Annotated in this window: 38 protein-coding genes; 24 read left to right on the top strand and 14 right to left on the bottom strand. The window is 72.8% G+C overall.

Translation table 11 applies throughout. The features are described from left to right. The 5 genes from ABTZ99_RS34585 to ABTZ99_RS34565 all read right to left on the bottom strand — a co-directional run. Positions 1–1,229, bottom strand: a 1,229-nt coding sequence (locus tag ABTZ99_RS34585) for a glycosyltransferase family 39 protein (protein WP_499617415.1), incomplete at its 3' end; no start/stop codon positions are given. A gap of 29 nt (positions 1,230–1,258) precedes the next feature. Further along, complete coding sequence (locus ABTZ99_RS34580) at positions 1,259–2,467, bottom strand: bifunctional glycosyltransferase family 2/GtrA family protein (protein ID WP_498772484.1); 1,209 nt, start codon at positions 2,465–2,467, stop codon at positions 1,259–1,261. A 38-nt stretch (positions 2,468–2,505) separates the two neighbouring features. Beyond that, positions 2,506–4,299, bottom strand: a complete 1,794-nt coding sequence (locus tag ABTZ99_RS34575) for an ArnT family glycosyltransferase (RefSeq protein WP_499617412.1) — start codon at positions 4,297–4,299, stop codon at positions 2,506–2,508. Between the two features lie 83 nt (positions 4,300–4,382). After that, the gene (locus ABTZ99_RS34570; protein WP_498772488.1) at positions 4,383–5,843 is read right to left on the bottom strand and encodes a sensor histidine kinase; all 1,461 of its coding nucleotides are present in this window, start codon (positions 5,841–5,843) and stop codon (positions 4,383–4,385) included. Then, entirely contained in the window at positions 5,821–6,561 is a 741-nt protein-coding gene (locus ABTZ99_RS34565; protein ID WP_498772490.1) for a response regulator transcription factor, read from the bottom strand. Before ABTZ99_RS34565 ends, ABTZ99_RS34570 begins: the two co-directional genes overlap by 23 nt. A 148-nt stretch (positions 6,562–6,709) precedes the next feature. Here ABTZ99_RS34565 and ABTZ99_RS34560 point away from each other — a divergent pair, with 148 nt between their 5' ends. From ABTZ99_RS34560 to mug, 4 genes are read left to right on the top strand one after another with little or no spacing between them, the layout of a single operon-like run. Next, a complete protein-coding gene (locus ABTZ99_RS34560; protein WP_499617408.1) occupies positions 6,710–7,294 on the top strand; it encodes a hypothetical protein in 585 nt (194 codons plus the stop codon). A gap of 9 nt (positions 7,295–7,303) precedes the next feature. Continuing rightward, complete coding sequence (locus ABTZ99_RS34555) at positions 7,304–7,963, top strand: copper resistance CopC family protein (protein WP_499617406.1); 660 nt, start codon at positions 7,304–7,306, stop codon at positions 7,961–7,963. A 27-nt stretch (positions 7,964–7,990) separates the two neighbouring features. After that, on the top strand, positions 7,991–9,790 hold the full coding sequence (locus ABTZ99_RS34550; protein ID WP_498772496.1) for a bifunctional metallophosphatase/5'-nucleotidase: 1,800 nt from the start codon (positions 7,991–7,993) through the stop codon (positions 9,788–9,790). After that, complete coding sequence (mug, locus tag ABTZ99_RS34545; RefSeq protein ID WP_498772498.1) at positions 9,787–10,296, top strand: G/U mismatch-specific DNA glycosylase; 510 nt, start codon at positions 9,787–9,789, stop codon at positions 10,294–10,296. The genes ABTZ99_RS34550 and mug overlap by 4 nt, the downstream gene beginning before the upstream one ends. On the opposite strand, the gene ABTZ99_RS34540 is transcribed toward mug, so the two are convergent. Further along, positions 10,273–10,818 (bottom strand): DUF742 domain-containing protein, encoded by a 546-nt coding sequence (locus ABTZ99_RS34540; protein WP_499617402.1) that lies wholly within the window; start codon positions 10,816–10,818, stop codon positions 10,273–10,275. The two genes, mug and ABTZ99_RS34540, sit on opposite strands and share 24 nt — an antisense overlap. 302 nt (positions 10,819–11,120) lie before the next feature. Here ABTZ99_RS34540 and ABTZ99_RS34535 point away from each other — a divergent pair, with 302 nt between their 5' ends. Next, positions 11,121–11,342: an RNA-binding S4 domain-containing protein gene (locus ABTZ99_RS34535; RefSeq protein WP_498772502.1), complete on the top strand. Its 222-nt coding sequence runs from the start codon at positions 11,121–11,123 to the stop codon at positions 11,340–11,342. Between the two features lie 82 nt (positions 11,343–11,424). Here ABTZ99_RS34535 and ABTZ99_RS34530 read toward each other — a convergent pair whose 3' ends face one another. Next, positions 11,425–11,952 (bottom strand): hypothetical protein, encoded by a 528-nt coding sequence (locus ABTZ99_RS34530; protein ID WP_498772504.1) that lies wholly within the window; start codon positions 11,950–11,952, stop codon positions 11,425–11,427. A 571-nt stretch (positions 11,953–12,523) separates the two neighbouring features. On the opposite strand from ABTZ99_RS34530, the gene ABTZ99_RS34525 reads away from it, so the two are divergent. The 8 genes from ABTZ99_RS34525 (at position 12,524) to ABTZ99_RS34490 (ending at position 24,625) form a co-directional block, all read left to right on the top strand. After that, the gene (locus ABTZ99_RS34525) at positions 12,524–14,053 is read left to right on the top strand and encodes a sugar transferase (RefSeq protein ID WP_499617398.1); all 1,530 of its coding nucleotides are present in this window, start codon (positions 12,524–12,526) and stop codon (positions 14,051–14,053) included. Between the two features lie 13 nt (positions 14,054–14,066). After that, on the top strand, positions 14,067–15,131 hold the full coding sequence (locus tag ABTZ99_RS34520; RefSeq protein ID WP_498772508.1) for a Gfo/Idh/MocA family protein: 1,065 nt from the start codon (positions 14,067–14,069) through the stop codon (positions 15,129–15,131). Positions 15,132–15,157: 26 nt separating this feature from the next. After that, on the top strand, positions 15,158–16,165 hold the full coding sequence (locus ABTZ99_RS34515) for an NAD-dependent epimerase/dehydratase family protein (protein WP_498772510.1): 1,008 nt from the start codon (positions 15,158–15,160) through the stop codon (positions 16,163–16,165). Continuing rightward, positions 16,162–17,304 carry a DegT/DnrJ/EryC1/StrS family aminotransferase gene (locus tag ABTZ99_RS34510; protein ID WP_498772512.1) on the top strand — a complete coding sequence of 381 codons (1,143 nt, stop codon included), beginning with the start codon at positions 16,162–16,164 and terminating at the stop codon, positions 17,302–17,304. Before ABTZ99_RS34515 ends, ABTZ99_RS34510 begins: the two co-directional genes overlap by 4 nt. Positions 17,305–17,470: 166 nt before the next feature. Further along, complete coding sequence (locus ABTZ99_RS34505) at positions 17,471–22,312, top strand: DUF4082 domain-containing protein (protein WP_499617394.1); 4,842 nt, start codon at positions 17,471–17,473, stop codon at positions 22,310–22,312. Between the two features lie 11 nt (positions 22,313–22,323). Next, on the top strand, positions 22,324–22,974 hold the full coding sequence (locus ABTZ99_RS34500; protein ID WP_498772516.1) for a NeuD/PglB/VioB family sugar acetyltransferase: 651 nt from the start codon (positions 22,324–22,326) through the stop codon (positions 22,972–22,974). Next, positions 22,971–24,065, top strand: coding sequence for a DegT/DnrJ/EryC1/StrS family aminotransferase (locus tag ABTZ99_RS34495; RefSeq protein WP_498772517.1), 1,095 nt, complete (start codon positions 22,971–22,973; stop codon positions 24,063–24,065). Before ABTZ99_RS34500 ends, ABTZ99_RS34495 begins: the two co-directional genes overlap by 4 nt. Then, on the top strand, positions 24,062–24,625 hold the full coding sequence (locus tag ABTZ99_RS34490) for an acyltransferase (protein ID WP_499617390.1): 564 nt from the start codon (positions 24,062–24,064) through the stop codon (positions 24,623–24,625). The genes ABTZ99_RS34495 and ABTZ99_RS34490 overlap by 4 nt, the downstream gene beginning before the upstream one ends. A 9-nt stretch (positions 24,626–24,634) precedes the next feature. Here the strand turns inward: ABTZ99_RS34490 and ABTZ99_RS34485 are convergent, their stop codons facing one another. Together ABTZ99_RS34485 and ABTZ99_RS34480 are read right to left on the bottom strand one after the other, a co-directional pair. Continuing rightward, complete coding sequence (locus ABTZ99_RS34485; RefSeq protein WP_498772521.1) at positions 24,635–26,002, bottom strand: O-antigen ligase family protein; 1,368 nt, start codon at positions 26,000–26,002, stop codon at positions 24,635–24,637. Beyond that, on the bottom strand, positions 25,975–26,865 hold the full coding sequence (locus tag ABTZ99_RS34480) for a hypothetical protein (protein ID WP_499617386.1): 891 nt from the start codon (positions 26,863–26,865) through the stop codon (positions 25,975–25,977). The genes ABTZ99_RS34485 and ABTZ99_RS34480 overlap by 28 nt, the downstream gene beginning before the upstream one ends. A 93-nt stretch (positions 26,866–26,958) precedes the next feature. Between ABTZ99_RS34480 and ABTZ99_RS34475 the strand changes: the two genes are divergently transcribed. Together ABTZ99_RS34475 and ABTZ99_RS34470 are read left to right on the top strand one after the other, a co-directional pair. Next, positions 26,959–27,918, top strand: coding sequence for a TolB family protein (locus ABTZ99_RS34475; protein WP_499617383.1), 960 nt, complete (start codon positions 26,959–26,961; stop codon positions 27,916–27,918). 170 nt (positions 27,919–28,088) lie between these two features. After that, the gene (locus tag ABTZ99_RS34470) at positions 28,089–29,186 is read left to right on the top strand and encodes an acyltransferase family protein (RefSeq protein WP_499617381.1); all 1,098 of its coding nucleotides are present in this window, start codon (positions 28,089–28,091) and stop codon (positions 29,184–29,186) included. Here the strand turns inward: ABTZ99_RS34470 and ABTZ99_RS34465 are convergent. From ABTZ99_RS34465 to ABTZ99_RS34455, 3 genes are read right to left on the bottom strand one after another with little or no spacing between them, the layout of a single operon-like run. Continuing rightward, positions 29,164–30,381 (bottom strand): rhamnosyltransferase WsaF family glycosyltransferase, encoded by a 1,218-nt coding sequence (locus ABTZ99_RS34465; protein WP_499617378.1) that lies wholly within the window; start codon positions 30,379–30,381, stop codon positions 29,164–29,166. The two genes, ABTZ99_RS34470 and ABTZ99_RS34465, sit on opposite strands and share 23 nt — an antisense overlap. Further along, the gene (locus ABTZ99_RS34460) at positions 30,378–31,850 is read right to left on the bottom strand and encodes a lipopolysaccharide biosynthesis protein (protein WP_498772531.1); all 1,473 of its coding nucleotides are present in this window, start codon (positions 31,848–31,850) and stop codon (positions 30,378–30,380) included. Before ABTZ99_RS34460 ends, ABTZ99_RS34465 begins: the two co-directional genes overlap by 4 nt. Then, positions 31,835–32,884, bottom strand: coding sequence for a glycosyltransferase (locus ABTZ99_RS34455; RefSeq protein WP_498772533.1), 1,050 nt, complete (start codon positions 32,882–32,884; stop codon positions 31,835–31,837). Before ABTZ99_RS34455 ends, ABTZ99_RS34460 begins: the two co-directional genes overlap by 16 nt. 81 nt (positions 32,885–32,965) lie before the next feature. Between ABTZ99_RS34455 and ABTZ99_RS34450 the strand changes: the two genes are divergently transcribed. The 3 genes from ABTZ99_RS34450 to ABTZ99_RS34440 all read left to right on the top strand — a co-directional run bounded on the left by ABTZ99_RS34450 (position 32,966) and on the right by ABTZ99_RS34440 (position 36,462). Beyond that, positions 32,966–33,814, top strand: coding sequence for a glycosyltransferase (locus tag ABTZ99_RS34450; protein ID WP_499617374.1), 849 nt, complete (start codon positions 32,966–32,968; stop codon positions 33,812–33,814). After that, the gene (locus ABTZ99_RS34445) at positions 33,811–35,079 is read left to right on the top strand and encodes a hypothetical protein (RefSeq protein WP_499617371.1); all 1,269 of its coding nucleotides are present in this window, start codon (positions 33,811–33,813) and stop codon (positions 35,077–35,079) included. Before ABTZ99_RS34450 ends, ABTZ99_RS34445 begins: the two co-directional genes overlap by 4 nt. A gap of 63 nt (positions 35,080–35,142) precedes the next feature. Next, positions 35,143–36,462 carry a cytochrome D1 domain-containing protein gene (locus ABTZ99_RS34440; protein ID WP_499617368.1) on the top strand — a complete coding sequence of 440 codons (1,320 nt, stop codon included), beginning with the start codon at positions 35,143–35,145 and terminating at the stop codon, positions 36,460–36,462. On the opposite strand, the gene ABTZ99_RS34435 is transcribed toward ABTZ99_RS34440, so the two are convergent. After that, complete coding sequence (locus ABTZ99_RS34435; RefSeq protein ID WP_498772817.1) at positions 36,449–37,663, bottom strand: MFS transporter; 1,215 nt, start codon at positions 37,661–37,663, stop codon at positions 36,449–36,451. The genes ABTZ99_RS34440 and ABTZ99_RS34435 overlap by 14 nt on opposite strands. 86 nt (positions 37,664–37,749) lie before the next feature. Here ABTZ99_RS34435 and ABTZ99_RS34430 point away from each other — a divergent pair, with 86 nt between their 5' ends. The 4 genes from ABTZ99_RS34430 to ABTZ99_RS34415 all read left to right on the top strand — a co-directional run bounded on the left by ABTZ99_RS34430 (position 37,750) and on the right by ABTZ99_RS34415 (position 42,718). Beyond that, complete coding sequence (locus ABTZ99_RS34430) at positions 37,750–38,571, top strand: WecB/TagA/CpsF family glycosyltransferase (protein ID WP_498772541.1); 822 nt, start codon at positions 37,750–37,752, stop codon at positions 38,569–38,571. After that, positions 38,562–40,631: a glycosyltransferase gene (locus tag ABTZ99_RS34425; protein ID WP_499617366.1), complete on the top strand. Its 2,070-nt coding sequence runs from the start codon at positions 38,562–38,564 to the stop codon at positions 40,629–40,631. The genes ABTZ99_RS34430 and ABTZ99_RS34425 overlap by 10 nt, the downstream gene beginning before the upstream one ends. A gap of 79 nt (positions 40,632–40,710) precedes the next feature. Then, positions 40,711–42,231, top strand: a complete 1,521-nt coding sequence (locus tag ABTZ99_RS34420) for a serine/threonine-protein kinase (protein WP_499617363.1) — start codon at positions 40,711–40,713, stop codon at positions 42,229–42,231. Between the two features lie 10 nt (positions 42,232–42,241). Beyond that, the gene (locus ABTZ99_RS34415; protein ID WP_499617360.1) at positions 42,242–42,718 is read left to right on the top strand and encodes an SLATT domain-containing protein; all 477 of its coding nucleotides are present in this window, start codon (positions 42,242–42,244) and stop codon (positions 42,716–42,718) included. Here the strand turns inward: ABTZ99_RS34415 and ABTZ99_RS34410 are convergent. Beyond that, positions 42,705–43,490 carry an enoyl-CoA hydratase/isomerase family protein gene (locus tag ABTZ99_RS34410; RefSeq protein WP_499617357.1) on the bottom strand — a complete coding sequence of 262 codons (786 nt, stop codon included), beginning with the start codon at positions 43,488–43,490 and terminating at the stop codon, positions 42,705–42,707. The genes ABTZ99_RS34415 and ABTZ99_RS34410 overlap by 14 nt on opposite strands. Positions 43,491–43,566: 76 nt before the next feature. On the opposite strand from ABTZ99_RS34410, the gene ABTZ99_RS34405 reads away from it, so the two are divergent. Both ABTZ99_RS34405 and ABTZ99_RS34400 read left to right on the top strand, forming a co-directional pair. Beyond that, entirely contained in the window at positions 43,567–44,034 is a 468-nt protein-coding gene (locus tag ABTZ99_RS34405) for a GNAT family N-acetyltransferase (RefSeq protein WP_498772551.1), read from the top strand. A gap of 113 nt (positions 44,035–44,147) precedes the next feature. Beyond that, a complete protein-coding gene (locus ABTZ99_RS34400; RefSeq protein ID WP_236594835.1) occupies positions 44,148–44,681 on the top strand; it encodes a LuxR C-terminal-related transcriptional regulator in 534 nt (177 codons plus the stop codon). The last annotated feature ends 50 nt before the right edge of the window (positions 44,682–44,731 follow it).

The raw sequence follows: 44,731 nt of genomic DNA, 5'->3' as shown, positions 1-44,731 counted from the left end.
CCCCAGACGGGGGCGGGGGCCCCGACGGCCGCCAGCGCGCGGGGCAGGGGGTGCTGCGCCCGGCCGCGCCACAGCTCCCGGCCGGCGATGGCGACGAGCGCGGCGACGCCCGGCGCGACGGCGACGGTGTAGTAGGGGTGCGAGATGCCGCTCATGAAGCTGAACACGATCCCGTTGCCCACCACCCACAGGCCCCACATGACCAGGGCCGCGCGGGTGCGGTCGGTGCGCGGCAGCCGGCGGGTGAACCACAGCCCCGCGACCACCCCGACGAGCGCGGCCGGGAGCAGCCACGAGATCTCGGCGCCCATGCTCGCCCCGAACAGCCGGCCGATGCCGGTCTCGCCGCCGAAGCCCAGGTTGGCGTTGCCGCCGCCCGCGATGACGCCACCGCCACCGCGACCGCCGAAGATCCGGCCCAGGCCGTTGTAGCCCATGGCCAGCTCCCACAGCGAGTCGTCGTCGGACCCGCCGATGTAGGGGCGCGACTCGCGCGGCCACAGCTCGACCAGCGCGATGAACCACCCGGCGGACACGACCACGGCGAGGCCCGCGCCGAGCAGGTGCAGCAACCGCTTGGGCAGCGTGGTCGGCGCGGCGAGCAGGTAGGCGGCGGTGAACGCGGGCAGCACCAGCAGCGCCTGCCCCATCTTGGCCAGGAACGCGAACCCGACCGCGACGCCCGCCAGCGCGAGCCACCGGCCGGAACCCTTCTCCAGCGCGCGCACGGTGCAGTACGCGGCGGCCACCATCAGCAGCACCAGCAGCGCGTCGGGCAGGTTGAACCGGAACATCAGCACGGCCACCGGCGTCACCGCGAGCGCCGCGCCCGCGATCAGCCCGGCCACCGCGCCGGACGTGCGCTTCACCGTGGCGTACAACAACCACACGGCCAGCACGCCCTCGATCGCCTGCGGCGCCAGCACGGTCCAGCTGGAGAACCCGAAGACGCGGGCGAACAACCCGCTCACCCACAGCGCGGCGGGCGGTTTGTCGACGGTGATCACGCCACCGGCGTCCAGGCCGCCGAACAGCCACGCCGTCCAGCTCTGCGCGCCCGCCTGGGTCGCGGCGGCGTAGTAGCCGTTGCCCCAACCGGACGCGGTGATGTTCCACAGGTACAGCACCGCCGTGCCGGTCAGCAGCACGACCAGCGCGGGCGTGGTCCGGTTGCGGCCCGGCGGCGCCTTGGCGGTGGGTGCGGGCGCCGTCAGGGTTGCGGTGGTCATGGAAGGGTTCCCTAGGGTCGACGGTGTGGTCATGGAGTGGTCTCCGCGGCGCGGCGCGGCCGGAAGACCCAGTTGCGCAGCAACAGGAAGCGCAGCACGGTGGCGAGGAGGTTGGCGCCGACGACCGCGACCAGCTCGGCCGGGCCGCCGGGCGCGGCGAACAGGTGCAGCAGGGCCAGCGAGCCGCTGGTCAGGGCGAGGCCGAGGCCGAACACGAGCAGCCCTTCGAACTGGTGGCGGCCCGCGCCGCGCCGGCCGCGCACGCCGAAGGTGAACCGGCGGTTGGCCGCGGTGTTGGCGATGGCGGTGACCAGCAGCGCCACCAGGTTCGCGCCCTGCGCGCCGAGCCCGCCGCGCAGCGACACGAACAGCAGCAGGTAGGCCAACGTGCTGATCACGCCGACCGCGGCGAACCGGACCAGCTGCCGGAACAACCCGGCGGGCACGCCCGGCGTCCGCGGTTCCAACGGCTGCCTCCCCAGCTGTGCCCGGAGCTCGCCGATCGGGATCCGCCCGCTCACCAGGCCGCGGGCCACCCGGACGACGCCTTTCAGGTCGGCCACGGCGGTCGACACGAGGTCCACCCGGCTGTCCGGGTCGTCCACCCAGTCCACCGGCACCTCGTGGATGCGCGCGCCGGCCCGTTCGGCGAGCACCAGCAGCTCGGTGTCGAAGAACCACCCGGTGTCCTCGACGTGCGGCAGCAGCCGCCGGGCGACGTCGGCCCGGATCGCCTTGAACCCGCACTGCGCGTCGGTGAACCGGGTGGCGAGCGCGCCGCGGAGGATCAGGTTGTAGCAGCGGGAGATGAACTCGCGCTTCGGCCCGCGCACCACCCGCGCGCCGCGGGCCAGCCGGCTGCCGATCGCCAGGTCCGAGTGCCCGGAGGTCAACGACGCCACCAGCGGCGCGAGAGCGGCCAGGTCGGTGGACAGGTCCACGTCCATGTACGCCAGCACGGCGGCGTCCGACGCGGTCCAGACCGCTTTCAGCGCCCGGCCGCGCCCCTTCTCCGCCAGGTGGACCGCGGTCACGCCGGGCAGCTCGCGGGCCAGCTCGTCGGCGACGGCGCGCGTGCCGTCCGTGCTCGCGTTGTTCGCGATGGTGATCCGGAACGTGTGGGGGAAGGTCTCGGTGAGGTCGGCGTGCAGCTTGCGCACGCACGGTGCGAGGTCGCGTTCTTCGTTGTACACGGGCACCACCACGTCGAGCACGGTGGTCGTCGTGAGCGTGGTCATGAGCTCACCCTCGGACGCTTGGCTGGGCGGCTCGTGTGTCATCGCTGTGCGCCGGCTGTGAGGTCGTAGACGTCGACGCCGTCGACGGTCGTCGCGGTGAACGCCTCCGCCACCCACTCGGCGATCCGCTGGGACGCGTCGCTGCCCGTCTCGGCCGGCATCAGGGCCCCGCCGAGGAAGTAGTGGATCCGTCCACTTCGGACCAGCTCCTGGAACTCCGCCAGGGTCGGCGCGGGATCGGTGCCGTTGAACCCGCCGACGGCCATCACCGGCGCACCGCTGTCGAGCTGGTAGCCGGCCGCGTTGTTGGAGCCGACGGCCGCCGCCGCCCAGGTGAAGCCCTCGCTGCCGCGCAGCAGCGCCACCAGCTCGTCGCCCGGCGTCGGCGCGTTGAGCAGCCCGCCCATCCCGCCACCGCCGGCGCGGACGTTGTTCGTCGCCCCGCCGGGGCCCATGATGACGAGCCCGCCGGGTCGGTTCGTCAGCGCCGGACCGGCGCTGGGGATCGCGCCGGAGTGCGGTGTCGCGGCCGTCGCCATCGAGTAGGCCCCCGGCCCGAGCAGCGCGGCGACGACGGCGACCGGCACGACCACGGCGGCGGGCGCGGAGGCGGCGAGGAACAGGCCCACCGCCCCGACCAGGCCGAGGACCAGCACGACCGCGGCCAGCGGGGCGGACCAGTCCAGCAGCAGCAGGTAGCACTGCAGCGCGGTCACGGCCAGCGCGCCGGACAACGCCGCCGCCGCCACGGGATCCTGCCGCCTGCGCCACAACGCGACCGCGCCGATCCCGGTCAACGCGCCGACCGCGGGCGCCAGCGCGACCGTGTAGTAGGCGTGGATGATGCCGTTCATGAAGCTGAACACCACGGCGGTGACCACCAGCCAGCCGCCCCACAGCGCGAGCCCGACCCGCTCGGTCGCGCGTCCGGCCCACCACCCGGCGACCAGGAGCACCAGCGCGGTCGGCAGCAGCCAGGCGATCTGACCGCCCATCTCGTCGCCGAGCAGCCTGGCCCACCCGCCCGAGCCCCGACCGCCGCCGCCGACGCTGCCGATCTCCTCACCGGTCAACCGGCCGAGACCGTTGTAGCCCAACGCCAGCTCCAGCACGCTGTCCGCCTGCGAGCCGCCGATGTAGGGCCGTGACCCGGCGGGTGTCAGCTCCACCGCCAACACCCACCAGCCACCGGCGACGACCACCGCGCCCAACGCCGCGCCCAGGTGCCAGACCTTGCGCAGCAGCGGGGCCGGCGCGAACGCCAGGTACACCAACCCGAACGCGGGCAGCACCAGGAACGCCTGGAGCATCTTCGCCAGGAACGCGAACCCCACCGCCACGCCCGCCAAGACCAGCCAGCGCACCGAGGCCTTCTCGGTGGCGCGGACCGTGGCGTACGCGCCCGCCACGAGCAGCAGCAGCATCAACGCGTCGGGGTTGTTGAACCGGAACATCAGCACCGCCACCGGCGTCAGCGCCAGCACCGCGCCCGCGATCAGCCCGGCCGCCTCACCGGCCGCGCGGCGCACGGCGGCGTGCAGGAGCCACACGCTCGCCACGCCCATCAACGCCTGCGGCACCAGGATGCTCCAGGCGTTGACGCCGAACAGCCGGGCCGACAGACCCATGACCCAGGTCGCCGCGGGTGTCTTGTCGACGGTGATCGCGCCGGCCGGGTCGGTCGCGCCGAAGAACCACGCGTGCCAGCTCTCGGCGCCGGCCTGCGCGGCGGCGGAGTAGTAGGCGTTGGCCCAACCGGAGTCGCCCAACCGCCACAGGTACAGCACCGCCGTCCCGGCCAGCAGCAGCAACAGGGGGAGTCTCGCTCGCATGGGGTCGAGCCTGTCGGCGAACCCTGGGCGGTCCTTGTGCCCCGGCTGTGAGCGGGCTGTGCGCGATCACGCCCCCGGGCGGGTCACCGCGGCAGGTGCACGGTGAACGTGGTCCGGCCGGGCCTGCTCGCCAGCCGCACGGTCCCGTCGTGCGAGGCCACCACGGCGGCCACGATCGACAGGCCGAGCCCGGTGCTGCCGGCCGCGCGGGACCGCGACGTGTCGCCCCGGCTGAACCGCTCGAACACCTCGCCCTGCCGGTCGGGCGGGATGCCGGGGCCGTCGTCGCTCACCGACACCCGCACCCCACCCTCCACAGTGGACAACGTCGTGATGACCGTGGTGCCCGGCGGCGTGTGCGTGCGCGCGTTGGACAGCAGGTTCGCCAGCACCTGGTGCAGCTTGTGCGCGTCACCGGTCACCTCGACGGCGTCGGGCGGCAGCTCCAGCCGCCACTCGTGCTCGGGACCGGCGATGCGGGCGTCGCTGACCGTGTCGACCACCAGCCGCGACAGCTCCACCGGGTCGCGGGCCAGCGGACGTCCCGCGTCCAGCCGGGCCAGCAGCAGCAGGTCCTCCACCAGCGACGTCATCCGCACCGCCTCGGACTCCACCCGCCGCATGGCGTGCCCGATCCGCGGCGGCACCTCGTCGGACGTGCGGCGGGTCAGCTCGGCGTACCCGCGGATCGCGGCCAGCGGGGTGCGCAGCTCGTGGCTCGCGTCCGCGACGAACTGCCGGACCCTGGTCTCGCTGGCGTGCCGGGCCTCCAGCGCGCTGCCCACGTGCCCGAGCATCCGGTTCAGCGCCAGGCCGACCTGGCCGACCTCGGTGCCCGGGTCGGCGTACTCGTCGGGCACCCGCTCGGCCAGCGCCACCTCGCCCTCGTGCAGCGGCAGCTCGGCCACCCGGCTCGCGGTCGCGGCGACCCGTTCCAGCGGGCGCAGCGTGCGGCGCACGATCAGCGCGCCCGCCAGGCTCACCGCGACCAGCCCGGCCAGCGCCACGCCGCCGAGGATCCAGCCCATCCGCCGCACCGTGGCGTCGACGTCGGCCATCGGCAGCCCGGTGATCACCTTCGTGCCGGTCGGGGTGGTGGTGGCGATCATCCGGTGGTCGCCCAGCTCCTCGCCCAGCCACACCGTGCGCGGCCGGCCGTCCGCGGGCACCTCCTCGGCCAGCGCGGTGACGTCGGTCGACAGCCTGGTCCGGTCGCCGCTGCCCCGGGCCAGCCGCTCGGCGTTGGTGCCGCCGTCGGGGTGCTTGATCAGCACCAGCGTGCCCGGACCGAACCCGGGCTGGTCCAGCGGGTCGGCCAGGCCCGGGAACGGCGGCGGCGGCACGTCCCGCCGCACCCTGGTCGTGGTGTCGACCAACTGGTCGTCCAACCGGGCGATCAGGGTGTCCCGCAGCGCGAACCCGGTCGCCACGCCGATGATCGCGCACACGACCGCCAGCAGCACCACCTGGGCCGCCACCAGCTTGGTCCGCAGCGGCCAGCCCGCCGTCCGCGACGGGCGCTCAGGCGGAGGGCTTGAGGACATAGCCCGCGCCCCGCATCGTGTGGATCATGGGCGTTCTGCCCGCGTCGATCTTCTTGCGCAGGTAGGAGATGTACAGCTCGACGATGTTGGCCTGCCCCCCGAAGTCGTAGCTCCACACCCGGTCCAGGATCTGCGCCTTCGACAGCACCCGCTTGGGGTTGCGCATCAGGAACCGCAGCAGCTCGAACTCGGTCGCGGTGAGGTCGATCGCGACGCCGCCGCGGCGCACCTCGCGCGTCTCCTCGTCCAGCACGAGGTCGCCGACCACCAGCTCGGTGCCCGCGCCCGCCTCGGTGACGCCGGTGCGGCGCAGCAGGCCGCGCAGCCGCAGCACGACCTCCTCCAGGCTGAACGGCTTGGTCACGTAGTCGTCGCCGCCCGCGGTGAGCCCGGCGATCCGGTCCTCGACCGCGTCCTTGGCGGTGAGGAACAGCACCGGCAGGCCGGGCAGGTCCGCGCGCAGCCTGCGCAGCACCTCCAGCCCGTCGAAGTCGGGCAGCATCACGTCCAGCACCACCACGTCGGGCCGGAACTCGCGCGCGACCCGGACGGCGGACGTGCCGTCGAGCGCGGTGCGGACCTCCCAGCGCTCCATCCGCAACGCCATGGACATCAGCTCGGCCAACGTGGACTCGTCGTCCACCACGAGGACCCGCACCGGACTTCCGTCCGGGCGGCGGAGTTCAGGGGACGTCCCCGAAGCGGACACTGGGCGCATGCTCCGATCCTGGACCCGGCGGTTGAGCCGGACCTGTGCCGCTCCTGTGTACCACCTGTGAACCCGCCCGACCGGCCGCGGCGCACGCACAGGCAGCGCCCAACGGCCGCACAGCCGGCTCACAGGCTCGCCCGAGACGGTGGTCGCCATGACTACCGAAACCGAGCAGCACCCGACCTGGGGTGAAGAGCCGCCGCCGCAGGCCGCCGCTGCGGGAACCGGCTGGAACGGCCGCAAGAGCCTCGCCGCGGTCGCGATCGCCCTCGGCATCGCCGCCGTCGGCGGTGGTGTCATCTACGCCGCGAGCAACTCCGACGCGGCCCGGGGCATGGGCGGGCCCGGCGGGTACGGGCGGGCCAACGGCGGCCTGGTGATCATGGGCGGCCCGTTCGGCGACACCCAGCACGGCGAGTTCCAGAACGGCGAGGTCACCGAGGTCGGCGACTCCTCCATCACGGTGAAGAGCGCCGACGGGTTCAGCGAGACCTACCTGGTCGACGACGACACGCAGGTCAACGGCGGCCAGGGCGACCTCGACGACATCGCCGCGGGCGACGTCGTGACGGTGATCGCCGGTGAGCCCACCGGGTCCGCCGACGGCAAGGCCACCGCGGACAGCATCATGGAGGGCAACATGATGCGCGGCGGGCCGCAGCAGAAGCAGGGCAACGGCCAGCCGCCCGCCAAGCAGGGCGGCCCGACCGACCAGCAGGGGACCCCGCCGACCCGGTAGAACTACGGCATGACCCGACTGGCGCTCTCGGCACTGCTGGCAACCCTGGTCCTGTTCGGGGCGTCGCCCCACGCGCACGCGCACACCGAGCTGGTCTCGAGCGACCCGGCGAGCGGCGCGTCGCTGGCGCAGCGGCCCACGCTGCTCACGCTGACGTTCACCGAGCCGGTGCCCGCCGAGAGCGCCGAGGTCACCGTCATGGCCGTCGACGGCAGCGCCTGGCCGACGGGCGAGGTCACCGCCGACGGCGCGAAGCTGACCGTGCCCCTGCTGGAGTCCTCGTCGCCCGCCGGGCAGCACACGGTGACGTGGCGGGTCGAGTCGCTGGACGGCGACTTCGTCGACGGCACGTTCGCCTTCACGGTGACCGCGCCGCCGGCGCAGCAGCCGCCGGCCGCCACGACGCCCGCCGCGCCGCCCGCCGTGACGTCGGCGGGCGACGCCCCGACCACCTCGTCGACCACCGCCGCCACCGGCTCGGTGGCCACGCTCACCCAGTCGACCACCCGCGCGCCAGACCCGGCCGCCACCCCCGGCGCCGACGACGGCGGCGTGCCGCTGTGGGTGTGGATCCTGATCGTGGCGGTGCTGTCGGTGATCGGCATCGCCGTCGGCGTCGGCCTGAACCGGCGGGCGAAGGGCGAGGACGCGGAGAAGCCGGCCGAGTAGTCAACGGTCAATGGCTACGGTCGCCCCATGACCGGATCCCCTCTGCACCGCCGCGCCCTGCTCACGGGCGGCGCCGCGGCCGTGCTCGCCGCGGCCGGGTTCCGCACGGCGGCACACGCCGCGCCGGACGACCGGGCCGGCGGGCGGCGGTTCACCCTCACCGTCCTCGGCACCACGGACCTGCACGGCAACGTCTTCAACTGGGACTACTTCGCCGACCGCGAGTTCGACGACAGCGGGCACAACGACGTGGGCCTGGCGAAGCTGTCCACGCTGGTCAAGGCGGTCCGCGAGGAACGCGGCGCGCACCGCACCCTGCTCGTCGACGCGGGCGACACCATCCAGGGCACGCCGCTGGCCTACTACTACGCCAAGGTCGAGCCCATCGGCCGCCGCCGCGTGCACCCGATGGCCGCCGCGATGAACGAGCTCGGCTACGACGCCGCCGCGCTCGGCAACCACGAGTTCAACTACGGCATCCCCCTGCTGCGGGCGTTCGAGAAGCAGCTGGACTTCCCGCTGCTGGCCGCCAACGCGATCGACTCGGCCACCGGCGAGCCCGCGTTCCGCCCGTACGTGATCAAGACCGTGTGGCGGACCGGCGCGGCGCCGCTGCGGGTCGGCATCCTCGGCCTGACCAACCCCGGCATCGCGATCTGGGACAAGGCGCACGTCGACGGGAAGATGACCTTCCCGGGCGTGCTGGAGCAGGCCCGCGAGTGGGTGCCGAAGGTGCGCGCGGCGGGCGCGGACCTCGTGGTGGTCGCCGCGCACTCCGGTGCGGACCTGTCGTCGTCGCTCGGCGACCTGCTGCCCTTCCCGGAGAACTGCTCCGCCCTGGTCGCCGAGGAGGTGCCGGGCATCGACGCGATCCTGGTCGGCCACGCGCACACCGAGATCGCGCAGCGGTTCGTCACCAACAAGGCCACCGGCAGGCAGGTGCTGCTGACCGAGCCGCTGTTCTGGGGCAAGCGGCTGAGCCTGATGGAGTTCGACCTGGCGTGGACGCCGGGGCGGGGCTGGCGCGCCGAGGCGTCCCGCTCGCAGGTGCTCAACACCAACACCGTCCCCGAGGACCCGGCCGTCGTGCGGCGGCTGCGCGCCGACCACGACAAGGTGGTCGCCTACGTCAACTCCAAGATCGGCACGTCGAGGTCGGCGATGTCCGCCGCGACCGCGCGGTACGAGGACACCGCCGCGCTCGACTTCGTCAACCTCGTGCAGGGCACGGCGTTGAAGGCGTCGCTGACCGAGGCGTTGCCGGTGCTGTCGCTGGCCTCGCCGTTCAACAAGGCGGCGGCGATCCCGGCGGGCGACGTGTCGGTGCGCGACGTGGCCGGGCTCTACGTCTTCGACAACACGCTGTTCGGCGTGCGGCTCACCGGCGCGCAGCTCAAGGACTACCTGGAGCGGTCGGCGGCCTACTTCAAGGCGGTCGGCACGCCCGGGCCGCACCAGCCGGACGCGCTGACCAACGCGAACGGCACGCCGGACTACCTCTACGACGTGGCGGCCGGCCTCGACGCGCCGCTGACCTACGACATCGACCTGGCGCGGCCGGTCGGGCAGCGGATCACCGGGCTGGCCTACGACGGCGTCGCGGTCACGGCCGAGCAGGCGTTCGCGGTGGCGGTGAACAACTACCGGCAGTCCGGCGGCGGCAACTTCCCGCACATCGCGACCGCTCCGGTGCTGCACAACCAGCAGCTGGAGATCCGGCAGCTGATCATCGACTGGGTGCGCGAGCGCGGCGAGATCGACCCGGCCGCGTTCCACCGGGTCGACTGGCGGCTGGTCGTCGACGGCACGCCGGTGGTGGTCGGGTGACGTTGCCGGACATCGTCGGGCCGGGGTTGGACGTGCTGTTCTGCGGCATCAACCCCGGCCTGCTGTCGGCGGCCAAGGGGCAGCACTTCGCCCGGCCGGGCAACCGGTTCTGGCCGGCGCTGCACCTGTCCGGGTTCACGCCGCGCCTGCTGACCCCCGCCGAGCAGGACGAGCTGCCGCGGTACGGGCTGGGCATCACGAACCTGGTCGCCCGGCCGACGGCGCGGGCCGACGAGCTGACCGCCGAGGAGCTGCGGGCGGGCGGTGCGCGGCTGACGTCGTTGGCGCGGCGGCACCGGCCGAAGGTGGTGGCGGTCGTCGGCGTGACGGCGTACCGGGCCGCGTTCGGGCGCAAGGCGGCGGCGATCGGCCCGCAGGAGGAGACGATCGCGTCGTCGCGGCTGTGGGTGCTGCCGAACCCCAGCGGGCTCAACGCGCACTACCAGCTGCCCGCGCTGGCCGAGGTCTTCGGCCGGTTGCGGCTAGAGGTTGCGCAGGCCGACTAGCACCCGTTCGAGCAGCGTGAAGTCCGCGCCGGTGGCCGCGGCGGCGTTGTCGTGCATGGCGACCACGCCCATCGAGATGAGGTCGCCCAGCAGCACCCGCGCCACCCCGAGCGGCACGGCCAGCAGCGCGGAGACCTCGGCGACCGACCGGGGGTAGTTGGCGCACAGCTCCACGATCGACCGCTGCTCCGCGGTGCTCTCCCGCATGGCGATCGCGATGCCGTCCCGCTCCAGCGAGACCAGGGTCTCCAGCCTCAGGTCGTAGTCGGACGCCGTGCGGCCGCCCGTCCACGCGTAGGGGCGGACCAGGGGACCGGAGAACTCCTCGGCGGCGGGTTCCGGCTCGCGCTCCGGCCAAAGTTCGCGGTCGGGCCTGGGTTCGCGGTCGGGCCGGGGTTCCGGCGGCTCCACGTAGTCGTAGGGTGCGTCGAACGGCGCGGTCTCCTCGAGGGGGTCGTCCGGCTGCTCGTCCAGGCTGCGCCGGAGCGCGGCCGAGCCGAACCGGGCGCCCGTGGCGCCCACCTCGCCCCGTAACGACCTCCGCCGCCGGGGCGGCTCGGGCTGTTCCGTAGGCTCTTGCTCGAGACTGCGCCGCAACGCGGGCGAGCCGAACCTGGCGCCGGTCGTGCCGACGTTCCCGCGCAGGGACCGGCGGCGTCTGCGCTCGCCGCCGGTCGGCTCCGGGTCAGAGCTGCCTGTGCTCACATTCCGGGAACCGTAGACCGAACCACGTTCGGTTGATGTCGGGCGTGTTTCGACTCCGTGCAATCCTCGTTAACCGCGGCACGTGCGGACGCACGTGCACGCTGGAGGATGATGGGACGATGCGCATCCGCGAGGTCGAGATCTCCGACGACATGATCAGGTTGGGCCAGTTCCTCAAGCTGGCCGGCTTGGCGGACAACGGCGCGCACGCCCGTGACCTGGTCGAATCCGAGGAGGTCACGGTGAACGGCCGCCTGGAGACCCGCCGCGGCGCCCAGCTGCGCCACGGCGACGTGATCGCCGTGGGCCCGGAGAAGGCCCGCCTGGTTACCGGTCGCTAGCACCGGGGCCTTGCGGAGCCCCGCAACCGGCTCCGCGCCCCCGGTCGGGCCGGCGGCGCGGCGATGGCCGTGGTCCGGGTGCTCAGCGCGGCGGGGTGCCCTGGCGGCGGTAGGCCCACTCCTCGTGCCAGCAGTGCGGGTAGACGCCTCGCTGGAAGTAGGCCGCCACGCCGTCGATCGGGGCGGTCGCGCGGTCGTGGTAGAGCAGCCAGTAGGGCAGCACGGTGGCGACGACCCAGTTCACCACGACCAGCGGCAGGTAGAAGGGGCCGAACAGGCGCGCCTGGAACACGTGCACGGCCTCGTGCTCGTCCACGCCCATCGCGATGCCGGCCTGGACCGGGCCGACCGTGGTGGCGAAGCCCTCGATCACCCCGTCGCGCAGGCCCAGCGTGCCCCGGTGCCTGCTGAACGCCGCGTCCACCCGGTTGCCGCGCGCCAGCGCGTAGGCCAGGAACGCCGCGCCCGCCACCGTGTTCGGCAGGCTCCACGTGGCGTCCAGCACGGCGAGCCCGACCCCGCGGGAGCCGCGCGGGTACAGCCGGGTCCGCCACGCCCACGCGCCGTGGAACGCGGCCAGCAGTCCGGCGATCACCGACACGACGACCACGGGGACCATTGTGGCCCGAAAAGTGGCCGTGGTCACTCTCCACCGACCCGCTTCGGTAAATGTCGAACAGTTCCTCACCCGAAGTGCCCGATCCGTTGCGCCGAATAGCTGCTGCCGCACTGTGAATGGGTGATCGCAGTCCGCTGCGGTGCGGTCTCGGCGCAGGGCCTTAAGTCCTTATTCGGACGCATTCCGGCCCGGTTCGGACCCCGCCCGGAAACTCGCTGTAACGGAACCCGTCCCAGATCCGATTGACGTGTCCCGCGTGCGCACGGGCGATCACCGGCCACTGTGGACCGAGGCGTCCCGGTGTTCGGGCAAGCCTTTCCGCAGCGCGGACCGGTGACCCGAAGTCACTCGACGACCCGTCTCGGTGTGCGGCGACCATCGTGCCGGGGAATGGCCGTCCGGCGGACGTGCACCGTGTGTAACGCGCGCCGCCGGTGCGACGAATGACGGTTTGGCGAGGCGAGAAATCGCCGGCCGCACATTTGCCGTACACCACGCGGGTCCGTCGGGGATGCCCTGCGAACGTGCAACGCCGAACCGGCCCAACCCGGGGAGTACCACGATGAGCGAGCAGGTCCAGCCGACGCGACGCAGACCGGTCGCAGGGCTCGGCGCCGCCCAGGACACCGACCAGGGCGCTACCCGGCGCACCGCCGAGCACGCCACCCAGCGCACCACCAGCCCCACGGTGGGCAGTTGGGAACCCGCCTACCGCTACGGCGTCATCGCCGCCGACATCGTGTGCACCGTCCTGGTCGTCGTGCTCGCGGGCTTCGTCCTGTCCGCCCGCCACGCCTCGGTCGGCCCGCTGTCCTTGTTAGGGCTGCAAGCGGTCACGGTCGCGGTGATCGTGGGATCGCTGTTCCTCGGCCGCGTCTGGAACCCGATGGTGCTCGGCCAGGGCGCGGAGGAGTTCCGCCGCCTCGGCCGCGGCCTGTTCGGGTCCGTCGTCGCGCTGGGCCTCGGCGCGCTCGCGGCCGGGCTGCCGGGCGCCCGCCTGTGGGTGTTCGTGGTCGGACCGGCGGTCGCGCTGGTCGCCTTCCCGGTCCGCTACCTGCTGCGCCGCCCGCTGCACCGCGCCCGGGGCGAGGGCCGCTGCCTGCTGCCGGTGCTCGCCGCGGGCAACCTCGACACCGTCACCGACCTGATCGGCCGCACCCGCCGCGCGCCCCACCTCGGCTGGCGCGTGGACGCCGTGTGCACGGTCGACGGCCGCGCCGAGATCGGCCTGGAGTTGGACGGCGTGCCGGTCGTCGGCCGGTTCGGCGACCTCGGCGAGCAGGTCCGCCGCGGCGGCTACCGGATCGTCGCGGTCACCGCCGACGCCTACTGGACGCCGCGCCGGCTCCAGCGGCTCGCCTGGGACCTGGAGGGCACCGGCACCGAGATGGTCGTCGCGCCCGCCCTGATGGACTTCGCCGGACCCCGGCTGCACGTCACCGGCGTGCTCGGGATGCCGCTGCTGCGCGTGAGCGAGCCGTCGTTCACCGGCTTCCGCCGCGTGGTCAAGACGGCTGTGGACAAGGTCGGCTCGGCCCTGCTCGTCGCGCTGCTCACCCCGGTGCTGCTGGCCGTCGCCGTGGCGATCATGGTCGACACCCGCGGGCCGGTGCTCTACCGGCAGCGCCGCGTCGGCAAGGACGGCGTGCCGTTCACCATCCTCAAGTTCCGCACCATGGTCACCGGCGCCGACGCGCTGCGCGCCCAGCTGCAAGCGGTGAACGAGGGCGCGGGCGTGCTGTTCAAGATGCGCCGCGACCCCCGCGTCACCGCCGTCGGCCGGTTCCTGCGGCGCTACTCGCTCGACGAGCTGCCGCAGCTGTTCAACGTCCTCACCGGCGCCATGTCGCTGGTCGGCCCGCGGCCGCCGCTGCCCGAGGAGAGCGCGAAGTACGGCCCCGACATGCGCCGCAGGCTGTTGGTCAAGCCGGGCCTGACCGGGCTGTGGCAGGTCTCCGGGCGCAGCGACCTGTCGTGGGAGGAGTCCGTGCGGCTCGACCTCCGGTACGTGGAGGAGTGGTCGCTCGCACTGGACGCGTTGATCTTGTGGAAGACCTTCCGGGCCGTGTTCGGCGGCCAGGGGGCCTACTGAGATGAGGGACGAGATGGACCAGCCGATCGGCATCGCCGTGATCGGCGCCGGCTACTGGGGGCCGAACCTGGTGCGCAACGCACAGGCCACCCCCGGCCTGAAGCTGCGCTACCTGTGCGACCTGGACGTGGAACGGGCCCGGCGCGTGCTGGGCGAGTACTCCACCGTCCGGGTGGCCGGCTCGCTGGACGACGTGCTCGCCGACCCGGCGGTCGACGCGGTCGCCATCGCCACCCCGGCCGCCACGCACCTGCCGGTCGCGCTGGCCGCGTTGCGCGCGGGCAAGCACGTGCTGGTGGAGAAGCCGCTGGCGGCGAACTACGCCGACGGCCTCGAACTCGTCCGCGAGGCCGAGGACCGGGGCCTCACGCTGATGCTCGACCACACCTTCGTCTACACGCCGACCGTGCAGCACCTGCGGCACCTGGTGCGCAGCGGCGAGATCGGCACCGTGCAGTACCTCGACTCGGTGCGGGTCAACCTCGGCCTGGTGCAGCCGGACGTGGACGTGTTCTGGGACCTCGCGCCGCACGACCTGTCGATCTTCGACGCGATCCTGCCCGACGGCGTGCGCGTGACGCGGGTCGCCGCGCACGGCTCGGACCCCATCGGCGCGGGCCGGGCGTGCGTCGGCCACCTCACGCTCGAGCTGTCCGACGGCGTGATGGCGCACGTGCACGTGAACTGGCTGTCCCCGAGCAAGATCCGCACCATGATCGTCGGCGGCTCCCGCCGCACGGTCGTGTGGGACGACGTGAACGCCGTGCAGCGCCTGTCGGTGCACGACCGGGGCGCCGACCGGATCGAGGACGACGAGGACCGCCGCCAGGCGATCATCTCCTACCGGCGCGGCGACACCGTGGCGCCCGCCCTGCCGGAGAAGGAAGCGCTGCGCGGGATGATGGCGGAGTTCGCCGCCTCCATCACCGAGAAGCGCGCGCCGCTCACCGACGGCTGGTCCGGCCTGCGCGTGCTGGCCACCCTCGAAGCCGCCTCCGCGAGCCTCGCCGCGGGCGGCGAGTTCGTCACCGTCGCCCGACTCGACCACCCGGCCGAGCTCCAGCTCGCCACCGCGTGACCCAGCAGATGGAAGGAACAAGCACCATGTCGGACGCGGCTCAGCCGATCACCGGCCAGCGGGCCCTCGTCACCGGAGGGGCGGGCACCATCGGCTCCGCGGTGGTGGACCGGTTGCTCGCCGCCGGCGCCGCCGAGGTGGTCGTGCTGGACAACTTCGTCCGCGGCCGCCGGGAGAACCTCGCCGACGCCGCCGCGCTCGCGGGCGGGCGGCTCACCGTGGTCGAGGGCGACATCAACGACCGGACCCTGCTGGCCGAGCTGAGCACGGGGACCGACCTGGTGTTCCACCTCGCCGCCATCCGGATCACCCAGTGCGCCGAGGAACCGCGGCTCGCGCTGGAGTGCCTGGTCGACGGCACGTTCACGGTGATCGAGGCCGCCGCCGCGGCGGGCGTGAAGAAGGTGATCGCCTCGTCGTCGGCGTCGGTCTACGGGCTGGCGGAGGAGTTCCCGACCACCGAGCGGCACCACCCGTACAACAACGACACGTTCTACGGCGCGGCCAAGGCGTTCAACGAGGGCATGCTGCGCAGCTTCCACGCCATGCACGGGCTGGACTACGTGGCGCTGCGCTACTTCAACGTCTACGGGCCGCGGATGGACGCGCACGGCAAGTACACCGAGGTGCTGATCCGCTGGATGGAGCGCATCGCCGACGGCAAGCCGCCGCTGATCTTCGGCGACGGCGCGCAGACCATGGACTTCGTGCACGTGCACGACATCGCCCGCGCGAACGTCCTGGCCGCGATGGCCCCGGTGACCGACGAGGTCTACAACATCGCCAGCGCCCGGGAGACCAGCCTCAAGGAGCTGGCCCACGCCCTGCTCGTCGCGATGGACTCCGACCTGCCGCTGGAGCACGGCCCGGAGCGCGCGGTCAACGGCGTCACGCGCCGCCTCGCCGACATCTCCGCCGCCGCCCGCGACCTGGGCTGGAAGCCCGACATCGAGCTGGTGGACGGCCTGCGCGGGCTGGTGTCGTGGTGGCGGTCGGCGATGGTGGGCGCTCCCGGGGCCGAGGTGTCCCCGTGATCCCGGTGATGAAGCCGTGGCTGGGCGCGGAGGAGGCCGAGGCCGCGTCCGCCGCCGTGCTGTCCGGCTGGGTCGCGCAGGGCCCGAAGGTCGCCGCGTTCGAGGACGCCTTCGCCCGCCGCGTCGCCGCCCTGCACGCCGTCGCCGTGTCGTCGTGCACGACCGCGTTGCACCTCTCGCTGCACCTGCTCGACGTGCGGGCGGGTGACGAGGTCGTGGTGCCGTCGCTGTCGTTCATCGCCACCGCCAACGCGGTCCGCTACTGCGGCGCCACGCCGGTGTTCGCCGACGTGGAGCCGGGGACCGGCAACCTGTCCGCGGCCACGGTGGAGGCGGTGCTCACCGAGCGCACGCGCGCGGTGATCCTGGTGCACCAGGCGGGCGTGCCCGCGGACGTGGACGCGATCCGCGCGCTGTGCGGGCCGCGCGGCGTCACGGTGGTGGAGGACGCCGCCTGCGCCGCCGGGTCGACCTACCGGGGCGTGCCGGTCGGCGCGGACGCCGAGATCGCGGCGTGGTCGTTCCACCCGCGCAAGCTGATCACCACCGGCGAGGGCGGGATGCTCACCACGAACCGCCCGGAGTGGGCGGCCCGGGCCAAGCGCTTGCGCGAGCACGGCATGAGCGTGAGCGCCGCCGAGCGGCACAGCGGTGGTGGCGCGGTCGTGGAGAGCTACCTGGAGACCGCGTTCAACTACCGGATGACCGACATCCAGGCCGCCGTCGGCCTGGTGCAGCTGTCCAAACTGGACGCGATCGTGCGCCGCCGGCGCGAGCTGGCGGCCCGCTACCACGAGCTGCTCGCCGACGTGCCGGGGCTGCGCGCGGTGCGCGACCCGGAGCACGGCACGACGAACTACCAGTCGTTCTGGGTGATGCTCCCCGACGACCTCGCGGTGTCGCGCAACGACGTCCTGGCGCGCCTGGCCGAACGGGGTGTGTCCGCGCGGCGGGGGATCATGGCCGCGCACCTGGAGCCGGCGTACGCGGGTCACCCGCACGTCGAGCTGCCGGTGACGGAGGCGTTCACCACGAGGTCGCTGATCCTCCCGCTCTACCACGACCTCACGGCCGAGCAGCAGGACACCGTGGTGGAGGAGCTCGGCGCGGCGCTGCGGCTGCCGCTCCCGTCGCACTAGGGAGCACGCCCGACACGACCTGCGTTCGGCGGTGCGGATCCCCTCCGTTGTGGTGTAACGCGAAGCCGGCTCCCAGCGACGATCGGAGCAACGAGGCTCCGCTGGTCGACGCAGTGCGCACGCGATCACCACCCGTCACGACAGCTTGTGTTCGAAAGGTGCAACCATGACCGCCGACCGGAAGCGGGCCAGACCCGTTCTCGCGGTGACCCTGCTGCGCGTGGCGGTGGTGGCCGCCCTCGTGGCGTCCACCATCGCGGTCGTCGGTCTGCTGCGCGCCCCCGAGGCCACCGCCGCGCCGTGCGACGTGCCCGTGGTCAACAAGGTGGCGTGCGAGAACACCAAGCCCGGCACGCCGGACTGGCAGGTGTCCTACCGGGACGACGCCATCCTCGGCTACACCACCGACATCAGCGCCACCCCCGGCGGCCGGGTCGACTTCAAGATGCTCACCAGCGCGTCGTCCTACTACGTCGACATCTACCGGCTCGGCTACTACGGCGGCGTCGGCGCCCGGTTCCAGGAGCGGATCACCCGCAACACCGCGCAGAACCAGCCGCCGTGCCTGCGCGGCGAGGACGGCAGCGCGTTGATCGACTGCGGCAACTGGGCCGTGTCGCTGAGCTGGAACGTGCCGACCACCGCGGTCTCCGGCCTGTACTACGCGCGCACGCACCGCAACGACAACGGCGCGGAGAACGAGATCGTGTTCGTCGTCCGCGACGACACCAGCACCTCGAAGATCCTGTTCCAGACCTCCGACTCGACCTGGGTGGCCTACAACCGCTACGGCGGCAACAGCCTGTACTTCGGCGACGGCCCCGGCCAGGGCGGGCAGGCGTACAAGGTCAGCTACAACCGCCCGTACACCGGCGGCGACGGCGACGACAACTTCATCTTCAACGCCGAGTACCCGATGCTGCGCTTCCTGGAGGCCAACGGGTACGACGTCAGCTACACCACCGACGCCGACTCCGCCCGGCGCGGCCACCTGATCCGCAACCACCAGGTGTTCATGGCCGTCGGCCACGACGAGTACTGGTCCGAGGAGCAGCGCGCCAACGTGGAGGCCGCCCGCGACGCGGGCGTGCACCTGGCGTTCCTCACCGGCAACGAGATCTTCTGGAAGCACCGGTGGGAGAAGAGCATCGACTCCTCGAAGACCGACTGGCGCACCGTCGCCTGCTACAAGGAGACCAAGGGCACCCAGAACGACAACCTGAGCGACTGGACCGGCACCTGGCGCGACCCGCGCTACCCCGACCAGGACGGCGGGAAGCCGGAGAACGCCCTGCTCGGCAACATCTTCACGGTCAACGGCCGCCGGGAGGACTCGCTCCAGGTGCCGGCCGCGCACGGGAAGATGCGGCTGTGGCGGCACACGTCGTTGCAGAGCCTGGCCGCCGGCAGCACGTACACCTTCCAGCCCGGCACGCTCGGCTACGAGTGGAACTCGGTGGAGGACAACGGCTTCCAGCCGCCCGGCGTGGCGCAGCTGTCCCGCACCACCGTGACCATGCCCGACGGCCCGTACGTGCTGCAGAACCACGGCGACCTCTACACACCGGACACCAAGACCCACGCCATCACCTACTACAAGCACCCGAGCGGGTCGCTGGTGTTCGGCGCGGGCACGGTCCAGTGGGCGTGGGGCGTGGACGACGAGCACGCGTTCCTCACCAACACGCCGACCTCCGACGTGCGGATGAAGCAGGCCACGGTCAACTTCCTGGCCGACATGGGCGTGCAGGCGAGCACGTTGCAGGCCGGGCTGGTGCAGGCGACCAAGAGCACCGACACCCAGGCCCCGGCGGTGGCGTTCACGACCGTGCCGCCGATCTCGACCGTGGGCGCGGCGTACACGTTCTCCGGCACGGTGGCCGACGTGGGCGGTCAGGTCGGCGGCGTCGAGGTGTCCACCGACGGCGGCGACCGCTGGCACCCGGCCGCGTGGCAGGCCGGTCAGACGACGTGGAGCTACACCTACACGCCGAGCAAGTCCGGGCCCGCGAGCCTGCGCGTGCGCGCGGTGGACGACTCGGCGAACCTGTCCACCCCCGTGGTGTCCACGCCCGGCGTGAACCCGCGCACCTGCCCGTGCGGCCTGTGGACCAACGCCGACGCGCCCGACGTGCCCGACAGCGGTGACGCCTCGCCGCTGGAGCTCGGCGTGAAGTGGCGGGCGAACAGCGACGGCTACGTGCGCGGCGTGCGGTTCTACAAGGGGCCGGGCAACACCGGCACGCACACCGGCACGTTGTGGGACAAGAACGGCGCCCCGCTGGCCACCGGCACGTTCACCAACGAGTCCGCGAACGGCTGGCAGACGCTGACGTTCGCCCAACCCGTGGCCGTCACCGGCGGCGTCACGTACGTCGTGTCGTACTTCGCGCCCAACGGCCACTACTCGTACGACCTGGAGTACTTCTTCCAGCAGCCCCGCTACCTCGAACCGCTCACCGGCCCGAAGAACGGCGAGGACGGCCCGAACGGCCTGTTCCGGTTCGGCGGCCCCGGCTTCCCGACCCAGTCCCACTGGGGCAGCAACTACTGGGTGGACGTGGTGTGGGCGCCGGACCCCGGACCCGACCAGCGCGCGCCGCTGCGGGTGTCCACCACGCCGGTCGACGGCGAGGGCACGGTCGCGCTCACCCCGGTGATCTCCGCGACCTACGACGAGGCGATCGCGCCCGGTTCCGCCCAGTTCACCGTGACCGGGCCCAACGGCGCGGTGTCGGGCTCGACGGCGCTGTCCGGCGAGAACAAGACCGTCACGTTCACGCCGAGCCAGGCGCTGACCCCGAACACCGGCTACACCGTGGCGCTGCGCGTGTCGGACGCGGCGGGCAACCAGACGCCGCAGTCGACGTGGTCGTTCACCACCGGCGCGACCAGGCCCTCGACGTGCCCGTGCACGATCTGGGACGACTTCGCCCGGCCCGCCGTGTACGCGGCCGACGACGCCACGCCGATCGAGGTCGGCACCAAGGTCCGCTTCAACGGCAAGGGCGAGGTGCTGGGCGTCCGGTTCTTCAAGGGCACCGGCAACACCGGCACGCACACCGGCTCGCTGTGGTCGTCCACCGGCCTGCTCCTGGCCACCGGCACGTTCACCAACGAGACCGCGAGCGGTTGGCAGAAGCTGACGTTCGCCTCACCGGTGGTCGTGCAGGCGAACACCACCTACATCGTGTCGTACCACGCGCCGAACGGGCGCTACTCGGTCACCCCCGGCGACTTCGCGGGCAAGGGCGCGAGCTACGCGGGCCTGCGGGCGCTCGCCGACGGCGTCGACGGGTCCAACGGCGTCTACCGCTACGGCAGCGGCGGCTTCGCGCCGACCTCGACCTACAACGCGACGAACTACTGGGTCGACGTCGTCTACCGCAACGGCCTCAACGGCGACACCACCCCGCCGACCCTCACCGACCGCACGCCGGCCCCGGGCGCGACGGACGTGGTCGCCGGCAGCCCGGTGACGGTGACGTTCAGCGAGCCCGTCGACCCGGCCAGCGCCCAGATCTGGCTGACCGACCGGCGCGGCGCGCAGCTGACCGGCTCGGTGTCGCTGTCCGGCGACCAGCGGACCGTCACGTGGACGCCGTCGGGCAAGCTCATGCCGTTCACCCGCTACACCGCGAGCGCGCTGATCGCCGACGTCAACGGCAACCCGATGCCCGACCCGGTGACGTGGTCGTTCACCACCACCATGGTGGTGATCTGCCCGTGCACGCTGTTCAGCTCGGCGACCGTGCCGACGGTCACCTCGGCCGACGACGGCGGCGCCTACGAGCTGGGCGTCCGGTTCACCCCGACCGCGGGCGGCCGGATCACCGGCGTGAAGTTCTACAAGGGCGCGGGCAACACCGGCACGCACACCGGCACGCTGTGGTCGCCGAGCGGTCAGCAGCTGGCGACGGGCACGTTCACCGGGGAGACCGCGTCCGGCTGGCAGACGTTGACCTTCGCCGCGCCGGTGTTCGTGTCCGCGGGCCAGACCTACACCGCCTCGTACACCACGACCACCGGCCACTACGCCGTCGACGCCGGGTACTTCGACGGCTACTCGGTGGCCAGCGGGCCGTTGAGCGCGCCGTCGGGCCTGGACGGCGGCAACGGCGTCTACCGCGCGGGCGCGGGCCACCCGACGAACTCCTACGCGGGCGGCAACTACTGGGTCGACGTCGTCTTCCTGCCCAACGAGGACAACACCCCGCCGGTCGTCAACGGGCGCACGCCGCTCGACGGCGCGGGCGAGGTGGCCCGCACGTCGCCGCTGACCGCGTCGTTCGACGAGCCGGTGGACCTGAGCACGGCCCAGTTCGCGCTCGCCGACTCCGGTGGCGCGAAGATCGCGGGCACGCTGTCGCTGTCGGCCAACCAGCAGCAGGTGACCTGGACGCCGGCCGCGCCGCTGGGCGGCGGCATGACCTACACCGCGAGCCTGCGCGTCGCCGACGTCTACGGCAACCTGATGACCTCGCCCACGACCTGGTCGTTCACCACGACCACGGACGGGGACTGCCCGTGCTCGCTGTTCAGCGCGGCGACCGCGCCGACGGTCACCTCGGCCGACGACACCGGCTCCTACGAGCTGGGCGTCCGGTTCGTGCCGTCGGTGAGCGGGTCGGTGACCGGCGTGAAGTTCTACAAGGGCGCGGGCAACACCGGCACGCACACCGGCACGCTGTGGGACGCGGCGGGCACTCCGCTGGCCACCGGCACGTTCGCGAACGAGACGGCCACCGGCTGGCAGACGCTCACGTTCTCCTCGCCGGTGACCGTGATCGCCGGGACCACCTACGTGGCGTCCTACACCGCGCCGAACGGCCGGTACTCCGTGGACACCGGGTACTTCATGGGCAACGCGGTGACCAGCCCGCCGCTGAGCGCGCCGGCCACGGCCGAGGGCGCCCGCAACGGCGTCTACCGGGCCGGCCCCGGGTTCCCGGAGTCGTCGTACGCGGGCAGCAACTACTGGGTCGACGTCGTGTTCACCACCGGATGAGCGCCGCCCGGATGAGTGCACCCCGACCGCTGCTGCTGGTGGGCGGTGGCGGACTGGCCCGCGAAGTCCTCGCGGCCGTCCGCCTCCTGCCGGCGTGGCGACCCGTGGGCGCGCTGGACGACGACCCGGCGCGGCACGGCGCGGACCTCGACGGCCTGCCCGTCCTCGGCGGCACGGACCTCGTGCACTCGACGGACGCGGCGGTGCTGGTGTGCGTGGCAAACGCGCACCGGCCGCGCGGCAGGCTCGACCTCGTCGCCCGGCTCGGCCTGCCGGAGGACCGGTGGGCGACCGTGGTCCACCCGGCGGCCTCGGTGGCCGTCGGCGCGGAGGTGGGGCCGGGCACGGTCCTGCTGGCCGGTGCGGTGGTGACGGCGCCGTTGCGCTTGGGGGCGCACGTCGTGGCCATGCCGCACGTGCTGGTCACGCACGACGACGAGGTGGGCGACGGCGTCACGTTCGCCGGCCGCGCGTCGCTGGGCGGGTCGGTGCGGGTGGGGGAGGGCGCGTACCTCGGGCAGGGCAGTGCGGTCCGCGAGGGCGTGTCGATCGGCGCGGGGGCGGTGGTGGGCATGGGTTCGGTGGTGCTCGCCGACGTGCCCGCGGGTGAGGTCTGGGCGGGCAACCCCGCCCGGCGACTGCGAGAGGGGAACGGTTCGTGATCGACATCCCGCTGGTCGACCTGCGCGCGCAGCACGAGCAGGTGGCCGACGAGGTAGCCGACGGCTGGGCGGACGTGCTCAAGCACACCTCCTTCGTCGGTGGCCGCCAGGTCGCCGAGTTCGAGGCGGAGTTCGCCGCGTACCAGGAGGTGCCGCACTGCGTCGGCGTCGGCAACGGCACCGACGCCATCGAGCTGGCGTTGCGCGCCTTGGACATCGGGCCGGGCGACGAGTGCGTGCTGCCCGCCAACACGTTCATCGCGACCGCGGGCGCGGTGGCGCGGACGGGGGCCACGCCGGTGCTCGTCGACTGCGTGGCCGACACCGGCCTGATCGACGTCTCGCAGGTCGCGGAGGCCGTGACGCCGCGCACCAAGGCGTTGCTGCCGGTGCACCTGTACGGGCAGGCCGCGCCGGTGGAGGAGCTGCGGTCGTTCGGCGTGCCGATCGTGGAGGACGCGGCGCAGGCGCAGGGCGCGCGGCGGCACGGCGTGCCGGTCGGCGGGCTCGGCGACCTCGCGGCGACCAGCTTCTACCCCGGCAAGAACCTCGGCGCGTACGGCGACGGCGGTGCGGTGCTGACCACGTCGGCCGAGCTGGCCTCGGCGGTGCGGCTGCTGCGCGAGCACGGGTCGCCGCGCAAGTACGAGCACTCGGTGGTCGGGTTCAACAGCCGGTTGGACACGCTGCAGGCCGTGGTGCTGTCGGCGAAGCTGCGGCGGCTGGAGGGGTGGAACGAGCTGCGCCGTGCGGCGGCCGACCGCTACTCGTCGCTGCTGGCCGACGTGCCGGGCGTGACGCTGCCGGTGGTGCTGGAGGGCAACCTGCCGGTGTGGCACCTGTACGTGGTGCGGGTGGCGTCCCGGGACCGGGTGCTGGCGTCGTTGCACGAGGCCGGGATCGGCGCGGGCATCCACTACCCGACGCCGGTGCACCTGACGGGGGCCTACGTGCACCTGGGCCACGCGCCGGGTGACTTCCCGGTCAGCGAGGCGGTGGCGGGGGAGATCGTGTCGCTGCCGCTGTTCCCGGAGATCACCGTGGCGCAGCAGGAGCGCGTGGTGGCGGCTCTGCGGGAGGCCGTGCGATGAGCGACGTCTTCGTGCACCCGAACGGCCTGTGCGAGAGCTCCGACGTCGGCGACGGCACGCGCGTGTGGGCGTTCGCGCACGTGCTGCCGGGCGCGCGGGTCGGCCGGGACTGCAACATCTGCGACGGCGCGTTCGTGGAGGGTCGCGCGGTGCTCGGCGACCGGGTGACGGTGAAGAACGGCACCCTCGTGTACGACGGCGTGGTGTGCGAGGACGAGGTGTTCCTCGGCCCGAACGTGCTGTTCACCAACGACCTCCGGCCGCGTGCGGCGATCAGGCGCACCGGCGACGCCCTGCTGTCCACAGTGGTCCGCCGGGGCGCGACCCTGGGCGCGGGCACCGTGGTCGTCTGCGGGGTGGAGATCGGCGAGCACGCCTTCGCCGCCGCCGGGTCGGTGATCACGAAGGACGTCCCGGCCCACGCGTTCGTCGCGGGCAACCCGGCCACCCACAAGGGCTGGGTGTGCGCGTGCGGCCAACGCCTGGACCCGACCCTCACCTGCCCCGACTGCCACATCACCCACACCGCCACCGCCACCGGCCTGACCCCGACCGCCTGACCTGCGCCTTCACGCCTCCGTGGTGGCCGGTTCCGCCGCGGCGCGCCGCCGCTGCTCCCTGGCCACCCGCAGCAACGCCCCCGTCGCGCCGATCATGGTGAACACCAGCCCGGTCGCCACGCCGAAGCCGAGCAGGTCGAACGTCACCGACGCGATCCCACCCGACACCACGGCCGCCACCAGCGCGCTCGCCAGGCTCCGCAGCTGCTCGTCCTCACTGATCATCCGCACCCGGATCGCCGCGAACGCCGCCGCCAGGAACATCCCGACCAGCGCGAACAGCCCCAGGTAGCCGTTCTCGATCAACGTCAGCAGGAACTGGTTGTCCAGGATCGTGTACTTCGTCGGCAGGTACGTGCCGAACCCGCGCCCCAGCAACGGGTTCAGGTCGATCTGCTCCCACGCCGCCTCGTAGTCCGCCGTGCGCGCTTTCACGCTCGGGTCGTCCTCGATGTTGGAGAACATCCCGCGCAACGTCCCGAACAGCCCCGGCACCACCAGCGTCGCACCGAGGAACGCCCCACCGCCCACCACCGCCGTGGCGACCTTGCGCGGCCTCGGCAACGTGATGATCATGATCACCGCCCCGACCGCCATGCACAGCAGCGCCGTCCGCGACAACGACAGCAACGCGCCCAGCCCCACCAGCCCCAGGCACACGAACCAGCGCACGTGCGGCGTGCCGTCGTCCCGGGCCTTGAACACGTAGTGCACGCCCAGCGGCACGGCCATCGCGCACACCAGGCCGAACTCGATCGGGTGGTTCGTGGTGCCGGTCGGCCGGCGGAAGATCGACCGCGCCTCCATCGCCGAGTACCCGTTGTCCTGCACGCGCAGCCCCGGCAGCGACACGTACGAGGCCAGGTCCACCCCGAGCCCGAACTGCACCAGCCCGACGAACGCGATCACCGCCGCACAGCCCAGCAGCAGCTTGAGCACCCGGTCCAGCCGCTCCTTCGTGCGCACGGCGTCGCACACGAACACCGCGACCGCGATCATCGACGTGATCCGGATGATGCTGCTGTCGGCCACGGTCAGCTCGTCGGTCGGCAGCCAGCGCCGGGTCGCCACGCCGTAGGTCGCCAGGTGCGACGCCAGGTACAGCGCCACGGCCGTGCGCACGACGTTGCGCCCCTTGCCCATGCCGACGTCGTCGACCATCTGCCCGGACACCCACAGCACGCCCAGCAGCAACGCGACCACCAGCGCGGGCGGCAGGGTCATGGGCACGAACGACAGCACCAGCCGGGCCGGGATGATCAGCAGCGCCAGCAGGAACGCGCTCATCAACGTGGCGCCGTCCGCCCGCCGCCGCACGGGCCGCTCCGGCGGGAACCGCTCGGCCACGGTCAGGGTTTGTCGTCGTTGGTCGGCCACGCCGGGGCACCCGGGTTGCCGAGGTTGCGCGGACCCGGCGCGGCGATCTTCACCGTCTGCTCGCTGGCCGTCGGCTGCGGTCGGCGGACCGGTGGGCCGGGCGGACGGCGCGGCACGCCGTTGGGCGCGGGCGGGGGAGAAGCGGGAGCGGCAGCCGGCGGGGTGGCGGTGGCCGGAGGAGGCGTCACGGCGTCGTCCGCGGCGTCGCCCTCACGCGCCTCACGACGTCGCCGCAGGTGGTTCAGCACGCTGTCGCCGCCGAACGTGGCCGCCGTCGTCAACAGCATCAGCAGCACGAACGCCGCGCCCGCGTACCGGACCTTGCCGCCGATCTGCGCCTCGGCCTCGGTCGGGTTCACGATCACCTGCGAGGTGATGAACGTCGACGCCGGCGCCTTCAGCGCGGTCTGCTGCTCGTCCAGCTCCTTGGCCGCGAACTCCATCACCGTGGTGACCAGCCGCTCGGCCGCCTCCGGGGTGCCGCCGTCCGCGGTCACGAACAGGAACGGGCCGCCCATGCCGCCACCGGCCGCGGTGAAGTTCTCCGTCGAGTCCTTGTCGAGGCCGAGCGACTCCTTGCGGGTCTTCGGGTCGGCCAGGATCTGCGAGATGATCTGCGCGGTGGTCGTCAGGCTGCCGTCGAACGACAGCAGCGGGTTGACCCGCACCGCGTCCTCGGGCGAGATGTTCTCCGAGAACGAGCCGCCGGCCGACGGCGAGGTGAACACCATGACCCCGGTGGACTGGTAGCGGGTCGGGATGGACAGGAACACGCCGGCGGCCACGGCGACAGCCGTGATCGCCGCCGGCAGGGCGATGTACCACCGCCTGCGCAGCGTTCGCACGGCGCCCCAGAAGTCCATCCGCTCCCCGATCCACGTCTACCCCGCGGGCGTGCGCGCGGGGTGTTGTTACTCTGAAATCGGCCGACTCGCGCCCAGTCGTTACAGGTGGTGATGGACTTGACCCACCGGCGCGTGGTGTTCGCCGTCGTGGCCATCGTACTGGTCGTCGGCGCCTCGGTGGCGTACGTGACGTCGGTCGCGCGCGACACCCCGCCCGTGCCGGTGGCCGCGGTCGACGGCGACCTGATGTTCGTGGCGCTGACGGACGGGCGCGGCCGGGTCGAGCAGGCGCGCCTCGCCGATCCCGCCGCCCGCAGCGCGACCGCGATGACGTGCCAACGGGTGTACCGGGCCGCCGGCACCACGGTGTGCCTGAAGCTGGCCGGGCCGGGCCCGACCTACGCGGCCGAGGTGACGCGGGACGGCGGCGTGGCGCGGACCGTGCCGCTGCCCGGGGTGCCGAGCCGGGCGAAGGTGTCGGCGTCGGGGCAGGTGGTCACGTGGACGTCGTTCGTGACCGGCGACTCGTACTCGGTGCCCGGCGGGTTCTCCACCCGCACCGGGTACCTGGACCTGCGGACCGGCGAGGCGGTGGAGTCGCTGGAGGGTTTCGCCGCCGTGGTCGAGGGGCGGCCGCACGCCGCGCAGGACGTGAACTACTGGGGGCTCACGGTCGCCGCCGACGACCGGACGTTCTACGCGACCCTGGCCTCGGGCGGGTACACCTGGCTGGTGAAGGGCGACCTGGCGGAACGTCGCCTGGAGTCGCTGCGGCGTGACGCGGAGTGCCCGTCGCTGTCCCCGGACGGCACGAAGGTCGCCTACAAGAAGCGCATCGGCAGGCTCGGGCCGTGGGAGCTGGCGGTGCTGGACCTGGAGACGGGCGAGGAGCGCAGGCTGCCGGGCACCGCCGGGGTCGACGACCAGGCCACCTGGCTGGACGACGAGCGGATCGCGTTCGCCGCCGTGCCGAAGGACGCCAAGCTCGCCTCGATCCACGTCGTGCCCGCCGACGGCTCGGCCGCCGCCGTGCTGATGATCTCCGATGCCACCTCGCCGTCCCCGCTCTGATCTTCGGCTAACGCCTCTCGTGGCACCGCGATTTCCTTGTGGTCGAAGGAAATCCTGCTGCATCGGAGGCGGAAGTTGTTATTCTTTGCGGGAAACGAATATTCGACCGCAAGAATCGTGTTACGCGGCAACGGTGGCACGGACCGCTGCGCCGGTCGGGCCAACCGCCGATGACGAACGCGCCGGCGCCGCTCCCGTCGTCCGCCCCGGCGATCCCGCCACTGCCGCCGGTCCGGTTGCCCTCGCTCACCGGGCTGCGCTTCCTCGCCGCGTTCGTCGTCTTCGGCTTCCACCTGCACGCCGGCGGGTTGTTCGCGGGCACGGGAGCCGAAGGCGTCCTCGAAGCGGTGTTCGGGCAGGGCGCGACCGGGGTCGGGTTCTTCTTCCTCCTGTCCGGTTTCGTGCTCACGTGGTCCGCGCGGGAAGGCGTGCCGGCGAGCGTCGGCCGGCGGCGCAGGGCGGCCAGGGTGCTGCCCAACCACGTGGTGGTCTGGGTCGTGGTGTTCGCCGGCCTCGCCTGGCTGGGCGGCGTGTCCGTGCTCTCGGGCGTGGTGGGGCTGTTCCTGCTCCAAGCCTGGGTGCCGGTCCAGTCGGTCTACTTCGGCGTCAACACGCCGGCGTGGTCGCTGTCGTGCGAGGCCGCGTTCTACGCGGCGTTCGCCTGGCTCCTGGCGCGGGTGGACCGCGTGCCGCGGCGGAGGCTCTGGGCGCTCGCGCTCGGCCTCATGGCCGCGGTGGTCCTGGTCCCGGTGATCGCCCTGCCGCTGCCCGCGGACCTGGAGTACTGGTTCGTCTACGTCTTCCCGGTGACCCGGGCGCTGGAGTTCGTGCTGGGCATGGCGCTGGCCCGGATCGTGCGCGCCGGCCGCTGGCCCCGGCTGCCCCTGTGGCGGGCGGGCGCGCTCGCGGTCGCCGGGTACGTCGGCTCCGGTCACCTGCCGGGCACGTTCGGCTACGTCGCCGGCACGGTCGTCCCGCTGGCGCTGCTCATCCCGGCCGCCGCGGTCGCCGACATCACCGGCGCGCGGTCACCGTGGCGCGGCCGCACGGCGGTGTTCCTCGGCGAGGTCTCGTTCGCCTTCTACCTGGTGCACCAGGTGGTGATGCGGGCGGCGGAGGCGCTCGGGCCGCACGACGTCGCCCTGGCCGGGGCGATCGGGATCGCCGTGGCCGTCCTGGGCGTCTCGCTCGGGCTGGCGTGGCTGCTGCACCGGCTCGTCGAACGGCCGGCGCAGCGCCGCCTGCTCAGGCCGGCAGCTCCCGCCTGAGCACCTTCTCCAACTCGTGCCCGGCCGCGTCCCACGACCGGCCGGACACGCTCGCCGACGCGGCCCGGGCCACCGCGTCGAAGTCCGGTGACGTGACCACGTCGGACAGCGCGCGGGCCAGGTCGTGCGGTGTCGCGGGCGCGTACCGGACGTGGTCGTTGTCCAGCACGACCCGGTTGTGCGCGGCGTCGTTGACGACCGGCAGGCACCCGGCGGCCAGCATCTCGTGCGGCACCAGCGAGACGTTCGTCATCGACAGCGTGAGGCCCGCGTAGCACCGGTTGTAGATCTCGTTGAGCCGGTCGGGCGTGACCAGCCCGTGGTCGACGTGCCGCGGGCCCAGCGAGCCGATCTTCTCCCCGTACGTGTGGATCACGACGTCCGGGTGCCGCTCGGCGAAGATCTCCAACGCCAGCAACCCGATCTCGATCGCCCGCCGGGGCGCCAGCCGGCGCGCGTAGAACACCACGCCGTCCCGCCGCACGCCCTCGGTCAGGTGGTAGCGGTCCGCGTCGCAGCCGAAGTCGAAGTGGTCGGCCGCCATCCCCGTCTCGGCGCGCACCTTGTCGGCCAGGAACCGGCCGGCGGTGAAGCCGTGGAACCCCATCCGGTAGGTGTTCTCCGCCAACGCCGAGAGCCCTCCGACCGGGAAGAACCACGGCTCGTAGTCCTGCACGAGGTAGAACCGCCTGCCCGCGCACGGGTCGTTGAACGCCGGGTAGGCCGTCATCCAGGCGGTGGCGAACACGGCGTGCGCGTCGGCCATCCCGTCCGCCACGTCGTGCACCGACCCGCGGAAGCCCGGGAACGCCGACCTGATCACCTGCTCGTGGTCGGCCGCACGGCTGCCGTACACGTCGTACAGGTACAGCCGGCACGTGTGCCCCACCGACTCCAGGTGCTCGATCAGCCGGAACATCGTGGTGTGCCCGCCGGAGCCCGGTGAGGGCGGCGTGCTGACCCAGTTGACCACCAGCCGCCCGTCCTCCGGCACCGGCGGCACGACCACCGGCCGCCGCGCGCCGATGTCCGCCGCGCGCACGTCCTCCAGGCGCACCGGGAACACCTCGGCGCCCGCGCCGAGCCGCCGTGCCGCACGGCCGAGCGCGCGGGCGCCGACCTGACGCACACCCTGTTCGCGCATGATGCGCGTGACCTGGTGCGCCCGCCGTCGCAACTGCCGGACGACCCTCACGCGCCACTCCTCCGCAACAGGCCCAGCACCTCGTGGCGCAGGGGGAACACCACGGCCGCGTACGCCAGCGACGCCAACGCGCCGCCCACCAGCAGCCGCCACAGGGCGCCGTCGAGGACCCACTGCACGCCCGACGCCACCAGGACCATCACCACACCGCCGGCCACCGGCCGCGCGACCGCCGCGCCCAAAGCCCGCGCCCGCAACCCGTAGGGCCGGAAGGCGATCAGGTACGCGGGCACGATCACCACGAGCACGACCACGCTCTGCGCCAGCGCCACGCCCCGGATGCCGTCCAGGTGCGCGCCCAGCGCCAGCAGCGGCACGAGCGCGGCCAGCCACACCAGGTGGATGACCAGGATCGCGCGCGACCGCCCGGCGCCGGCCAGGTAGTCGTACCCGAGCTCCAACGCCACCCGCAGCGCTCCCAGCAGCACCAGCAACGCCAACGCCTGCGCGGCCGGCGCCCACCGCTCGCCGTACACCGTGCGCACGAGCGGGTCGGCCAGCGCCGCCAGCAGCACGCACGCGGGCACCGTCACCAGCGCGAGCAGCCGCAACGCACGCGCGAACGTACGCGCGAACAGCTCCGGATCATCTCTGACCTGCGCGAACGCCGCCAGTGACACGCTGCGCACCGGCTGCGAGAACGCGCCGACCGGCCAGTTCGCCAGGTTGAACGCGAGCAGGTAGAACCCCAGCGGCACCGTGCCGAGCACGCCGCCCACGATGACGTAGTCGACGTTGAGCACCCCGAACACGAGCAGGCTCGCACCCGCCAACGGCAGCCCGAACGCCAGCACCTCCCGTGCCCGCGCCGGGTCGAACCCCGGTCCGTAGCGCTTCGGCGTGTAGGCGAACATCACCACCGCGGCGACCAGGTTGGTGGCGATCCGCGACCACGCCAGGCTCCACGCGCCGAAGCCCAGCAGCGCGAGCACGACCACCACGGCCGTGCCGACGACGAACGCCGACGTGTCCGCGACGAACTTGTGGTCCTGCCGGAACTCGCGTTGCAGCACGGCGCCCGGCACCGCCGACGCGCCGGCGACCACCAGCGACAACGACATGAGCTGGATCACGCCCGTCGCCTGCGGCGTGTCCATCGCCTCGGCGAACCACGGCGCGCCGAGCACGCACAGCAGCGCCAACAGCGCGCCGGACGCGATGGACAGCGTCGTCACGGTGGGCGCGAGCTCCTCGACCGGGCGTTCGCTGCGCACCAGGGCGACGCTCACGCCCATCTCGCTGACGCTCATCACGATGTTGAGCACCACCAGCGCGACCGCGAACACGCCGAACTGCTCCGGTGCGATCAGCCGGGCCAGCAGGACGCCGACACCCACCTGGCCCAACCGCTGCACCAGGCTGTTGACCACGCTCCACCGGATCGCCGAACCGACCTTGCGCCGCAGCTCCGGCCGCCCGGTCACCGGCGGCTCCACCTCGGCGGTCACTGGCCGCGCCACTTCCAGACCTGCTTGCCCACGACGCCTGCGCCGCGCTTGACCAGGTGGCTGCCGACGAACAGCTGCGTGCGGCTGCACACCCTCGGCCCCACCGCCCGTCGCCGCCGCAACGCCCGGTACTCGGGCAACCGCGCCGCGTCGGGGAACACCCGCCGGGCGAACGCCTCCAGCTCGTCCACCGGGATCTCGTCGAGCCGGTCCCGGTCGTAGGCGCGCACCGCCCGCCACAGCGCGTCCTTGGCGATCGACCGGTCGGCCAGCGCCCGCAGCCGCGCCGGCAGGTCGGGGTGCTCGGCGAAGAACCGCTCGAACACGGCCTGCCGCTGCTCCAGGTCGGCGAAGAGCGACGAGAACTGCGTGCGCATCATGCTCTGCTGGTGCACGCGGTAGTACGCGGCGGGCTTGCCGCGCACGTAGCCGATGTCGGACACCGCGGCGATGCGCATCCACATCTCCAGGTCGCCCGCGTGCGGCAGGTCGGGCCGGTAGCCGCCGACGGCCTGCTGCACCGACGTGCGCACCACGGCCTCGGGCGAGGACAGCACGTTCTGCCCGGTGCGGCATCGCGCCTCGATCCAGTCCACACCGGACCAGACCGTGCGGCCGGCCGGCGGGGCGATCACGGACGGCAGGTTGTCGTGATCGGTGTAATAAACAACACGTCCGTACACCATGCCGACGTTCGGGTTCGCCTCGAAGACCTCGGCGGCACGGGCCAACGCGCCCGGCGCGAGCAGGTCGTCGGCGGACAGCAGCACGGTGTAGTCGGCCTTGGCCCACTCCAGCAGGCCCTCGTTGTAGGTCGCGATGTGGCCCTGGTTGACCTCGTGCCTGCGGCCCTCGACCCGGGGGTCCCGCGTCAACTCGGCCACGACCTCGGGCGTCTCGTCGGTGGACGTGTCGTCGATGATCAGCACCCGCACGTCGACACCGGGTTGGTCGAGCACGCTCTTCACGCACGCGCGCAGGAACCGCGCGTAGTTGTAACACGGGATGACGACGTCGACCGTTGGTCGTGCCGGGGGCTCAGTCACGCTCTACTCATCGTGCGCGACCGCGGATCGTTAACGGCGCGGCCCCGATCCCGATGTACGGGACACGAGGGAAGGGGTTCCATGGACCACGTCGTGCTGACGCGCTTCAACCTGCCGTCCGTCGGGGCGGAGAGCGTCGTGCGGGCGCGGGAGGGGTGGTTGACCGAACGCGTCGGGCTGTTCGAGCGGTACTGCCTGCCGTCCGTGGCGGCGCAGACGTCCTCGGACTTCCGGTGGCTCGTCTACTTCGACCCGGAGAGCCCGCGGTGGCTCAAGGACCGCATCGAGGCGCACGGCGACGCGTACACGCCCGTGTTCCGCACGCAGGTCAGCCGCGACGAGCTGGTCGAGGACATCGCCAAGCTCTTCCCGGTCAAGGGCGACGAGCTGATCACCACCAACCTCGACAACGACGACGGCCTCGCCGCGGACTTCGTCGCCCGGCTCCAGGCGCAGCCGTCCACCGGTCGCCGCACCGCCCTGTACCTGGCGAACGGGCTGGTCAAGAGCCCGACCGGGTTGTTCGCGCACCACGACCGCGACAACGCGTTCGCCTCGATGCGGGAGAGCTGGGACGCGCCGGTGACGTGCTGGGCCGACTGGCACAACCGGCTGCACCGGCACGCCGAGGTGGTGTCGCTGGGCGGACCGCCCGGCTGGCTCCAGGTCGTGCACGGCGGGAACGTGAGCAACCGCACCCGCGGCAGGCTGGTCGCGCCCGCGCCGCACCGGGCGCTGTTCGGCGCGGCGCTGGACGACGTGCCGGAGCCCGCCGGCGGTGTGCTGGCCCGTGACCGGTTCGTCGGTCACCCGCTGCGGTCGGCGCGTGACGGGGCCCGGTACGTGGTCAAGACCGCGGCGATGCGGCTGCTCGGCCCGGACGGCTTCGAGAAGGCGAAACGGGTGCTGGCCGCGCGGACGTCGAGGTGAAGCCGACCCGTGCGGCGCTGGCGCTCGCCCTCGTCGCGACCGCGTGCACGGCCGAGGCGCAACGGCTGGCCGACCCGCCACCGGTCCTCGCCGGCCCGTCCGTCGACTACTACAAGCAGTGGGCCAACGGACCCAACCCGACCGGCGACCCGGCCGTGTTCCCGATCAACGTCTGGATGCAGGACCCGTCCGGCGTGGAGAACGGGAAGAAGCTCGGCCGGGCGTTCCCGGAGATCGGCGTCGACTTCGGCATCGGGCTCTGGGAGGACGAGTGGTGGTACCTCCGCCAGGAAGGGCTGCACGAGACCGACTGGCGCGTGTACGTGGACGGCACGCGCGTCGACGCGGTCCTGGCCGACACCGCGCACGCACGCAACTACGTCGGCTACCTGATCGCCGACGAGCCGGACATGACCAAGGTCTACGGCGACGTGTTCCACCCGGACATGCAGCCGTCGGCGATCGTGAAGGCCGCCGACGCGGTGCGCGCCGAGGACCCGTCCAGGCCGACGTACCTCAACTTCAGCCCGTGGATGGGCACGCCGACCGGCGAGATCGGCTACGGCTACATCGAGGAGTCCTACGAAGAGGACATGCGGACCTACTGCTCGGCCGCGGACATCGCGTCGGCCGACTACTACGGCTGGACCCACCCCGACCGCAACCACACCGTCGGCGCGTACAGCTACGGGCAGGTCATCGACACGATGCGCAAGTGGTGCGGCCCGGACAAGCCGCTGTACGGGTTCGTCGAGACGGGGCACCCGCACGACCGCGGCGAGATCATCGACCCCGACCAGCTCGAATCGGCGGTGTGGAACACGATCCTGCACGGCGCCACCGGCATCAACTACTTCGCGCACAGCTTCTACACCGACGGGACGGGGGAGTACTCCAGCATCCTGACCCGCCCGGAGATCACCGCCCGCGTCGCCGCCGTGAACGCGCGGTTGAAGTCGTTGGCGCCGGTGCTCAACGCGCCGAACGCGCCGGGCGTGACCGCGTCGAGCGACAACGGCATCCCGGTCTCCGTACTGCACAAGGATCCGGGCATGCACAAGCAGCTCGGCGACACCCGCTGGGTGCTGGCGCAGACCGACGGCACCAAGGACCACCCCCGCAGCCTCGCCGCCCGCGTCACGCTCACCGTGCCGGTGTCGTCGGGCACGGCCACGGTGGTGGACGAGGACCGGACCGTGCCGATCGTGGACGGCCGGATCGTGGACGACTTCGGGCCGTACCAAGTCCACGTGTACCGGTTCTGACGGCTAACGGCGGGGCGCCGGCCGGCGATGGGGGCAGTGGACCCCAACCCACGGAGGCCGATCGTGCTCAGACAGATCCGCAAGGCGCCGGCGGTGTGCGGCGCGGTCGCCCTGGGAGCGGCGCTGCTGCTCGGACCGTCCGGGACGGCCGTGGCGGCCCCCGTGCGCGTGCTCGGCTACGTCGCCAACAACGGCGGCGGGGTGTCGGTGCTGGACACCGCGACGAACGCCGTCACCGCCACGCTCGTCGACTCCGCGGGCGACTCGCCCTACGGCGTCGGCGTCGCGTTCGACGGCACGCGCGGCTACGTGACGAACGTCCGGGACGACACGCTCACCATCATCGACACGCCGACCAACACCGTGGACGCGTCCGTGCCGGTCGGCGACGGCCCCGCCGGCGTCGTCGTGTCGCCGTCGGGTGGGCACGTGTACGTGTCGAACTACCTGGCGGGCACGGTGTCCGTGGTGGACGCGGCCACGTCGACGACCACCGAGACCATCCCGGTCGGCGCGAACGCCGACGGCATCGCGATCGCGCCGGACGGCAGGCGGCTCTACGTCGCCCACGACGTCGCGGGCCCCGGCACGGTCTCCGTGGTGGACACCGCGACGAACGCGAAGGTCGCCGACATCCCGACCGGCAACACCCCGACCGCCGTGGCCGTGACCCCCGACGGCGCGAAGCTCGTCGTGGTCAACAAGCTGTCGAACACCGTGTCCGTGGTCGACACCGCGTCCAACGCCGTGATCGGCGCGGTCCCGGTCAGCTTCATCCCGCACGGCGTCGCGATCTCCCCGGACGGCGCGCGCGCCTACGTGACCAACAGTGAAGGCCACAGCCTGTCGGTGGTCGACGTCAACGCGCTGACGCAGGTGGCCCGGATCCCGGTGGGCAGCAGGCCGATCAGCGTCTCCCTGACCCCGGACGGCGCGAAGGCCTACGTGACGAACTACAACAGCGACACCGTGTCCATCGTGGACACCACGACCCTGGCGGTCGTCGGCACGGTCCCCGTGGGCGCGAACCCGGTCGGCATCGCGATCCACGCCGTACCCCCGGCACCCACCAAGCTGACCGCCGGCCACGCCCAGCTGCAGCTGCGCCTGCTCGGCTTCACCGCGCGCGGCCTGGACGCCACCCTCACCGAGTCCCACACGGGCAAACCGGTGGCGGGCAAGCAGATCTCCTTCCGCACGGTCAAGGGCCACCCGCTCTGCACCGCCACCACGAACGCCTACGGCAAGGCGCAGTGCGACGCCAACGTACCCCTGCTGGTGGGCCTGGCCACCCTGCTCCAGGGCTACACGGCGAGCCACGCGGGCGACCTGACCCACGGCCGTTCCGCCGCGCACGGCTCCATCGCCCTCACCCTGCTCTGACCCGGCAGAGCCCGGCCGCCACCAGGACCGCGACGAGCAGCGAGCCGATGGCCGCGTGCACGGCCGTGCCGAAGGCGGCGAACTGGAGCAGGAAGCCGAAGGCGACGGACGACACCAGCCGCGCCAACGCCTGCCCCGTCTGCACCACCGCCAGCCCGGACGCCCGCAACGACTCCGGCACGAGCGCGCTGACGCGGGCGGACAGGACGCCGTCCGTCGCGGCGTAGAAGAGCCCGTGCAGCAACAGGGCCGCACCGACCCCGGCGTAACCGGTGCCGGCGGCCAGCAGCAGCACGTACACGCCCAGCAGCAGCACGTGCCCGCCCAGGAACACCGGCCACCGGCCGATCCGGTCGGCCAGGCGTCCCACCGGCGCGGCGGCGAGGAGGAACACCAGAGCCGTGCCCAACGGCAACAGCGGCAACAGGTGCAGCGGCGCGCTCGTCGCCTTCTGCACCAGGATGAACACGAACGCGTCCGACAACGTCGCCAGGCCCAGCACCGCCGACGCGACCGCCAGCCGCCGGTACCCCGCCTCCCGCAGCAGCGCGAGACCCGCCTTCACCGACGGCCGCGGCCCGGTCGGCGCGGGGCGCGGGTTCTCCCGCACGAACGCCACCAGCACGATCAGCCCCACCACCGCGAAGCACGCGCTCACCACGAACACCGGGCCCGCGACCGTGCCGACCCAGTACAGCAGCAGGAACGTCACCAACGGCCCGAGCAGCGCGCCCACCGTGTCCATGCTCCGGTGCAGCCCGAACGCCGCGCCCAACCGGTCCGGCGGCGTGGCCAACGAGATCAGCGCGTCCCGCGGCGCGGTGCGCAGCCCCTTGCCCGCGCGGTCCGCCGCCATGGTCGCGCCGATCCCGAACGCCGACGCGCCCACGAGCGGGAAGATGAGCTTCGTCACCGCCGACAGCCCGTAACCGACCGCGGCGACCGCCTTGTGCCGGTGCGTCCGGTCCGACAGGTGCCCGCCGACGAGCCTCAGCACCGCCGTCGCACCGGTGTACAGGCCGTCGAGGACGCCGAACTGCGCGTAGCTCAGGTTGAGCGTGAACAGCAGGTAGACCGGCATGAACGCGGTGACCATCTCGGCCGAGACGTCGGTCAGCAGGCTCACCGCGCCCAACGCGACGACCGTGCCGGGAACCCTGCCCCTGACCCGCTCGCCGGGCCGGACGGACGCAACGTACATGCCCCCGATATCGGTCACGTGCGGTAACCGTTACCGCCGTTCGGGCACGTCGTAACGGGGACCACCCGGAACCCGATGACGCGGGTATGCCGGACATAGCGCAGGCCCGCGTTCGCGTGGGCGCCGTCGACGTGTGGTCCGTCCGCGAGTCCGGTGTGGCCGACCACGTCGCCGAGGCCTGGCGACGGGCCGAGGGCGGCGCGATCGTCACGGCCAACGTGGACATCGTGCGCGCGGCGACCCGCAGCCCCGAGCTCGCGGCGCTGATCGCCGAGTCCGAGCTGGTCGTCGCCGACGGGATGCCGGTCGTGTGGGCGGGCAGGCTCGCGGGCGTCCCGGTGCCCGAACGGGTCACCGGGTCGTCGCTGGTGTTCACCCTCGCCGAAGCCGCCGCCCGCGAGGGCCGTTCGCTCTACCTGCTCGGCGGTGAGCCCGGCGTGCCGGAGAAGGCCGCCGACGCGCTGCGCGCCCAGTACCCCGGGCTGCGCGTGGTGGGCACGGACTCGCCGCCGTTCGGGTTCGAGACCTCCGCCGCGGCCACCGCCGGGACCGTCGCCAAGGCCGTGGGGGCCAAGCCGGACCTGGTGTTCGTCGGCCTCGGCTTCCCCAAGCAGGAACGCCTGATCCGACTCCTGCGCGCCGAGCTGCCCGCGTCCTGGTTCCTCGGCTGCGGCGCGGGCATCCCGATGGCCGCGGGCGAGTTCCGGCGCGCCTCGGGCGCGGTGCAGAAGCTGGGCGCGGAGTGGCTGCACCGCCTCGCGCTCGAACCGCGCCGCCTGGCCAGGCGCTACCTGCGCGACGACCTGCCGTTCGCGTTCCGCCTGCTCGGGGGCGCGCTGCGCACCCGGTTGCGCCGCTCGACCGCCGACGGAGTCGGCGACCAGCCCGGGGAGCAGAAGTGCCGCTAGCCGTCGTCGTCGTGACCTACCACAGCGCGGACGTCGTCGAGGACTGCCTGAAGTCCGTGGCGATCGCGCTGGAGTCCATTCCGGACAGCCGGGTCGTGGTGGTGGACAACGCTTCCACCGACGACACCCTGGCGGTCGTGGCACGGGTCGCGCCGCACGCCCAAGTCGTCGCCCGCGCGTCCAACGACGGCTTCGCGGCGGGCGTCAACGCCGGGTTCGCCGCCGCGCCGGACTGCGACGTGCTGGTGCTCAACCCGGACGTCCGGCTGCACCGCGACGCCGTCACGCTGCTGCGCGCCGCGCTCGCGCTGCCCGGCACCGGCATCGCGGTGCCCCGGCTGGCCGGTCCCGACGGAGCGCCGCAGCTGTCGTTGCGCCGTGCGCCGAACCCGTTGCGCGCCCTGGGCGAAGCGCTCCTCGGCGGCACGCGGGCCGGCCGGTCCGAGGCGCTCGGCGAGCTGGTGGTCGACCCCCTCCGGTACGAGACGGCCGGCACGGCGGACTGGGCGACCGGCGCGGCGTGGCTGATCTCCCGCGAGGCGCGCGAGGCGACCGGCGTGCTGGAGGAGCGGTACTTCCTGTACTCGGAGGAGACCGAGTACATGGTGCGCGCGGGCGAGCGCGGTTACGCCATCCGCTACGAGCCGCGGGCGCGTGCCGTGCACCTCGGCGGCGAGCAGTCGACGTCGCCGGTGCTGTGGTCGATGGCCACCACGAACCGGGTCCGCGCGGTCCGCGAGCGCGACGGCCGCCCGGCCGCCTTCGCGATGTGGTGCGCCGTGCTGCTGAACGAGCTGCTGCGCGTGCCGCGCGGCGCCAAGCACCGCAAGGCCGTCGGCGACCTGCTGCGCTGGCGGCGGTGGCCGGCCCGCCCCGGCGCGGACCCCGAACCCGGCTGGGTGTGCTTCTCCGCGCAGGACTGGTGGTACCACAACCGGGCGCACTCGGACTTCCAGCTGATGCGGTCGATGGCCGCGCACCGCAGGGTGCTCGTGGTCAACAGCATCGGCATGCGGATGCCGACCCGCGGCAACAGCACCCACGTGGCCCGGCGCGTCCTGCGCAAGCTGCGCAGCGTGGCCAAGTTCGTGCGCCGGCCGATGCCGGACTTCTACGTGATGTCCCCGTTGCCGCTGCCGTTCTACGGCTCGCCGTTGCTGCGCAAGGTCAACGCCGTCCTGGTCCGCGCCCAGGTGCGGCTGGTCGCCCTCGCGCTGGGCCTGCGCACGCCGGTGATCATGGTGACGATCCCCACCGCCTGGGACGTCGTCGCCCCGATGCGCCGGCACAGCCTGGTGTTCAACCGCTCGGACCGGCACTCGGACTTCCCCGAGGCCGACCGCGCGTCCATCGAGGCGTTGGAGGAGCAGCTGCTGGCCAACGCCGACCACGTCGTGTACGTCAGCCACGCGTTGATGGACGAGGAGCTGCCGCGCACCGGCTCCCGCGCCCACTTCCTCGACCACGGCGTGGACGTCGACCACTTCACCGCGCGGCCGGAGCACGAGTGGCCGTCGGACGTCCGCGCGATCCCCGGCCCGCGCATCGGCTTCTTCGGCGCGCTGGACGACTTCGTGGTCGACTTCGACCTGCTGGAACGCGTCGCCGCCGAGCTGCCGCACGCGTCCCTGGTGCTGATCGGCGACGCGACCCACCCGATGGAGCGCTTCGACAAGTACCCGAACGTGCACTGGCTGGGCTTCCGCCCCTACACCACGATCCCGGCCTACGGCTCGGCGTTCGACGTGGCGATCATGCCCTGGCAGGACAACGACTGGATCAAACGGTCCAACCCCATCAAGCTGAAGGAGTACCTGGCCCTGGGCCTCCCGGTGGTCAGCACCGACTTCGCCGAGCTGGCCGGCTACACCGACCGCGTCCGCGCCGCCCGCACCCACGCCGACTTCGTCGACGCCCTGCGCACCACCCTCGCGACCGGCCCCCTGCTGCCGCCGCACGCCCTCCGCGCCTCGGTCGAACCGCACTCCTGGCACGCCCGCACCCTGACCCTCCTCACCCTGACCACCGCGAGGGACCCTCGACTCCACGACCCGGTCTGAGGTTGCGCGGCTGTGTGCTGCGCCGCGAACCTCGCCGTCTTGCCCAAGAGGGGTGGCCGGCGCATCTAGTGTGGGTGTCGTGCAGCCACTGCCCCCGAACGCCCCGTCGCGGATCGGCGACTACACGCTGCTCGCCGCCCTCGGCCGCGGCGCGATGGGGTCGGTCTACCTGGCGCGGTCACGCGGCGGGCGGCCGATCGCGGTCAAGGTCTCGCGCGCCGAGCTGGCCGACAACCCCGAGTTCCGCGAGCGCTTCCGCCGGGAGGTCGAGATGGCGCGCGCGGTCGGCGGCTTCTGGACCGCCACCGTGGTGGACGCCGACCCCGACGCCGACCGGCCGTGGATGGCCACCGAGTACATCCCCGGCCCGAGCCTGCAGCAGGCCGTCCAGGACCACGGCCCCCTGCCCGAACGCGCCGTGCGCCGCCTCGCCGGCGGCCTGGCAGAAGCGCTGGTCGCGATCCACGGCGCGGGCCTGGTGCACCGCGACCTCAAGCCGTCGAACGTGCTGCTGGCCGACGACGGCCCCCGCGTGATCGACTTCGGCATCGCCCGCGCCTTGGAGCACTCCGCGCTCACCGAAGCGGGCATCGTGTTCGGCACCCCCGGCTACCTGTCACCCGAGCAGGTCGTCGGCCAGAAGATCACCACCCAGAGTGACGTGTTCGCGCTCGGTTCGGTGCTGGTCTACGCCGCGACGGGCGGTGGGCCGTTCGGCGAGGGCGCCACGTCCGCGCTGGTCTACCGCGTGGTCCACCAGGACCCGGACCTCTCCCGCGTGCCGCCGGGCCTGGTGCCGCTGATCGTGCCGTGCCTGGTCCGGGAGCCGGCGAACCGCCCGACGCCCGCACGCCTGCTGGAGGCGATCGGCCCGCCGTCCGCCGAACCGTCCTGGCTCCCCGCACGCGTCCGCACCATGGTCGAGCAACGGCACACCGAGCTGGGCAAGCTGCCCGCCAAGCCGCCGACCCGCGTGCTGGTGGACGAGCCGCCGCCCAAACCGCCGACCCTCGTCACCCCCGCGCCGGTGCAGCCACGCACCCCGACCGCGGCGCCCGTCCGCATCGACCCCGCGCCCAAGGAGGTCCGCCCCACCGGCGTCCGGTTCAAGACCTCCCGCGCGGTCGGCCTGAGCTGGGCCGGTGCGAACGCGCTGGCCGCCGTCGTGACGGGCTCGATCGCCGACGCCGCCTCCGGCGCGCCCGACGCGGTGCGGGCGGCCGCGTTCCTCGGGTTCCTGGCGTTCGCGCTGGCCGGCATCCGCCTCCTGGTCGGCGTCGCGCGCTCGCCGCTCACCCTCGACGTCGGCCCCGACGGCATCACGCTGTCCAACGGCGAGCAGTCGCGCCGCCTCCCGTGGTACGCGATCGCCCGCGTGAAGGTGGAGGCGCACCACGCCCGCCCGTGGCTCGTGGTCTGGCTGGTCGCCGCCGCCAAGACCCCGGACACGCTGGGACGCGGCAGCTTCACCAAGCACAAGGGCGGCCTGCGCGTCTACCCGATCTCGCACGAGCGCTACCGCAAGCGCCGCGACCGGGACGTGGTCGAGCTGCGCTCCGCCCTCGCCTGGTACGGCTCCGCCGCCTACGACCCCCGATAGGGTGCCCGCCGTGGACGAGCCTGAAGAGCAGCCGGTGAAGTCGGGCCTGAGCCCGCACGAGCTGGCGCTGGACCTGCTGGGCCGCATCGACCGCGCCCGCGACTACGGCCGGGAGCGCGCGGCCCGGTTCAGCCGCCGGGCGACCGCGCTCAAGGTCGGCCTGCTGACCATGTCCGCGACCGCGACGATCATCCTGGGCTGGCAGGACCTGGACTTCTGGACGGGTCTGGCGTTCTCGCTGGTCGCGTTGACCACGGTGTTCGCCGTGCTGGAGCCGTACTTCGCGTGGCGGCCCCTGTGGGTGCTGATGGAGGAGTCCATCTCCCGCTTCCACCGGCTGCACGACGACGTCAGCCACTACCTCGCGGACACGCCGAGCGACCGGGTCGACGCCGCCAAGGTCGCCGAGATGTTCGCCGAGTACCAGGCGATCTGGGACCGCCAGAACACCCGCTGGGGCGAGTTCCGGCGGATCAGCGACCGCTGAACGTCGCCCTGCCCGGACCGTCGGCCAGGAACGACCGCACCGCGCCGCGCAGGTCCTCGGTCTCGAACAGCTCGGCCGCGATCGCGGTGACGTGCTCGTTCGCCTCGGGCACGCCGCCGCTCTCGAAGTGCGCCAGCACCCGCTTGGTCGCCGCGTGCGCCACCGTGGGCCCGGTCGCCAGCGCCGCGGTGAACTCCAGCGCCGCGTCGTCGAAGCCCTCGTCCGGCAGCACCCGGTTGACCACGCCCCACCGTTCCAGCGTGGCCGCGTCGTAGCGCTCGCCGGTCATCACGAGCTCCTTGGCCCGACCGACACCGGCCCGCGCGGCCAGCCGCTGCGTGCCGCCCATGGTCGGGGTCAGCCCGACGACCTTCTCCACCAACCCGAACGTCGCCCGCCGCGCGGCCAGGACGAGGTCGCACGCCACCGCGACCTCGAACGCCCACGTCAGGCACAGCCCGTGCGCGGCGAACACGGTCGGGAACGGCAGCGCGGCCACCCGTTCGGTCAGCTCCAGCATCTGGTCGAGCAGGACCTTGGCCCGCGCGGACGTCTCCTGCGCGGCGAACAGCCCGACGTCGACACCGCCGCTGACGACCTTGCCCTCGAAGCGGATCAGCAGCGCACGCGCGGGCCGCTCCTCCAGGTCCTCGACCGCCGCCTCCAGCAGGTCGTGCAACTCGGCGGTGTAGAGGTTCAGCGGGGGAGCGTCCACGGTGAGGACGGCGAGCCCCACGGCGTCCCGCTCCAGCCGGACCTGTTGCGCTGCCACGGGCGGGGACTTTACACGCGTCCGGAATGGCGAAAACCACGTGTCCGAATGGCCCAGCGCAGGTGAGAATCTGCCAATGAGTTCCTGGACCGTTCAGCCTGAACCGGTTGACAGCCCGACCGCGGTCGCGGTGATCCGCACGTACTTGACCGACATCATCGGGCGCTACTACGGCCGACCGGCCGTGCCCGAGGAGGTCGACCGGGCGATCGCCGACGACCCGACCGACGACCTGGCGGGGTTCTTCGTCGGTCGTCGCGACGGGGCGGTGCGAGGATGCGTCGGCTTCCGCATGGTTGACCGCGAAATGGCGGAGATGAAGCGGATGTTCGTCGATCCGGCCGCTCGCGGCACCGGCGGCGGAGCGGCGCTGCTCGCGGCGGTCGAGGAGGCGGCTGTCTCATTTGGTGCTGCGGCCATTCGCCTCGACACCCGTACTGACCTGGTCGAAGCGCGGGCGTTGTACGCGCGGCACGGCTACCGTGAGGTGCCCGCGTTCAACGACGACCGCTATGCGGAGCACTGGTTCGAAAAGCGGCTATAGGGGCCATTGGGTTCCCATATCACCGTTGTGATGTGTCTCACTTGACACTGAATAAACGTCACAGTTGAGTATGTGGCGAAAGTCGGCCGCGGAATGAAATGGGGATCAGTCCAGTGGCTTTCGCCGTTGAGTTGACATTTCGTGATGCGCGCCAGGTGCGGAGATCCATTCATCTCGCACACCGGGAATATTGGCGTCCGCTCGCCGAGCAGGGCGTGCTCGTCGGAACCGGCCCGTGGGCCGATGGTTCCGGCGTGCTGCTCATCGTTCAGGTGCCCGACGACGCCGCGGCCCGGGACCTGGTGCGCGGTGACCCGTACGTGCGATCGCAGTCGATCGCAGAGGTGCGCATACGCCAGTGGCACGTGCTGCTGGGTGTGCCGGAAGGTGAGCGCGTGCCGGGCATCGTCCGGCCGCGTGACGGGCAGAGCGCCGAGGCGCGCTCGCGCGAGCCGTTGACGCCGCACGAGCACCGGATCGCGCTGATGATGTTGGAGGGGATGACGAACCGGCAGATCGCCGAGCACTTCTCGGTGTCGACCCGGGCCGTCGAACTCCACATCACCCGCATCTACCGCAAGCTCGACATCGGCAGGCGGGCGCAGCTCGCCGCGGCGATGCCGTGGGGCCAGCGCTCGTACCTGTAGCGCACGTACCGGTCATGGACAGGCCGTGAGGCCGACGGGAGACCCCCGTC

The organism is Actinosynnema sp. NPDC002837 (genome assembly GCF_040295345.1).
GTDB lineage: Bacteria > Actinomycetota > Actinomycetes > Mycobacteriales > Pseudonocardiaceae > Actinosynnema.
Note: the sequence above shows the minus strand (reverse complement) of the source record. Positions and strands in the feature narration are given on the sequence as shown.

What these genes read in the sequence shown, in the direction of transcription:
- ABTZ99_RS34580 (WP_498772484.1), bottom strand. Translation starts at nt 2,467, where the DNA reads ATGACCACGCTCACGACGACCACCGTGCTCGACGTGGTGGTGCCCGTG.
- ABTZ99_RS34575 (WP_499617412.1), bottom strand. Translation starts at nt 4,299, where the DNA reads ATGCGAGCGAGACTCCCCCTGTTGCTGCTGCTGGCCGGGACGGCGGTG.
- ABTZ99_RS34570 (WP_498772488.1), bottom strand. Translation starts at nt 5,843, where the DNA reads ATGTCCTCAAGCCCTCCGCCTGAGCGCCCGTCGCGGACGGCGGGCTGG.
- ABTZ99_RS34565 (WP_498772490.1), bottom strand. Translation starts at nt 6,561, where the DNA reads ATGCGCCCAGTGTCCGCTTCGGGGACGTCCCCTGAACTCCGCCGCCCG.
- ABTZ99_RS34560 (WP_499617408.1), top strand. Translation starts at nt 6,710, where the DNA reads ATGACTACCGAAACCGAGCAGCACCCGACCTGGGGTGAAGAGCCGCCG.
- ABTZ99_RS34555 (WP_499617406.1), top strand. Translation starts at nt 7,304, where the DNA reads ATGACCCGACTGGCGCTCTCGGCACTGCTGGCAACCCTGGTCCTGTTC.
- ABTZ99_RS34550 (WP_498772496.1), top strand. Translation starts at nt 7,991, where the DNA reads ATGACCGGATCCCCTCTGCACCGCCGCGCCCTGCTCACGGGCGGCGCC.
- ABTZ99_RS34535 (WP_498772502.1), top strand. Translation starts at nt 11,121, where the DNA reads ATGCGCATCCGCGAGGTCGAGATCTCCGACGACATGATCAGGTTGGGC.
- ABTZ99_RS34525 (WP_499617398.1), top strand. Translation starts at nt 12,524, where the DNA reads ATGAGCGAGCAGGTCCAGCCGACGCGACGCAGACCGGTCGCAGGGCTC.
- ABTZ99_RS34520 (WP_498772508.1), top strand. Translation starts at nt 14,067, where the DNA reads ATGGACCAGCCGATCGGCATCGCCGTGATCGGCGCCGGCTACTGGGGG.
- ABTZ99_RS34515 (WP_498772510.1), top strand. Translation starts at nt 15,158, where the DNA reads ATGTCGGACGCGGCTCAGCCGATCACCGGCCAGCGGGCCCTCGTCACC.
- ABTZ99_RS34505 (WP_499617394.1), top strand. Translation starts at nt 17,471, where the DNA reads ATGACCGCCGACCGGAAGCGGGCCAGACCCGTTCTCGCGGTGACCCTG.
- ABTZ99_RS34500 (WP_498772516.1), top strand. Translation starts at nt 22,324, where the DNA reads ATGAGTGCACCCCGACCGCTGCTGCTGGTGGGCGGTGGCGGACTGGCC.
- ABTZ99_RS34490 (WP_499617390.1), top strand. Translation starts at nt 24,062, where the DNA reads ATGAGCGACGTCTTCGTGCACCCGAACGGCCTGTGCGAGAGCTCCGAC.
- ABTZ99_RS34480 (WP_499617386.1), bottom strand. Translation starts at nt 26,865, where the DNA reads ATGGACTTCTGGGGCGCCGTGCGAACGCTGCGCAGGCGGTGGTACATC.
- ABTZ99_RS34475 (WP_499617383.1), top strand. Translation starts at nt 26,959, where the DNA reads ATGGACTTGACCCACCGGCGCGTGGTGTTCGCCGTCGTGGCCATCGTA.
- ABTZ99_RS34470 (WP_499617381.1), top strand. Translation starts at nt 28,089, where the DNA reads ATGACGAACGCGCCGGCGCCGCTCCCGTCGTCCGCCCCGGCGATCCCG.
- ABTZ99_RS34450 (WP_499617374.1), top strand. Translation starts at nt 32,966, where the DNA reads ATGGACCACGTCGTGCTGACGCGCTTCAACCTGCCGTCCGTCGGGGCG.
- ABTZ99_RS34435 (WP_498772817.1), bottom strand. Translation starts at nt 37,663, where the DNA reads ATGTACGTTGCGTCCGTCCGGCCCGGCGAGCGGGTCAGGGGCAGGGTT.
- ABTZ99_RS34430 (WP_498772541.1), top strand. Translation starts at nt 37,750, where the DNA reads ATGCCGGACATAGCGCAGGCCCGCGTTCGCGTGGGCGCCGTCGACGTG.
- ABTZ99_RS34405 (WP_498772551.1), top strand. Translation starts at nt 43,567, where the DNA reads ATGAGTTCCTGGACCGTTCAGCCTGAACCGGTTGACAGCCCGACCGCG.